Consider the following 56,473-nt stretch of genomic DNA (forward strand, 5'->3'; position numbering starts at 1 on the left):
ACCAACTGCTCATGCACCATTGCTACCCCACTGGATTCAAACAGGGAATCCCTCACGCCATTTGTGCAACAAAGCCGTGCAGAACACGTTTCTACACGTTTGAGGTGGTTTTCGATCCTATCAAGCGAATTGTGGAAGCGGTTTAATCGCCTACTTATTTTCATTTTTGACGTATTGCTTCGACCAGAATTGAGACGCGCGGTCTTCGGCTCGAGACGCGATGGGTTGTGCTTCGAGTTGCAGAAACAAATCGATGATACATGCCACCTTCGTCATCTTCTTCGTCAAAAGCTTGAGCAATCTGCGCAAGATTAGTCTTTGCCACTTGCCAGTCTATACCGGTTCCTCGGAACGCACTTACGTCTTCTGTAGCCGTAGTTTCAGGGGACTGTCCTTTGAGGAACGAACACGCTGCAAACAGCGCAATGAAGTTTGGAGCGTCGAAGAAAGTTGTGTCTGCGAAGTCTTCACCAAGTACGTCGACAATCTCCGAGACTATTTCATCGATAACCTGACAAATCGGCCCGAAGTGTTCTTCTTTCACTTTCTTTCGTTGTCGATAGTATTTTGTAATTGAAGGCTCGCCGCCGTCGCTGATTCCGTTTTCAACTATCATGAAGAGTTCGGCCACTACGGACGTGTTTTTTAACCTCACACTGTCTCGAACGCTTACGACCCTGTACTTGTCCCACAACGCAGACCAACGTCGCGTAGTATCGTAAATCGCCCACTTTACGGGCTCAGAGTATTCGGCATGGCGAAGTTCAGCTGGCGTAACTTTTACGCTGTACGAGTTTAGACGTGCAAAGACTTCCAAAACATCTGCATCTGAGGCGTTCAGGAGTTGGACCACGGGAACTTTGTAAGAAAGAAATTGTTCCTTCTGCTCTATTTCTAGTGTCTCGTAAGTCTTTCCCTTAAAGTTAGGCGCTTTCGAAGTCAGCCGTAACCTACCTGATGCAAATTCAAGAATTGCTCTCAAACGTTGTTGGCCATCTACGACTTCGCGAACCGTCGTCTGCTGCACCGGGTCTACCTTTGTGCGAAAGTAGATCTGAGGCAGTGGTAGGTCGTTGAGTATCGTATCAATCAGGAAAACCTTCGCAGCCGGAGACCATACAGAGCCGCGCTGAAAGTCAGGATCGAGCACAAGCTGCTTCTTTCCGTGCCATTCGATAAAGTCGGAAATTGTGTAGGTCTGTGGGACGCTTGCCATACGATTATCCTAAGTTTTTCGAGATCATAGGCCTGTTATGAGGTTACTGGAAGCCGTCAATCTCAACTTACCTGGAATTTTGGATTAGAATTTAAGCTCTTGTATCTGACCGTGCTGAGCAAAATCACTCTCTTTTTCTGCAGGTGCGAGGGCGTTATTGAAAATTTCTTTACTCAAAGGGCAATCAGCCTGATTCTGTGTAAGTTTTGTGTCAAAGTTTTTTGTCGCTTGAAAAGCTTCGTTTTGAATCAATGTAAAAATGGACCAATACGAGCCAAGTTGAGAAAGTCTATTCTGCGTTGCAGCGCAAAAAAATTTGCAATATAAAACAAAGCTTTATGGCGGAGACGAAGGGATTCGAACCCTCGAAACCATTCCTGGTTTACTCCCTTAGCAGGGGAGCGCCTTCGACCACTCGGCCACGTCTCCGCCGACGGGTATATCCGTGCAAGCAACGGAAATACAAGGTCAATTCCGCAAAGTTTGGTTTTTTTTACAGATCTGTCCGAACTCTTTGAAATAGAACGGAATCGCACCGGTTTGCATCCACCATTGGCAAGACTTGGTTCACTTTCTTCAGACCCAATGCAGTTCGTAATATCCTTAGAATCGCGGGCCTTGCCTGTGGCATCTGGCCTGATGTGCGAGAATTTGAACGTGGCAAGTCTACAGCGGAGTTCAAGTGCTCGGTTGGCTTTGCAACGTGGAACCGGGTCACGAGTTTTTGCGTGATTGCGTTCCGTGCGCCAGTGCGAATCCAGCAACTTATTGAAAAAGCATAGAAAACACATTCTCTTTTTGGAAGTCACGATCCGGTAACGCCGTGATGCGATTCGTTCCTTCGTCGATGAGGAGAACATCATGTCGCAACATACCGTTCCGTCTGAACCATGGCAGAACCCTGATGAAGCCAATCAAAAGGTAAGCCGGGGTCGGCGCCGTTTGAGTGTGTTGGCGCGTTCCACTCAGGAGGTTTTCAAGGATCACAACGGTGAATCGGACCTTTTTGAAGGGACATGGCCCACGAATTTCTCGAAGGGTTTGCGTCATGACGTGAACGGGATTGTCGACGCGCAGGTCTATACCGAGTTTCTGGAAGAAGTGGCTGATCCGACCTGCACCGACAATCATGGCAATCGGTTGGCGTTGTTCGACACGCCAGCCTACTCCGGGCCCTTCCGCACCGCGCCATCAGAGGGTGGTGAATTTAGGTGGCGTGCGTGGGAAGGGCCAATCCTGGGCCATCGGCTTGGTCTCAACGGATGTGACGCGGGGGGGGTGGGAATTGCACCCGCGCCCCGGCTTGGATCGGATGAGTTGGCGGCGGAGATGGCCGAGATTTACGCGATGGCCTATCTGCGGGATGTGCCGTTCGAATCCATCAGGGATGGTGCCAGTGATGCGGCCAACGTGGCGGGTGCCCTTTGTCAGATGGAATGGTTCCGGCGCGATGGCAGCCCTCGGGACGCTGATGGCGCAGAGATTGGAAAGGTTTCGGCGGCGCGGCGGGTTCGGGACGGTGGCGGCCTGACCCCTCAAACCCTGTTTCGCGGTTGCTCACAGGGCTGCGCACAGGGACCGTATCTGTCGCAGTTCCTGGTACAAGGCCACGATCCACTGACAGCAGATCAAGCGCGCCGACAAAAGCAAAAGCTGACGCAGGCAATGGCCGCCGGGGCTGTTCCCTTCGGCGCTTTGAGGATCGACCAGAAGATCCAGCCGCAGGCGGCGGGCGTGGACTATCTGCGGGATTGGGCTGAGTGGCTGGACGTTCAGAACGGGGCGGACACGACGGCTGAACAAGCCTTTGAGAGCGAGGGAACGAAATTCATTGAAACACCGCGCGACCTTGCCTCTTACGTGCATTTTGACAGAATCTATCAGGCTTTTTTCAATGCCTGCCTGCTGATGCTGGGACAGGGCACGCCGACAGATGAAGGTTTGCCCGAGGATGGATATGCCGGTGTGCGTGATCCAGGCTCTGCCTGGGGCGGCGCGCACGTACTGTCCCTGTTGACGGAAGCCGGGGCACGGGCCCTGAGGGCCGCGAAACGCCAGACGTTTCAGGTGCACAATCGTGCCCGGCCTGAAAAGCTGGGCAGTGTTACGAGTTTGATGGCGAACGGTCACGGCGCAACCCTTGGCGCGGCCGAGCCTTTTGCCGCGACCCATCTGAGAAAACTCGAAGCGGCGACAAGCGAAGGTTTCAGCCTTATGGATGCAATCGCCGCCTCGCCTTCGGTGAAGCGGTTTGCGCATAACGCCATTTCCCATAAGGGCTTGCCGCGAAATGACCGTAACTTGCTGCTTCCGGTTGCTTACCCCGAAGGCTCGCCAATGCACCCTTCTTATGGCGCGGCTCATGGTGCCGTTGCCGGGGCATGCGTCACAGTGCTCAAGGCTTTCTTCAGAACGCACGCTTTGGATGGATCACGGGTGTCTTTAGCTGCGGCTGGTCTGCCTCGGGTCCTTGTGTCAGCTGCGGGGGGTAAGACCCTGATCGACTCGACCCGACCAGAAGACAGTGCAGACTGCCTGACGCTGAATGGCGAGCTGAACAAGTTGGCTTCGAATATTGCACTTGGGCGCAATTTGGCGGGCGTTCATTTCTATAGCGATTATTTCGACAGTATCCGGATGGGTGAGCGTATCGCGGTCGGAATACTGGCAGAGCATATGGCAAAATCACCGACGTCATCGAAAGTGTCGCTGGAGACTTTTGACGGCGATCATCTCAGCATCTCGGGAAAACGGTCTTCTGGCAGTGAAATCCACGTAGCCAACAGTTCGCCTGAATTGTGGTGGACCCGCCACCTGCCAGAGCAGGCAGGTTGGGGCGGATGAGGTTTCAGATTTTTTCGGAGGGAGGTTTTTCATGATGCTTCCGTGCCCGTCAACGATGATGATCTCTCGAACCAGGCTGGAACTGCCGTGGCAAGTATTGATGGCAGATCAGCCCTGCATTTCAGATACAGATCGGTGTTCGGTGATGGCTGTTTTTCAATCTCCAGGTTGCGCCGATAGGGGGGTGAGTGAAGCCGCCCTGTCGGACTGGAACTCGAGAATTGAAGGGTTCTTCGATGGCAATGGAGTGAGCCCGTTCCTGGTCATGGACCCAGACGACATCGTCGATGGTCAGATATCGACGGGGTTCAAATGGTCTGCCAACCCGCGCGAGCCCCGGGATTGTCTGGGCGAGGATCTGGCCGCCAGTCTTTCGGATCGGGGTTGGGCAAGCAGGGCTGAGCTGCACAATGAATTTCTGGAATATGCGCTGATTTTACGGCCCGATGCCGACGGCAAAATGCGGCCGAAGCGCTTTGTCGCCACGACCGAACTGATGGAGTGGTGGAGAACCATGGCGGTGTTCGATCTGGATCACTTCCTTTCGGTCGTCATAACCGTAACCAGATGTTCATATTCCTGCGAAGAGTTGTTCGAGGTTTCGAAATCAGATTGGTGCGCATTGGATGTGCCTCAACGCATTGCTCGTTTTCACAAAAGACTGGTGGGAACAGATTTTGCCCACCCACCAGAGCATCCGTTGAATATCGAACATGCTTTGTTCATGATCAGAGAGACGAACAGCCTGAGCGACCTGATCGCTACAATGCATCTTTCCTCATTCCCATATGTTGTCGGCAATGGTGAAAACAGAAGGCCCGCGCGGCTTGATGAAGTGTTACATTTTGCCGACCGACAGGATTTGTATTGTCGCCATGCGGGATCTGGGTTGGCGGGTGAAGCCCTTGATCTGGCCTTCTCCAGGGGCACAGCAACACCGACAGGGCGCGCGATGGCGTTCGCGAATCCTCTGGGGCTTTATATTCGGGCGTTTCACATGTCCGAACTCTTCGTGGATGCAGTGAATGTGCCGACAGATTGGGTGTGTTATCCGCGCGGTGAAGCGGGAATGCCCATGCGCCTTGAGTTCGGGCCGGGCGACGATGATCCGCGGTTTCTGGACGATATCACCATGGGATCAGGGTCGACCGCACGGCCTGCGTCGGGTTATGCGCTTGCCAGCCTGATCGAGGTTGGCCCTTTGATAACAGTGGCGGCCAATCCACGCGCGATCACAAGGGTCGAATTTGTTGAAGTCCCGCCTGTTGATCCAAGCGATATCGTTTGTGGACTGCCGGAAACCCAACGATGCAAACAGATTTCTGAATTTGCGGACCGGACTGAAACTGAGGTCTTTGGCAAACTGGCGCTAACTCGCCAATTCAGTCACTGACAAAGGTTTCAAACTGGCACGGCTTTGACAACGGGCAAAGGTATTTCCGGCGCGGTCATATCGAATATTGCAATCGGGCGACCGGCAGCGTTGGCCGCCGCTGTCAATACAGTCATCAGCGTCGGGTCGGGGCTCTGCCAGGCATCCACATCGAAAGAGGATGCCGGAGTTGTCGGGCGATCGGTTCGCGCGCCGCGATACAGTCGGAACAAGCGCGCCTGTTCCTCATTCATCGCGTCATCTGTCACGCCGGTGTGGTCAAGGGTCACCATGTTGCGCCAGGACACAACCGCTTCGCATGCCGCGTGCCAGACACCTGTCGCCAGATCGGCGGAAAAAGCCGTTCCATAGGTTGGCCGCCCGCGATCCGCATCGGCGCAGACCGCACGCAGTAGCAGGCCGACCCCCGAAACCACGCGAACGTGAACGCTCAAATTGCGCAGGTGGGTGTTCAGCCAGCGGGCCAGATCGCGCGGCAACGCTGTTTCGGGCAACACCTGGTCGAACCCGTGTGGTCCAAGCCCGTGTTCCAGACATTCAAGCGCGGCCCACAGCGCAGCGGCCTCATGCGTTGGTCCGGCTGCGGCCCCCTTCGACGTGATCTGCCCATCGCTGCCCGGCGCACCCAGAGCAAGGGCATCACGTGGCAGAGCATGCGTGGCACCATCCGATGAAATCAGGCTTTCGCGGGTTTCGGGCGAATCCGCGCTGTATTGCAGCGCATAACGTTCGATCGCCTCGAATCCCGAAAGCCGCGCGGCTTCGTTCCGGTTACGCGCTGTGCCAAAGGACACGCGATGTTTCATTGCGCCAGCGGGTGGCACTGTTCCGTTTCTCAAATTGACCATGCGAAAGGCGGTGTGGATCGGAGCACTTTTGGGAAATTCAGCAAAAGAAGGTCCGGAAATAATCCCTGCGTTTTCGGCCAGTTCAATCAGCGCGTCGGTCATTTTTGTTTCCGGATAGGTATGTAACGGGTTATACAAATGGTTGTGGTTGTTAAGAAAGGACTTTTAGTATGGCTCGTTTGACTATTAATCCGAAATACACACTTAAGGATCTTGGGTGTGAAGTTCTGAACGCCGCCCGGAGCAACGCGCTGGGGTCACAAGAGGGTCGCGACGCGGCTGAGCGACAGATTCATGAAATCCTTGCTGATGTCGGTAATCCTGCGGTGGAGTTTGTTTATGATTCCAAGAACAAGGTTCATATCGTAATCCCTGATCTGAGCGATAAAGAGCCAGACCCAAATCCCGATCACGAGTCATGGTGCTGCAAGCTGGCCTATGAAGCGATGGGTGGCATTGTCGTTTATGGCTGTGGTTCCTGATCGCAGTATCTGAACTTGCCTGAGGAGTTTATTTGAGTAAGGCAAAAACCAAGATATTCCTGACCGGTCCGTTTCAGGTGATTTGCGACAACGGCCAGGATGCAACACCACGCGGCACCAAGGCGAAAGCGCTTCTCGCCTTGGTGTTGTTGTCTAAGAATGCTGTTCGCAGCAGGGCCTGGCTGCAAGACAAGCTTTGGAGCAAAAGCTCACCTGCACAGGGTGCGGCCTCGTTGCGCAAGGAACTTAGTGTCCTGACCAAGCATCTGGCCGGGTTCGGTCTGGGGTTTTTGGACATCGGGCGCGAGAACGTCTCCATCGATCTGAAAGCGCTTGAAATTGATTTGTTTGATGAACCGCTTCAACCGGATCGCGCCGAGCTTCTGGAAGGGTTGGATGTCGCAGACCCGGAATTTGAAGACTGGTTGGCCGTTGAACGGCAAGCGTATTGGGACGTTGGTTTTGATGAAAATGCGCCTGTCCCGGTTGGCGCGCGCTTTCCATCCCATTGGGGGCACCAGAGACCTGCAATTGTAGTCGAGCCGTTTGAAGTAATTGGTGACGATAACAATATCAACGTTGCAGCGGCGTCGATACGGGACGAATTGCTTTTCCTCTTGGGTACGTTGTCGGATGTCATCGAATTGCGTGATGCGCGCAGGCAAGAAGGGCCTGTCGACGGTTATATGCTAAGCGGCAGCGTGGTAGCGGCCGAAGGGTTGCGGGTGGCGGCACAATTAACATCAACCGTGGATCAGGTGTGCCTATGGACCGAACGTTTCCGGTTTCGGGAAAAGGATACGTTTGACGCCGTTGAAGAAATCGCAATGAAAGTTGTCGAAGCGCTTCAGCTACGGCTGCGGGATGGTCACTGGTCCGACATCTGGTCAGCACGCGCCACATCCACCGAAGTTTGGACGGCGTTTCAGAATGGTCGCATTCAGGAAAGCCTTACGACCAAGGACGGCCTGTTTCGTGCCATCCGCCAGTATGAGGTCTGTTTGCAGCGCGATCCGGACTATCTGCCTGCGCGGATCGCTGTCGGATTCTGCCGCCTGGATCTGATCCGGTTGGGCATGGAAGATTCGCCGGAAAAAACGCTGGCTCTGGTCGAGGCCGACTGCGCCGTCATGCGTGAAAAACACCCGGCGGATCCTTATTGCGCCGCACTCGAAGCGTTTACCCACAGTGTTGCTGGCCATACTGCCGAGGCTTGCCAGCTGATGCGCAAGGTACTTGAGCGGTTCCACAGCAGCCCCGAATTGCTGGGCTATTATGGTGTCTTGTTGATGTATGATGACCGGCTTGAGGACGGAATAGCCACGTATCGGCAGGCCCTTGCGTTAACGCCGCACCCGCCGATCTGGATCGAGGCGAACCTGTCCATGACCCTTGCCCTCTCCGGAGACAAGGCAGCATGGCAGCACGCGCATAATGTCTTGCGAGTGGACCCCGGCAGCGTGCGGGCGCGGGTTGTGTTATGCATGTTGTCCGCCGCCGCTGGCAACCAGTCACTGGCACGCCGGCACGCCCGTCGCATCCTGGAATTGCAGCCCGGTTTCACGGCAGAGCGCTGGGCCTGGCCTGGCTGTTTCAAAAATAGAAAATACTATGACGAAGGTGCACGGCTGTTGGCCGAAGCAGGTCTGTGATGGCGTCTAACTGTCGTCCAGCACTTTGCGGGCGACGCGGAAACACTCCAACGCCTGCGGAACGCCGCAATAAATCCCGACCACGTGGATGATGGCGCGTATTTCTTCTTTGGTCACTCCGTTGGTGATGGCGCCTCGGCAGTGGATTTCCCATTCATGCATCTTTCCCAGTGCTCCGATCATGGACAGGTTCATCATTGACCGCGTTTTTGCGTCGATCACGTCATCCCCCCAGCCGAAACCCCAGCACCAGGCGGTCATGGCTTCCTGAAACGGGCGGGTGAAATCATCTGCTGCTGCAAGGTTCTTTTCCACATAGTCCGCGCCCAGTGTATTCTTCCGTTGTTCCAACCCTTTCAGGAACAGGTCTTCGTCAAATAAGTCGGCCATTGCGGGTCTCCGGTTTGTCAGTGTGTCAGGCGGTGTTTGTATGCGGTATCGTGGTGCGAAGTTATCCAGTGGCGCATCTGTTTTACCGGTCTGGCTGATCCATTATGTCGTTACTCCTGCGTGGCTTTAGGCCAGGGCCGGTCGATTTCGCAAGGGTGCCATTTCCCGGGCTTCAGCATGGTTGATCTACCCGCTCAAGGGTAGGGCAAGCAGGTTATGTCTGCCAAGGGCGGGTTTCATTCCACTGCCTCGCGCATCCATTGTTGCAACTTGGCGATCGAGTGTTCAGACATCACACCGCAACCCGGATCCAGTACCAGCGGGCCGGGGCGGTAACCGCGTGATCTGAGGCCGCGATGAACGGATTCCACAAGTCGGATGTCTTCTTCGACCGTTGTTTCCCTGTCCTGAACGGCCAGTTGCCGGATCACCGCGCTTTCCGAACCACCTTCGGTGTACCAACCGCGCCAGACGGTACAGTGATCCGTGTCACGTGCGCGCCAGTGATAGGTGTTCAGCACATTGCCTGGGTAGCACTGGAACGAAAACATCGGCCACAGGAACCACGATTGGTAATCGCCCGCATGAGGCACCGACAGGTCGATTGGGTAAGTCATCTTGTCGAGGCTCTGACATTCGGTCGTGTGGCGCAGCACGAAACCGCCGCCTGCATCGGGTTGGATGTCGTAGGTTTCGGGCTTGACGACACCTTCAGCGAAAGTCGGGTGGTTGCTCGGGCAGTGATAGCATTCCGAATAATTCTCGACGCTGACCTTCCAGTTGCAGTGTTCCGGAATCTCGACCCATTCCAGCGGCTCGAGTTCATCGATATGCGGGACGAATGCACGGATTTCCTGCCGTACTCCGGGATACCAGTCATCCATCGGGGCTGCCTTGTCGTCGAGATTGACGAAGATGAACCCATTGAAGATTTCGGTCCGGACCGCCGTCAGGCAGATCGCACTGCGGTCAAATCCGGGGACGGATTTGATATTTGGACCCGCGCGCAACTGACCTGACAATTCATAGGTCCACGCGTGATAGGGACAGACGACGACGCGGGTGTTTCCTGCGCCCGAGACCATTTCATGCGCACGGTGCTGGCAGACGTTATAGAAAGTGCGAATTTCGCCATCGCGCCCGCGAATGCAAAACAGGCTTTGCCCGGCAATCTCGAAGGCAAAGTAATCTCCTGTTTCCCGAACCTGCGCGACATGGCCTGCGAACTGCCATGTTCGGGCCAAAAGCCCCTGCATCTCCTTCTCGAAAATGGCGGGGTCGGTATAATATCGCGCGTCCAGTGAGTGGGTCAGAGGTGCGTTCATTCGGGTTCCTCCGCATAAATGCCAAGCTGATGGCGACGACGATGGAAACGTTCGACCCGTTCGACGATCTCGTCGCTGGATACCGCGATCACGAAAGACAGCAGCGTTTCCAGCAGCGCGATGGTCGAAACGGATGACGGGAAAAACTGTGGGGTATCTGCTGCGACGACAAACCCGTGATGGGCGTTCCGGATCACAGGGCTGGCCGGACTGTCCGAGATACCTATGACAGTCAGGCCCTGCTGACGTGCCAGTTTGACCGCCTCGATCACTTCGGTGCGGTAGGGATGACAGGTGATCGCAATCAGCACGTCCTGCTCATCGGCCCAGGCCAGATCGTCCATTGGGGTTGAACCGGGGCGGGGGATTGCATGAAACTGCTTCATCCCGGTCGAAGCCAGATAGGTAAAGTTGCGTGCGTTGGAATTGTTGACGCCCACGCCGAGTGTGAAAATCTGGCGAGAATTCCAGATGACTTCGGCAGCAGATTTCAGGCGGTTCGCGTCGATCCCTGCAAATGTTTCCTCGATATTCCGGATCGCAGCACCGATCATATCGGCATACAGCCCGCCCAATTCACCGGATTTGCCGATGTCCTGAAGCCATCTGGCGCGATCTGGAAACGACACGCGTCCCTTTCGGATCGCGTCGCGAAAGGGTTCGCGAAAATCTTCATACCCTTCAAACCCCACTTGCCGTGCCATGCGCACGAATGTGTTGGGTTTGACCTTTGCCGCCTCGGCGATTTCGCGCACGGTTGAAACCCCTACATCCGCAGGGTTTTCCAGAACGTACCGCGCGGCTTTCTGCGCCTCAGGGGTCAGGGCGTCCCACTCTTCGGTCAGGCGGTCCAGAACAGTTGATGATACATTTGTGTCATTCATGATTGACGATGGTACAAATGTGGAATTAGCCTGTCGAGCAGAAAAGCGACTCGGGAAGAGGAAAAATCATGTCCGGGAATGAACTGCCGTCACACGCACGTGTGGTCATCGTCGGAGGCGGCGTCATGGGCGTTGGTCTGGCCTACCATCTGGCCCATGAAGGCTGGGGCGAAGAGACTGTTCTGCTGGAAAAGGCCGAGCTGACCAGCGGCAGTACATGGCATGCGGCAGGGCAGATTACGCATTCAACCTCAAGTTTTGGTCTGGGCAAATGCGTCGATTATAACATCGGTTTGTATTCCGGCCTGCTTGAGGCCGAGACAGGCCAGCCCGTCACATGGCATGGCTGCGGCTCGTTCCGTCTTGCTTATACCGAGGATGAGATGGACTGGCTGCGCCACACGCTGTCGGTGGGCCGGTCGCTGGGCTTCAATATCGAACTTGTCGGTCCCGAGAAGGTGGCCGAACTGCATCCGTTTTATAACCTCGAAGGTGTTCTTGGCGCTCTGCACACGCCGGATGACGGGCATGTGGACCCGACAAACGTGACCATGGCGATGGCAACCGGGGCACGCCAGAAAGGCGTGCGCATCTTCCGCAGTTGCCGGGCGACGAACATCACGCAGGGCGCAAACGGTGAATGGATTGTTGAGACCGAACAGGGCACCGTCACCTGCGAGCATGTGGTGAACGCGGGCGGCACCTACGCGCGCCAGATGGGCGAATGGTCCGGGCTGCAACTGCCCATGACGTCAATGACACACCATTATTTCGTGACCGAGCCGGTGCCGGAATTCCAGAACCTGGACAAAGAACTGCCGGTGATCCGCGATGACCGCAAAGTCTCGGGTTATATCCGGATGGAGCAGCAGCGTGGCCTGATCGGAATATACGAGAAAGAGAATCCGAACTCGGTCTGGCATGATCATTGCCCGTGGGAGTACGAGAACTGGTTGTTCGACGCGGATTATGACCGGGTAATGCCATGGCTAGAGGAAAGCCTGAACCGGATGCCGATCTTTGCGGAACTGGGTATTCAACGCGATGTGCATGGGGCGATATCACATCCGCCGGACGGCAACCCCCTGATCGGGCCCGCTCCGGGTGTGCGAAATTACTGGTGCTGTTGCGGGACACAGATTGGGATCGGTTGGGGCCCGGGTCTGACCCGAGAACTGGCGCGCTGGATGGCGCATGGGGCTGCCGATATCTCGATGCGGGATTTCGATCCGCGCCGCTTTGGCAGCTATGCCACCAAAGACTGGCAAGTGATCAAGGCGGAAGAAGATTACTGCTTGCGGCACGAAATCCCGTTTCCACACTTCAATCGACTTGCGGGGCGTCCGATCAAGCCGTCGCCACTGTACGAGTTGCTGAAATCCAAGGGCGCGGTACATGAAGAGGTCTATGGCTTCGAACGCCCCCGCTGGTTCGCCCGCGATGGTGTGGAACAACGCGATCACTATTCCTTCCGCCGCACTCCTGCCGACGACATGGTCGCGGCCGAGGTCAAGGCAGTGCGCGAACGTGTCGGCATCATGGATGTCACCGCCTTCACCAAAGTCGAAGTATCGGGGCCCGATGCCTATACCCTGTTGGATCGGTTGACTGCTAACAGGATGCCGCAAAAGGTTGGCTCGATCACGCTGACCCATATGTTGAACCGTCGTGGCCGGATCGAGTTAGAGACAACGATTGTCCGCATGGCCGAAGACCGCTTCTATCTGGTCTGTGCAGCGTTCTTCGAACAGCGCTTGCTTGATCATCTGGCGCATCATCGCAAGGGTGAAGATGTGCAGATCAACGCGCTGTCGTCCGAATGGTCGGCCTTGTCGCTGAACGGCCCCAGATCACGCGAAGTCCTGGCGCGCTGTACGGCTACTGATCTGAGCAATGCCGGGTTCCGCTGGCTGTCGGCGCAAGAGGTCACCATTGCCGATCATAAACTCTGGGCGTTTCGCATGTCTTATGCGGGCGAACTGGGTTGGGAGCTGCATATGCCCAACGCTTCCTGCCTTGATGTCTACAATGCGCTATGGGCTGCGGGCGAGGCGTATGGCATCGCGGACTACGGCAGTTTCACCATGAACGTGATGCGGATGGAGAAGGGCTTCAAAGGGGCAGGCGAGCTGACAAACGAAGTCACGCTGGCAGAAGCTGATGTGCTGCGCTTTGCCCGTACGGACAAGGATTACCTGGGCAAGGACAAGACGTTGAACACCGATTTGCCATGGGTATGTGCCTATCTGCAAGTCGAGCCGGATGGCGAAATTGATGGCCATGGAGGCGAGGCGGTGACGCTGGACGGGCGTGTCATAGGCTCGACGGCTTCGGTCGCATTCGGCCACACGGTCGGTAAGATATTGGCCTTTGCATACATCAAGCCCGAAGCAGCAAAAGCGGGAACCGAGTTGGAGGTCGTGATTCACGGCAAGCCGCGTCCGGCCCGAGTACTGGATAAGCCCGCTTACGATCCAGACAGCCTGCAGCCCCGCACAGACGCAGTAATGGAGACCACCTGATGAGCCTGCCCGCCACAATGAAAGCCATGGTCACGATGGGCCATGGAGATTTAGAGCAGATAGTTTGGCACGATAACTGGCCGCGTCCTGAACCTGCGGAGGGTGAAGTGCTGATCAAGGTTGCGGCATGTGGCCTGAACAATACGGACGTCAACACGCGGTCGGGTTGGTACTCCAAGACGGTCACAGCCGCAACGACCGGTGGCGCGTTTGAACAAGTTGGCGAAGAAGATCCCACCTGGGGCGGTAATCCGATCACCTTCCCGCGAATTCAAGGGGCCGATATCTGCGGGCATATCGTTTCCGTCGGCGACGGTGTTGACCAGGCGCGTATTGGCGAGCGTGTCATCACGGATGGCTGGCTGCGCGATCCGGTGGAACCCGACAATATGGACAAGACTGGTTATTTCGGCTCGGAACGGGATGGTGGTTTTGCCGAATACGCGACAACTCTGGCGGTGAATGCTGTGGCAATCACCTCGAACCTGACGGATGCTGAACTGGCAACTTTTTCCTGCTCTTACTCCACCGCCGAAGGCATGTTGACCCGTGCCAATGTGACCGGCGAGGATACGGTTTTGGTTCCAGGTGCTTCTGGCGGTGTGGGCGGTGCGCTTGTGCAACTGGCCAAACGGCGCGGCGCGCGTGTGATCGCGATGGCATCCGAATCCAAACACGCGGACGTGGCCAGGCTTGGCCCTGACGTCATTCTGCCACGCGCTCCTGCGAACCTGCGCGAGGCGCTGGGCGTAGAAAAGATCAGTGTGGTCGCAGATGTCGTGGGCGGACCATACTGGCCGAACCTGATCGACATATTGGAACGGGGTGGCCGCTATACCTGTTCGGGCGCAATTGCAGGCCCGATCGTCGAACTTGATCTGCGCACATTCTACCTGCGCGACCTGACCTTCACCGGTTCGACCGTCATTGACCCTCAGGTCATGAAGAACCTCGTAACATACATCGAGGCTGGTGAGATCAAGCCAGCGCTTGCCGCGACATACGCGCTGGAGGATCTCCGAGAAGCACAAGCCGCGTTCATCGCGAAAGAGCACACCGGCAATATCGTGGTGATGCCATGACGCTTGACGATGTTCTCGAAGCTGCCCGGCAAATGCACCATGCGCATCCGGACCTTGGTGCGTTCGCGCCTTGGCCGGGTGATCTGACCCCGACGGGGTTGGATGCCGCACCCATTCCCGCAACGAGGCTGGTGGCAGCCTTCGATCTTGTTGAAGACACGCCAACCCGTGACTTGATCGCGGCGGTCAAAGCGACGGCGCATCTGGCACATTGGAAACATACCTACACCGAAGACGAAGTTGGTGCGGATTTCCTGAACCGATACGGCTATTATGAGCTGTTCGGTCCTACCGGACATTTTCACTCGACCCTGCTGCGTGGCTACATCGCGTATTGGGGGGCTGGCCTGAGTTACGATTGGCACAGCCATCAGGCCGAAGAACTCTACCTCATTCTTGGCGGAGGTGCGTTGTTCAAGGTCAATGGGAACGAAACATATCTTGGCGCCAATCAAACACGTTTGCACGCAAGCTGGCAAAGTCATGCCATGGTCACCACAGATCAGCAGATCCTGACTTATGTTCTGTGGCGCGGTGAAGGCATGGGTGATCTGCCCCGGATGGATATCGCATGAAGATCAAATCTATCACAGTATTTCACGTCGACCTCCCACTGGAGCATCCATATTGGTTGTCGGGCGGGCGGCTGAAATTCGAAACGCTTGACGCGACAGTCGTGAAAATCGATACCGATGCGGGGTTTGTTGGCTGGGGTGAAGGGACCCCATGGGGCCATACCTATGTGCCCGCGCATGGTCCGGGTATCCGCGCCGGAATTGAAACGATGGCGCCGTTCATTCTGGGCCTGGATCCGCGGCGGGTTCTGGATGTGGAACGGGCGATGGATCTTGCCTTGCCCGGGCACCTTTATGCCAAAAGCCCAATTGATATGGCCTGCTGGGATATCGCGGGTCAGGCGGCGGGTGTGCCGATTGCCGATCTGATGGGGGGTGGATCGCGGACACCGCGCCCGATTGCGTCCTCGGTCGGGGCGAAATCCGTCGACGAAACGCGCGCGGTCATAGAGCGGTACCGCCAGCGGGGCTACATCGCCCATTCCGTGAAGATCGGTGGTGACGTTGAACGGGACATCGCGCGTGTTCGCGATGTCGAGAGTATTCGGCGACCCGGCGAGATCGTTCTTTACGATGTCAATCGTGGCTGGACGCGTCAGCAAGCGTTGCGTGTGATGAGCACCTGCGCGGACCTGAATGTCATGTTCGAACAACCTTGTGAGACGCTGGATGACATTGCTGCAATCTCGGGGCTTCACCCGTCACCCGTTTCAGTGGACGAAAGCCTTGTGACTTTGCAGGATGCAACCCGTATCGCCCGCGATGGTCTGGCTCAGATTTTCGGGATCAAATTGAACCGCGTCGGCGGGCTGACCAAGGCTGCACGCATGCGGGATATCGCGTTGGCCCATGGGATAGACATATTCGTAATGGCCACTGGTGGTACGGTTCTGGCCGATACCGAAGCATTACATCTGGCCGCGACCATCCCGGATGACAACTGCCTTGCAGTATGGGCCTGTCAGGACATGATCACGATCGATATTGCCGGGGGGCGTGGGCCTCGGAATGTTGATGGCCATTTGCACCTGCCAGAAGAACCCGGGCTCGGCGTTCATCCGGATGAAAGCACATTAGGTGATCCAGTGGGAGTATACGCTTGAAAATCAACAAGATAACGCTCTGGTCTGTTGATCTGACAAGTCACGAAACGTACCATATGGCCGAAGGCAAGATCTGTGCCACTGTGAAATCCCATGTCCTGAGCCTTGAAACGGACACCGGTCACAGGGGATGGGGCGAGGTCTGCCCGATCCCGCATTACCTGCCGGCCTATGCGGACGGGGTGCCAGGTGCCATTGCTGAGATGGGCCCCGAAATTCTCGGGATCACCCCTTTAGGTGCAGACGCCCCCATGCGCAAGCTGGACGGGTTTCTGCAAGGGCATCAATACGCGAAATCGATCGTCGATATCGCGCTTTGGGACCTGTTCGGTCAGGCGGCAGGGTTGCCGGTTTATGCGGTGTTGGGTGGGCGAACGCAGGCGGATATGCCGCTCTATCATTCGATCACCTGCATCGCACCGGACGAGATGGCGCGTATTGCCAAATCCGCTTTTCAAACCGGAATCCGGCAGTTTCAGGTCAAGCTGGGCGTCGAGGGAGATTGGCAGGCGGATGCCGAACGGTTGATCAAAGTGCGCGAAGCCGTGGGAATCGGGCCGTTGGTATATGGTGACTGGAATTGTGGAGCATCGCGATTGCAGGCGACCCGTACCGGGCGTGCGGTGGCACATCTGGACGTGATGGTGGAACAGCCCTGCAAAACGCTGGAAGACTGTGCCGCTGTCCGTCAGGCTACTGGTCTTCCGATGAAAATCGACGAGAGTGCCTTTGATCTTGGCTCGCTTTTGCGTGCGTATGAACTGGGTTGCATGGATGCGGTGGCGCTTAAACTTTCGAAATTCGGCGGATTGTCAGCAATGCGTCGTGCACGGGATCTGACCGTGCATCTTGGTGCCGAGATTTGCGCGGAATGCACATGGGGGTCTGACATTATTACTGCGGCTTCACTTCACTTTGCGGCGTCGACGCCGAAAGGTTCTCTGATGAACACGTGTGACTTGTCGTCTTACGTGGCCCCGCGTCTGTGTCCTGATGCACCAATTCGTGAAAACGGCCGGATTGCTCCGCCCGAAGGTCCGGGTTTAGGTGTTGTGCCGGACCTCGATATCCTTGGCACCCCAATTCTGGAGATCGACTGAGATGCTGAAAATCCAATCACAATCCGAATGGATTGCTCGCGCGAACGAAGTTCTACCCGCCGGGGGGTTTGGCAACTTTGATCCGGGCATCATCATCGCCCGTGGTGAAGGCAGCCGTGTCTGGGACGAGGATGGCAACGAATATGTCGATTACCTGATCGGGTCGGGTCCGATGCTGCTGGGTCATGGTCACCCTGAAGTGATGGAAGCCGTTTTGGAACAGCTGCCCAAAGGGATGACGTTTTTTGCCAATAACAGAAAAGGAATCGAACTGGCCGAGGCCATCATCGACGCCGTTCCCTGCTGCGAGCAGGTGCGCTTTGTCGCGTCGGGAGGCGAAGCCGACATGTATGCGATTCGCCTGGCGCGGGCTTATACCGGGCGCAGCAAGATCCTGAAGTTTGAAGGCGGTTACCACGGTATGAGCGCCGAGGCGCAGATGAGCCTTGCCCCAAGCCGCAGAGTTAATTTCCCGCAGGCTGTTCCCGACAGCGCCGGTATCCCCGACAGCGTGGCCGAGCAAATGCTGATCGCGCCCTTTAACGATCTGGAAGCCGTCGCTGCTTTGCTGGATGAAAATGACGACGTTGCCGCGATTATGGTCGAGCCTTTGCAACGAATCATTCCGCCAATGCCGGGATATTTGCAAGGCCTTCGAACCCTGTGTGATCAACATGGTGTGTTGCTGATCTTTGATGAGATCGTCACCGGATTCCGGCTGGCTTATGGCGGGGCGCAGGAACGATACAGGGTCACACCGGATATCTGCACTTTGGGCAAGATCACGGGTGGCGGCTTCCCTCTGGCTGCGCTTGGTGCCAGCGTCGAGATCATGAAGCATTTCGATAAGTCGAAGGTCGGGGAAGAAGGTTGGCTGATGCAGTTGGGTACCCTCTCGGGGAATCCGGTCGCCTCGGCCGCTGGGCTGAAGACGATGGAGATTTTGCGGCGTGAAGGCGCGTATGAGCGTTTGCGCGCAATTGGAAAACACTTGCAGCAGATTCAGTCGGACGCCTTGAATGAAGCGGGCATCGCGCATCGGATTTGCGGTGACGAGACTTTGTTTGACATCTATTTCACCAACGCCGAGTGCCGTGATTATCGCAGCGCAAACCACGATGATCCACAGCGCAACGCCACTTATAATGCGGTGCTGCGCGCCCATGGAATCTTCAAGTCTCCGGGCAAGCTTTATCCGTCGCTGGCGATCACCGATGCGGATCTGGAACAGACACGCATCGCCGTCCGTCACGCGGTTGATGCCATTTCCTGAAGGTTGGATGTATACAACGTAAACGGGTCGCTGTTGAGTTCAACAGCGACCCGCTACCTTTGGAAGTCGGGGGTCAGCCTCGCCCCCTCGAATACTGATTAAATCACCGGCAATCTGAAAACTTTTCGATACTTTCGAGACTGACCCGACTTCCTCATCGGTATGTCACTTTAATGCCCGAGAATCTCGGCGGTCACAGTGATCAAGTTCACACTGCCTTAAATTAATTTGAATTTTTCCAATCAAAAAAACCCGGACCTGCCTGCTCCAACAGGTCTGCTGCCATCGTGCGGGCCATTTCCGGCCCGTCTTTGACGGAACCGGTCACATCTCTGTTCACGGTTTCCGATCCATCTGGGCGCAGGACTTCGCCGCGCAGCCTTAAGTTGTCTCCGTCCAGTTCTGCCAGACCAGCGATCGGAGTTTCGCAAGATCCGTCCAGCGCGGCCAGCAAGGCGCGTTCAGCGGCCAGCCGCCATCCTGTTTCCGTGTGATGAATCGCTTCAAGCATTTCAGCCGCGCGCATATCGTTGCTGCGCCGTTCGATGCCAATGGTACCCTGTGCAATCGCGGGCAGCATGTCATCCGGAGAAATGGCGCTGGCTGGAATCTCGTCCATGCCCAGACGGCGAATGCCAGCCATGGCCAGAAAAGTGCAATCCGCAACCCCGGCTTCCAGCTTTTTCAGCCGCGTCTGCACGTTCCCGCGAAACTCAACCACTTTCAGGTCCGGCCGCCGGTTCAGCAGCTGTGCCCGGCGCCGCAAAGACGAGGTGCCCACAACAGCCCCTTCGGGCAGATCGTGGATCGAGTTAAGGCGCGGCGAGATGAAAGCGTCACGCACATCCTCGCGCGGAAGGAATGTGTCCAGAACCAGCCCTTCGGGCTGCTCAACAGGCATGTCTTTCGTTGAATGCACGGCGATATCGATTTCGGCGCGCAACATCGCCTCTTCGATTTCCTTGGTGAACAGGCCCTTGTTGCCGATTTCCTTCAGGGGACGATCCGCATCGATCATAGCGCGATTATCGCCAGTTGTCTTGATCACGACGATTTCAAAGGCCGCTTCGGGTAGATCAAACGCATCGCTCAGGCGCTGGCGGGTTTCATAGGCCTGAGCCAATGCCAGCGGTGAACCACGGGTGCCAATTCTGAGGGGCGATGCGGGGGTGGGCAGGGTCAAAGTCATGTGCACAGCTTTAGTCGCGTCACATTGCCCTGACAATGGGGGCTGAGCTTGACAAATTGCCGCCGAAGGACGACCCGTTGCGAAAACCGGAAGACTGGGGGCGAAAATGGCCGAGACAAAGAAACTGCTGCGGGCGCTGGCGGGTGAAGTACAGGATGTGCCGCCAATCTGGATGATGCGCCAGGCGGGCCGGTATCTGCCGGAATACCGGGCTACCCGTGCCCTGGCCGGAGATTTTCTGTCTTTATGCTATAACCCGGAACTGGCCGCCGAAGTCACATTGCAGCCGATCCGGCGCTATGGGTTTGATGCTGCGATCCTGTTTGCCGATATCCTGCTGGTGCCGCAGGCGCTGGGTGCGGATCTGTGGTTTGTGACCGGCGAAGGCCCACGTTTGTCGACGATCACGCGGCAATCCGAGTTTGATGCGTTGAAGCCGGTGGACGCGATTCACGAGACATTGTCGCCCGTTTATGAAACGGTTCGGATCCTGTCGCGAGAATTGCCGTCTGAGACCGCGCTGATCGGGTTTGCCGGCGCGCCCTGGACAGTCGCGACCTACATGATCGCTGGGCGTGGAACACCCGATCAGGGACCGGCACACGCTCTGCGAGAGAGCAATACTGCCTTATTCGAGGCGCTGCTGGATCGCATCACGGCGGCAACAATCGAGTATCTGTCGGCTCAGATCGACGCCGGGGCCGAGGTGGTCAAGATTTTCGACAGCTGGGCGGGTTCCCTGAAAGGTGAGGCGTTTCGCAAATACGCGGTGGAACCGTGCCGTGTGATTACGCAGGCCATCAAGGAACGTCACCCCGGCATCCCGGTGATCGGTTTCCCGCGCGAGGCGGGGGAGGGGTATGTCGGGTTTGCCAAGACGACGGGCGTGGATTGCGTCGCGCTGGACAACTCGGTGTCGCCCGATTGGGCCGCCAGACATGTACAGGTTGATGGTTGTGTGCAGGGAAACCTGGCCTCGTCGCATATGGTGACCGGTGGGCAGGCTCTGGTGGATGAGACGCGGCGGATTGTCGAGGCTTTCTCGAAAGGGCCGCACATCTTCAACCTGGGACATGGGATCACGCCGGATGCCGATCCTGAGAATGTTCAGTTGATGATTGATACGGTGCGCGGGCAGTAAGCAGGTTAAAGGGGGCCAGCCCCCTTCTTGGCCTGCGGCCAATTCATCCCCCGGGATATTTTGGGCCAGATGAAGTGCGGATCAGCGCAGGCTGTCGAGCTCTGCGAGGATCTCTTTAGTATGCTCGCCGCGCATGGGGCTGGGTTTCGGGGTCCAGTCATGGCCTGAAAACCGTGGGGCGGCGGCTGCCTGAAATGCGCCGTCAAAATCCTGCCAGCAGTTGCGATGGAGGTTCATCGGGTGTGAGCGGGCTTCGTCCGGGCTGAGAACTGGGGCAACGCAGGCATCTGTTCCTCGAAACAGGGCCTCCCAATGGTCGCGTGGTTGACTGGCGAAAATATCGGTCAGACGGCGTGAAAGCGAAGGCCACAGATCACGGTCGTATTGCCGTTGAAACTCGGTATCGTTTGTGAGGCCCAGTAAGCTCAGAAATTGCATGTAGAATTTTGGTTCGAGGCATTGCACGGAAATATAGCCACCGCAGGCGCAGGCGTAGGTTCTGCTCCAGTGGGGACCGTCCAACAGGCTTTGACCCCGGGTTTCAGACAGGTTGCCGGTTTGGCGCATTGTCATCAATAGGTTCATCATATGGGCCGAGCCGTCATAGATTGCCGCGTCAACGACAGTACCTGCGCCAGTGCGTTGCGCATTGATGAGCCCTGCCAGAACGCCTGCCACAAGATACATGGCCCCACCGCCGATATCACCCACCAACGTTGGCGGGGTCTGCGGTGCTTGGCCGGGACGTGATGCATACCAGAGCGCTCCGGACAGGGCGATGTAATTCAGGTCATGCCCCGCCGTGTCGGCCAGCGGGCTATTCTGCCCCCAGCCCGTCATGCGCCCATAGACCAGTTTTGGATTGCGGGTCAGGCAGGTATCCGGGCCGAGCCCCAGTTTTTCCATCACACCGGGGCGGAATCCTTCGATCAGGGCATCGGCTGTGTCAATAAGGCGAAGTGCGGTATCCAGATCATTGGCGTTCTTCAGATCAAGTGCGATGGATCTTTTGCCCCGGTCCAGCAGGGAACGTTCCGGCATACCCGGTGTTGCGGCGCCCCCTTTGCGGTGGACTGTTATCACGTCAGCGCCCAGATCTGCCAGTAACATGGCACTAAACGGGCCGGGGCCCAGACCTTCGAGTTCGACAACACGTATTCCGTTCAGCATCAAGGCCCTCCGTTTCCGGCAGAGTTTGCTGGCTGGTGTCGGGATTGCAAGCCGGATGATTGCTGGCGCGGGCGGTCTTCCTTTTGGCAGTTGTTCATCACATGGTGCGGAATGGGCCTGTTATCCCTGTGTTCGGGGCGATAGGGTCTGGGCCAGAACGGGGAGCGGATATGACGACCATTTTATCCATCAGAGATCTGCGCAAATCCTACGCCGATGGGTTCGAGGCGCTGAAAGGTGTGTCTCTGGACATTGAAGAAGGCGAAATTCTTGCGCTTCTGGGGCCGAATGGGGCGGGAAAAACTACTCTGATCTCGACGATCTGCGGAATAACCACGCCAACATCCGGTACGGTTTCAGTCGGCGGGCACGACATTCAGTCGGACTATCGCGCAGCGCGCAGAATGATCGGGCTTGTCCCGCAAGAGATTGCGCTGGAACCGTTTGAAAAGGTCTGGAACACGGTTCGGCTGTCACGCGGATTGTTTGGGCTGGGCAAAGACAACGCCCGGATCGAGGACATTCTGCGCAAGCTTTCGCTGTGGGAAAAGCGCAAGAACGCAATCAAGGAGTTGTCGGGCGGCATGAAACGCCGCGTGCTGATCGCCAAGGCCTTGGCGCATGAACCACGTGTTTTGTTTCTGGATGAACCGACGGCGGGTGTGGATGTCGAGCTGCGCAAGGATATGTGGGAAATCGTGGCCGAGCTGAAACGGGACGGTGTCACCATCATTCTGACCACCCACTATATCGAAGAGGCCGAAGCCATCGCGGATCGCGTCGGCGTCATTGACAAGGGTGAGCTGCTTTTGGTGCAGGATAAAGACACGCTTATGGCGCAGATGGGCAAAAAGCAGATTGTCGTCATGCTGACCGAGCCAATCGCCAGGATTCCCGATGATTTGGCCAGCCACAATCTGACCCTCAACGGCGCGGGGGATAGCCTGATCTATACCTACGATACCCATGCGGATCGCACGGGGATAACGACCCTGTTGAATGACGTGTCGCAGGCCGGGCTGGTGTTGCGCGATGTGCAGACACGGCAATCGAGCCTGGAAGAGATATTTGTAAATCTGGTATCCGGAGAGGCGGCATGAACTGGACCGCAATCGCTGCAATCTACCGGTTCGAAATGGCTCGCTTCTTTCGCACCCTGGCGCAAAGCTTCCTGTCACCGGTTCTTTCCACCTCGCTGTATTTCGTGGTGTTTGGCACCGCCATCGGCAGTCGAATTCAGGAGGTCGAGGGCGTATCCTACGGCGCGTTCATTGTGCCGGGCTTGATTATGTTGTCGGTGGTGATGCTGTCGATCTCGAACGCGTCTTTCGGAATTTATTTCCCAAAGTTTCTGGGCACCATTTACGAGTTGCTGTCGGCGCCGGTGAATTTTATCGAAATCGTGATTGGGTATGTCGGTGCAGCGGCCACCAAAGCGCTGTTCGTGGGACTGGTCATTCTGGCCACGTCGACCTTCTTCGTCGACATACGGATCGAACACCCCTTTGCCATGGCGGCGTTTTTGATCCTGTCATGTCTCAGCTTCTCGTTGCTGGGCTTTATCATCGGGATATGGGCCAGTAATTTTGAACAGATGTCTCTGGTACCGCAGCTTGTGGTCACGCCACTTATCTTCCTTGGCGGTACGTTTTATTCAATCTCGATGCTGCCGCCTCTGTGGCAGACGATCACGTTGTTCAATCCGGTCGTCTATCTGATTTCGGGGTTTCGCTGGTCGTTTTTCGGGCTTGCGGATGTGCCCATCGCCCTGAGTTTGCTGGCCATCATAGCCTTTACTGGGGTGTGTCTGGCGGTCATTGGCTGGATCTTCAAAACTGGCTGGCGCATTCGCAGCTAACCCGCACCGGGGCGTTGCATTTTTGCCCATTGAGTGTGTGAATTTGGTTCACGTCGCGTTCAAGGTTCGAAGAGTCTCTTGTTTACGGGTTGGTGGCACTCTACATCGGCACCCATGAAGCTCAGCCTGCCGTTCGTCAAAAAACACCCCTGTGTGGCCGTTGTCCGCCTGTCCGGCGCCATTGGAATGGCCGGGCGCGGGTCCTTGAACGACGCCACGCTTGCGCCGGTTCTCGAGAAAGCCTTTCGCAAGGGAAAACCTGCGGCCGTGGCGCTTGAGATCAATTCACCGGGCGGATCCCCTGTCCAAAGTTCAATGATCGGTGCGCGCATTCGGCGTTTGTCCGAAGAACTGGACGTGCCGGTCATCGCTTTTGTCGAAGACGTCGCTGCATCCGGTGGGTATTGGCTGGCCGCCGCAGCGGATGAGATCTGGGCCGATGACAGTTCTGTACTGGGATCGATCGGTGTGATCTCGGCTGGATTTGGCGCGCATGTCTTTCTGGCGCGGCAGGGATTTGAGCGGCGGGTCCATACCGCCGGGAAATCGAAGTCCATGCTCGACCCGTTTTCACCGGAAAAGAAAGAGGATGTAGCCCGCCTGCAAGGGTTATTGGGCGATATCCACGAGAATTTCATTGCGCATGTCAAAGATCGGCGCGGGGACAAGCTGAATCAGGAAGCTGATCTGTTCACGGGCGAGGTCTGGCTGGCGCGTCGCGCGCAGGAACTGGGGCTTATCGACGGCATCGCCCATCTGAAGCCAAAGTTGCAGGACCGTTTCGGTGACAAGGTCAAATTTCGCCGCTATGGCGTGAAAAAACCGATCTGGACCCGGCTTGGTGCCAGCCTAGCGCAGGATGCTATCGCAGGGTTAGAGGAGCGGGCAGCCTACGCGCGTTTCGGTTTGTGACGTGATCGTAAAGGCTGTCACTCTTTTTCTGATCGCAATGGGCGTATTGGCAATGTTCGGCAAGCTGCGGTTTCCCGGGCAGAAAAGGCTAAGCTCGGCGAAATGTCCGCGATGCGGTCGCTATCGCATCGGAAAAGGCCCTTGTGCCTGTGAAAAAGGAGGCCGGGCTTGATCACCACGTGGCTGCTGTCTGGTCTTGGCTTGTTGATCCTGTTGCTGGCAGGCGATGCCTTGGTGCGTGGCGCAGTGAACCTGAGCCTGCGCTTGGGGGTCCCGGCCCTGATCGTCAGCCTTACGATTGTGGCCTTCGGCACGTCCGCGCCCGAGCTGCTGATTGCTATCAGCGCCGTCAAGGAACACGCACCGGGTATCGCGCTGGGCAATGTTGTCGGATCAAACACGGCCAACATCCTGTTGGTTCTTGGTCTTCCTGCGATGCTGGCAACGATCCATACCAGCGAATGCGACAGCCGTAGGAACTATGCCTTCATGCTGATGGCGACGGCCCTGTTCATAGGGTTGGCGTTTTGTGGAACATTCACCGTCGTCAGCGGCCTGATCCTGCTGGCGGCTTTGGGCCTGGTTCTGATGAATGCGTTTCGTGAAGCAAAGGCGCACCGCAAGGCCTGTGGCGAAGCCTGTGCCGATGACGACGACCTTGAAGGTCTGGAAGAAGCCGATCCTGACATGCCTTACTGGAAGGTATCGGTTTACCTGATCCTCGGCCTTGTGGGCCTTCCTATGGGGGCGCACCTGCTGGTGGAAAATGCGACGGTCATCGCCCGGACATATGGTGTCAGTGAAACAGTTATCGGTCTGACTCTGATTGCGGTTGGAACGTCTTTACCTGAACTGGCGACAACCGTGATGGCCGCTTTGCGCCGACAGGCCGATGTGGCCCTTGGCAACGTGATTGGCTCGAACATGTTCAACCTTCTGGCCATTATCGGGATCGCAACCTGGTTCGGGCGTATCCCGGTCGATCCCGGTTTCCTGCATTTTGACCTTTGGGTCATGCTGGGCGCATCGCTGCTTCTGGTTCCCTTTGTTGTTTTCAAGCAGGATATCTCTCGCGGTTGGGGGCTGGTGCTGACCTTCCTTTATGCGCTTTATGTCACTGTATTGCTGGTGTGATCTGACAAAACGAGGTGAAGCATGACCCGAGCTTTAGTGACCGGTGCCGGTATTCGTCTGGGTCGGGCCATGGCGCTTTATCTGGCGGGTCGTGGATATGATGTCGCCGTTCATTATGCGTCCTCAGAACGCCCCGCGCACGAGACTGTGGCGGAGGTCCAGGCTATGGGCCGACGGTCAGTGGCATTGCAGGCTGATCTTCTGGATGAGGCAGAGGTGCAGGATCTGCTGCCCAAAGCAGCCGAGGCTCTGGGCGGGCCGATCACCTGTCTGGTGAACAACGCCTCGATCTTTGAGTATGACAGCGTTCACACCGCGACCCGCCAAAGCTGGGACCGCCATCTCGACAGTAATCTGCGGGCACCGTTCGTTTTGACCCAAGCCATGGCCGGGCAGGGGCTGGCCCCGGACACGGACGAAAATGGCGAACCTGTTGCGACCGGTCTGATCATCAACATGGTGGACATGCGTGTACGCAAGCTGACACCCGAGTTCATGTCTTACACCATCGCCAAAATGGGGCTATGGACGCTGACCCGTACCTCGGCACAGGCGCTGTCCCCTGCAATCCGGGTCAATGCCATCGGACCCGGACCAACGGTACAGGGGCATCGTCAAAGCGCTGAGCATTTCCAGGCGCAACGAACGAATACTGTTCTGGAACGCGGGTCAAATCCGTCGGATATCACCGCCGCTTTGGGATATTTTCTGGATGCACACGCAGTAACGGGGCAACTGATATGCGTGGATGGCGGCCAACACCTGGGGTGGAAAACACCGGATGTTCTGGGAGTTGAATAAGCAATATCGCTGCAAGTTTTGCACCGCGCACGTTTGTGTTACCTGCGTGTTACAAAAATGTCTTTTTTTTCATACACTTGCTAAATGTGTGAAAAAATATCGTTAAAAATCAGCATCTTGATAATGTGCCTATTTTTTGTGCATGTTAATGAAGTGGTAATGAAACAAGGGAAAATCTAAGGCTGTGAAAACTTATCTTCACACTTATCCACAGGAATCGTGGATTTGTTTTCTCTTGATCTGAAGCCCGCAAGATTGCAGCCAGTAAAAGAGAATCATATCGGAATCCCATGACTACCCACAGTGAATCGTCCCTGACCGGTTATGCCTGCATTCAGCGTTATGCGAAGACGCTGGACAGCTCACCCGGGGTGTACCGGATGCTGGATGCCGACAGTCGGGTTTTATACGTGGGCAAGGCGCGAAACCTGAAGGCGCGGGTGTCGAACTATACAAGGCCGGGTCACTCGGGCCGGATCGAGAAGATGATTTCCTCGACCGCTTCGATGATGTTTCTGACCACAAGAACGGAAACCGAGGCGCTGCTGCTGGAGCAGAACCTGATCAAGCAGCTTAAACCGAAATACAATGTGCTGCTTCGGGACGACAAAAGCTTTCCGAACATCCTGGTCGCCAAGGATCATGACTTTCCGCAGATCAAAAAACACCGTGGGGCGAAGAAGGAAAAAGGCGCCTATTTCGGACCATTTGCCAGCGCGGGTGCTGTAAACCGCACATTGAACCAGCTGCAAAAGGCATTCCTGCTGCGCAACTGTTCGGATTCCATGTTCGACAGCCGCACGCGGCCCTGTCTGCTTTATCAGATCAAACGGTGTTCCGGGCCGTGTGTCGGTTTGATTTCGGAGCAGGATTACAGTGAAAGCGTCAAGGATGCAGAACGTTTCCTGTCGGGGCGCTCGACCAAGGTGCAGGAGGAACTGGCTGAACAGATGATGGCGGCGTCCGAGGCTATGGAGTTCGAACGCGCCGCCGGTCTGCGCGACCGCATCCGGGCGCTGACGCAGGTACAGACCGCGCAAGGCATCAACCCTCGTGGCGTGACCGAGGCGGATGTGATCGGCCTTTATATGGACAGCGGGCAAGCCTGTGTTCAGGTATTCTTCATCCGTGCCAACCAGAACTGGGGCAACAAGGACTTTTATCCGCGTGTTGGCCCGGATGTATCACATGCCGAAGTGATGGAGGCTTTCCTTGGCCAGTTCTACGACAACAAGGAACCACCACGGCAGTTGATCTTGTCGGACGGGATCGAAAACGCCGATCTGATGCAGGAGGCTTTGTCCGAGAAAGCCGGGCGCAAAGTCGAAATCCTTGTCCCGCTGCGGGGTGAGAAACAGGAACTGGTTGCAGGTGCCTTGCGCAATGCGCGAGAGTCTCTGGCCAGGCGCATGTCGGAAAGCGCCACGCAGGCCAAGTTGCTGCGCGGGGTGGCAGAGGCGTTTGATCTGGATAGTCCACCGGGACGGATTGAGGTCTACGATAACTCTCATATCCAAGGCACTAACGCGGTGGGTGGTATGATCGTGGCAGGGCCCGACGGGTTCATGAAAAACGCCTATCGCAAGTTCAACATTCGCGGCGACGACCTGACGCCGGGTGATGATTTTGGCATGATGAAAGAGGTTCTGAACCGTCGCTTCACCCGCCTTCAAAAAGAAGACCCGGATCGGGATAAAGGGCTTTGGCCCGACCTGCTGTTGATCGATGGCGGTGCCGGACAGGTCAGCGCTGTGCACGAGATCATGCAGGCCCACGGGGTCGAAGACATTCCGATGGTCGGTGTTGCCAAAGGGGTCGACCGTGACCACGGCAAGGAAGAGTTTCACCGGATCGGCCAGCGCCCCTTTGCCCTAAAACGCAACGATCCGGTCTTGTACTTTATTCAACGGCTAAGGGACGAGGCGCACCGTTTTGCCATTGGCACCCACCGTGCGAAACGCGCCAAGGCCGTTGGTGCCACGCCGCTGGATGAAATTCCGGGCGTCGGGGCTGCACGCAAGCGCGCCTTGCTGACTCACTTCGGCAGCGCCAAAGCGGTAAGCCGGGCCAATCTGGCAGACCTGAAAGCGGTCGAGGGAATCTCGGCCGGGTTGGCTCAGAAAGTCTATGATTTCTTCCACGACAAGGGTTAGACCTGTCGCCCCCGCCACAGGATATAGAGGCCCGAGGCCACAATAAGCGCGCTGCCGACCCACATAGTACGGTCCAGGCTTTCGCCGAACAGTGCGATACCCAACCCGATACCGAACAGCAGTCGCGTATAGCGGAACGGGGTCACGGCTGACACTTCACCCGTGCGCATTGCGTTCATGAGCGCGGCATAGGCCATGACGCCCATCAGAACCGCGCCCGTCAGATGCAGGCTGGTGTGCGTGCTAACCGGTGTCATGGGTGCGCCTTCCCACACCCGATAGGCAAGGCCCGCGACGATAATGCTGAGGAAACCATAAAACCCCAGTACTTCGGTTCCAAGGGTCGCAGGGGCCGCGCGGCTGGCCAGATCACGCCCTGCGAACCCTAACATACCCAGCACGGCCAGCATCGACAGTAGTGAAAAACTGTCCCCGGTCGGTTGCAGAATAATGACGACTCCGATCATACCGACAAAAATCGCGCTCCATCGCCGCCAACCAACCGCTTCACCAAAGAATAACGCCGCGCCTGCGACCACAACCAAAGGCGTTGCTTGCAAGATCACGGTGGCCGAGGACAAGGGCGTCAACGCGATGGCGAGCACATAGAACAGCCGACCAAAGACTTCGAACAGCACCCGAACTTTCATCGGGCGGGATAGAACGTCTGGGTGTATCAGACGTTTTCCACGAGCCGACGCCAGCGCGGCAAAGATTACGGACCCGCCCGTCCCGAACAGAACCAGAACCTGCCAGATCGGAAGCGCGGTCGATGCTACTTTCAGCAACGCATCCTCCAACGCAAAGCCCGCCATTGCGGCCACCATCCACAGGCTGCCGACCATGTTCGACCGGGCGTCGGTTTGAATATGCGCTGTCATCCTGTACGTTCCTCTTTGCAGTCGACGGGCAATCTGACTGCAAAGACGTGAAACGCCAAGTGCACGAGGCGCAAAGCGTCGGACCTGCGGCGCTTTGACCAAGCTGTTGTGAGTGATGTAGTTTTTTACCGGTTTGTCTTTTCTGTCTTGAACCGGCGATATAGGGTCCAAGCCATGAAGTGGAATTTGCCCAATATCCTGACGGTTCTACGCCTGCTGGCTGCGCCCGGTCTGGCCGTAATGTTTTTGTACTTCACCCGGCCCTATGCGGACTGGTTCGCTTTGATCCTATTCCTTTCGGCGGCGATCACCGATTGGTTTGATGGCTATCTGGCCCGTGCGTGGAAACAGGAAACCAAGATGGGCGCGATGCTGGATCCGATTGCCGACAAGGCAATGGTGGTGATCGCGCTGATGATTCTGGTTGGCTATTCGACCGAACACTGGACGCCATGGCTGGTGCTACCCGCCACCGTGATCCTGTTCCGCGAGGTTTTTGTCTCGGGCCTGCGCGAATATCTGGGCGATGTGGCGGGGACGCTGAAGGTTACAAAGCTGGCCAAGTGGAAAACTACAGCGCAGATGATCGCCATCGCCGTTCTGTTCTCGCAGGGCATCTTTGAACACTATGCCGTGATGGCGAGTTTCGGCATGGACGCCGCGCTGGTAGAACAGATTATCGCAGGCCAGGTTGAAGATGTGAATCACCTGCGCTGGAACATCCATGGTATGTTCTGGGCAGGCCAGATCGGGCTGTGGTTGCTGTGGATTGCGGCGGCGCTGACATTGATCACCGGCTATGATTACCTACGTAAAGCCATGCCACATCTGAAGGAGATCTGAGGGATGGATGTGCTGTATTTTGCATGGGTACGCGAACGTATCGGTTTGCCAAAGGAAAAGGTCGAGACGCAGGCAGTCACAGTTAATGACCTGGTGGCCGAGTTGAGCGCGCGGGAAGAACGCTATGCCGCAGCATTTGCCGATTTGTCCGCCCTGCGCGTTGCACTGGATCAGGAGTTGTCGGATTTTGACGCCTCGCTTTCGGGCGTTCGGGAAGTGGCGTTTTTTCCACCAATGACGGGCGGTTGAGCGATGCGGATCGCTGTTCAGCAGGAAGCATTCGATCTGGGCGCCGAGGCCAATGCTTTTGCCGCGGGGGATGATGCCAACGGAGCCATTGTCACCTTCACCGGCGTTGTGCGCGACTTGGCAAGCGGTGATCTGGATGTGATGGAGATTGAACACTATCCTGGTATGACGGAACGGGCGCTGACCAAGATCGCCCAGGAAGCCAAGGAGCGGTGGTCATTGGGTGACGTCCTGGTGATCCACCGTCATGGCCGACTGGCCCCGGGAGACAGGATCATGATGGTGGCGACCGCTGCGCCGCATCGTAAAGATGCGTTTGAGGCAGCGGAATATCTGATGGATTATCTGAAGTCTCGCGCACCCTTCTGGAAGAAGGAAATCACCCACTCTGGTGCGGAATGGGTCGCAGCCAAAGACGAAGACGAAGACGCGCTGACCCGGTGGTAGTGATTTAGCGACCGTTTATTCTTGCAAACTTGGGCGGTGGCGCAAGGTCGTATGCTTAATCCGCGTTGTTGATCCGTCCGCGCAGTTCTTCGGCCTCCTGACGCGCGGCCCGCAGGCCATCCATAGCAGCTGCCAGCTCGGCCTCTGTCTGGGTTAGCTGGTTTGTCAATTCGGCCTCACGTTGCTGCAAATAGGTGATGGCCTGATCGCGGGTTTCCTCCGCCTCGTGCAACTCCTGACTCATCCGATCCAGATCGGCAACGTCGCTTTGACTTACTCGGGACAGGCGGTGCGCCAACCAGTTGGCAAACCAGCCCATGCAGAAGGCGGCGAACAGGATAATGGCAGTTACAATGACGAATTCTGTTCTGTTCAACTTACTGGTCCCCTGCATCCGCATCTGGTGCGGTCGTGTCGGTTTGGTCCTCTGCGGAAGTCGCAGCCTCGGCCTCAAGCGCTTCAAGGCCTGTTTCACTACTCTCAACAGGCTCAGGGCGGATTAGACGGAACTCGATCCGGCGGTTTTCTTCCCGGCCCTCTTCGGTGTCGTTGTCAGCGATGGGTTGCGTTTCCCCATACCCCACAGCGGTGTAGCTGCTGGTAGGAATGCGCCGCCCGCGCAGCTCGTTCAGAATGGATTGCGCCCGCGCCTGGCTGAGTTGTTGGTTCATCTCTTCACGGCCCTGACTGTCTGTGTGGCCCTGAATCTCCATACGGATCGGACCGCAGTCGCGCAGGATATCCGCAATCTGGTTCACCACATCGCGCGAGTCTGATGCAATCGTGGCCGATCCGGGCTCAAAGGCGATTTTGCTGGTGGCCTGAATTTCAGCAATTTGGGCCTCGCAGACTTCCGGGTCGGGCAGGGCGTCCTCGGGTTCCGGTGGGGGCTGATAGGTGATGGTCAGGGTGTATTCCTGCCCCTCGCCCAACTTGTCGGACAATTGACCTGCGATGCGGGCCTTGGCGTCTTCTTCGTGGCTGAGGCCGATCAGTTCGACCGTATCGGGTGTTACGGTCAATACGCCGTTGTGGAGCTGACCCAAAGCCTCCAGACCGGCCAGAACACGTACAGGCCAGTCCGCCGGGAGATCCGAAACGATGCGGGTGGCAGTATATACCTGATCGGATCCAAAGGCCGCGCGCGCGTAGCTGTCGACCATGTCGCGCAGAGTTTCATCACCCAGCCGTCCGCGCAATTGCACCAGCCCTTCAGGGCTGCGGGTGGCCGAGAACTCGACCGGGCCATTTGGGTTCGTTGTCTCAGGCTCGGGCAATACGGCGTGCAAGGCGAAGACCGCAGGCAGCTCGGTTTCAAGCTCGCCCACAACCCGGTCGAACACCGCAGGATCGGTTCCCTCCGCTGCGATCAGGGTAATGTCCGCGTCTGACATGGTGACCGAACCCTGGCCTATCCGGAACAGCGCCTGAATGCTTTTCTCGGCTGCTTCTGGCCAGCGTGGTGATGGTTCGCCCAAGGCGACGGTGCAGGAATAAGGCCCCGTCAACCCGGCGTTTTTCGCGGCGGCCACGATTCGGTCACGTGCCTTCTCATCCTGCGCCGAGCAGGCGTCAAAATGCCCGCCTTCTTCGTCGATCAGGTAACGCAAAGTAAAAGGTGTGACGACCGGGCGAGGTGCCGAAATCGCCAGCCCAACCCGCAGACTGGGCGGTGCCCTGCGGGTCAGGTCGCGTTCCAGTTTTTGTTTTTCTTGCTGACTGTTGGCAATTGCCGTGATCCTGACCAGATCCGGGTTGGCGGAAATTTTGGCGCGGGGCAGGTGGGTCAGGGCCTCCAACGCGTAAGATATTGCGGCATCCCACCCTTTGGGCTTCGGGTAATCTGCTGTTTCCATCAGGTCCGAAATGGCAACAGATCTGTCCAGATTGCCAAGCCGTTGGATCAGCTTATCCCTGTTCTCACTGGCCGGGATCAGACCTATCACCGAAATTCCACTGTCATTTCGCAGGATTTCTACCGAAAAGCGCGGTGCTGCGAGGGCGGAAGTTGCGATAACCTCCATTTCGTCGATTACGCGGGATGTATCAACTTCGGTTCCCGCGGCGGTCAGAGCGTTAAAGCGGGTCGCTTCATCTGGCGCTGTACCGGTCAGGACCACCCGCAAACCATCGGCTTCGACCTCGGCCCAATCGTGTCCTTTCAGGTCCAGCGAGCGCCGTACAGCGAGTTCCGATGATTCTTCGATCTCGGTAACAGCATAGCTGGCCGCCAGAAGTGACAGGCCAGCTGATACAAGAAAGATCAGGGAAACAGCGATAAAATACGGCAGACGCATGTTTGGGTTTGGCACTCCTCAGGCGTTTGCGCCGATCTTTACAGGCCCCGTTCAGCGGGTGCAATCAGAGCAACAAGGCGACGCAAAGGAAGATCAGCGGAATAAAGCCGGTATCGCGGTTGGCCCGAAACAGCAGCAGCAGCTTGGCGTTGTCTTCGGTATCAAGCCCGCGCAATTGCCACATCATGTGCCAGCCCATGGCCCAGGGGCCGCAAAGCGCGACCCCCAACGCCAGAATTGACGCGTCAGGCACCCCGGCATCAATAATGGCCAGCCCCATCAGCGATACTGTTGCGACCAGAAAATACTTCAGCCATTTCGCCGTGTCGGTGCCGAACAGGCGCGCGGTGGATTTGATGCCGACCAGTTCATCATCCTCGGTATCCTGATGTGCATAGATCGTGTCATAGAACAGGGTCCAGGCGATGCCGGACAGGTACAGCGTGACAGCAGGCCAGCCGAGCGACCCGCTATGCGCCGTCCAGGCCAGTAATGCGCCCCAGTTGAAGGCCAGCCCCAGAAAAACCTGAGGCCACCAGGTAAACTGCTTGGCAAACGGATAAACGGTCACCGGCAGCAAAGATAACACACCCATGGCAATTGCCGCCTGATTGAAGCTGAGAAGAATGCCAAGCGCCAGAAGGCTTTGCAGTATCATCCAAGCCGCAGCTTGCCGGACACTGACTTGCCCCGACGGTATCGGGCGCGAGCGTGTGCGTTCAACCTGTGCGTCGAATTCCCGGTCTGTAATATCATTCCACGTGCAACCGGCACCCCGCATCAAAAAAGCTCCGAATGCGCAGCCTAGGGCAATCCACAGATCTTCCCAACGCGGTTGACCGTCATGCAGGATGGCCAGCGCCAGCCCCCACCAACATGGAAGCAGCAACAGCCATGTGCCGATGGGCCGGTCCGCGCGGCTGAGGCGCAGATACGGTCGGGCAAAGGCTGGGGCATATGTGTCGACCCAGTTGCCGGTGACGGCATCGGCGACTTGACCATCTGGTGTTGGGGCATTGCCTTGCATATGTAGGTCTCATGAGTGCGAAAATCAGACTGTATGTAGAGCAGCCCTTGGGTCAGGGGCAATCGGTTCCTTTGACGCGCGATCAGGCGCACTATCTGTTTGGCGTCATGCGACTGCCGGTTGGCGGAGCAGTGGCGCTGTTTAACGGCAAAGATGGAGAGTGGCTGGCCGAGGTGGCCGAGTCCGGAAAACGCGGTGGCGCTCTGACCTGTGTCAGGCAGACCAAACCTTTGCAGCTGCCCCCCGATCTGTGGTTCCTGTTTGCGCCGATCAAAAAGGCGCGCACCGACTTCATTGTAGAAAAAGCCGCTGAAATGGGCGCGGCTCGCATCCTGCCAGTTCAGACTGAATTCACCAACGCAGACCGTATCCGGCAAGACCGGCTTCAGGCTCATGCAGTCGAAGCAGCTGAACAATGCGGTGGAACCTACGTGCCCGAGGTGGCAGACCTTCAGCGGCTGGACCGTGTGCTGAATACCTGGCCTGAAGGTCGGCAGTTGATGTTCTGCAACGAGGCCGAGGTCGGCTCGGCCCTGCGGCTGGCAACGAATGAAAAAGGGCGCCCCTGGGCGATTCTCATCGGCCCGGAAGGCGGGTTCTCCAACGCTGAGCGTGCGCGGCTGTCGGCTTTACCTTATGCGCATGTGGTCAGTCTTGGCCCGCGTATTCTGCGGGCGGATACAGCGGCGGTGGCCGCGTTGACCATGTGGCAGCAGGCATTGGGGGATTGGTCGTGATTCGCGAGGCGGTTCAATCGGATGCCCCGGCGCTAGAGATGTTTCTGTCCTGCTACCCTGACAGTTCAATGTTTTTGCGCAGCAATTTGGCGGCCCACGGGGTGGGGTTGAATGCGAATGAATATTCCAGCCGCTACTTCATCTGGGGTGAGGATCAGGTTCAGGGTGTCTTTGGGCTCAGCAAGAAGGGCTATCTGATGGTTCAATTGCCCAACGCCGAAACCGAAGCTGTCGAGTGTTTCGCGCGGATGATCGAAGGCGAAACCGTTTTGGGTATGACGGGGGATGCACCTCAGGTCGAGCTGACGTTGGGCGCTTTGGGATTGGGGCAGGCGAAGTACCGGTTGAATCACGATGAACCGCTTTATCGACGTGACTTGCGAGGTCTGACTGAGGCACCTGTTCCATATCGCGATTTGCGCGCCGAGGATCGGTCAAGACTGCACACTTGGTTCGCGGATTACATCGAGGATACCGGACAGGCCGCAGGCGAAGAGGCGCGTGAGCTGGCGGCAGAGCGCGTCGAGGCGGAATTGACCGCAGGCAGGGCGATTGTCCTGATGGAAGGCGACGCGCCGGTTGCCATGGCGTCTGTAAATGCCAGGGTTCACGACCAAGTTCAGGTCGGTGGTGTTTTTGTTCCACGTAAAAACAGAAATCGTGGCCTGGGTCGACGGGTCACGACCGCATTGATGCAGAAAGCAAAATCCGAGGGCGCGGCGGCCGCGATCCTGTTTGCGAACAACACACCTGCCGCCCGTGCCTATGAGGCGATTGGGTTCCAACAGGTGGGATGGTACAAGGTCGCTTTGCTGCAGGAACCGCAAAGGGTGCTTTCATGAGTTTCATCCGACCCGAGGCAAAACTGGCGCTTTGGCGTTGGCGCGAGGTTCTGGTTGCGGCTTTTGTCCTGATCCTTGGTCTGAGCTGGATCAGCGGGCCGGGTGGGCTGTTGGCCTGGATAGGCTGGTTTCTGATTGTCGTGTCAGCGGCTTTGGCCGTGATTGGCATACAGCGCGCGCGCTTCAGAACAGGTGTGGGCGGGCAAGGTGTCGTGACGATTGATGAAGGTCAGATCACTTATCTGGGCCCCTTGGACGGTGGCATCGTCGCGTCCCGCGAAATTGAGCGTCTGGCCCTTGACCCGACCTCCGACCCCGCACATTGGGTTCTGGATCAGCCGGGCCAGCCAGCGCTTCACATTCCTGTGAATGCAGAAGGAGCCGAGGCATTGTTCGACGTATTCTCAAACCTGCCGGGCCTCAAAACCGAGCAAATGCTGTCGGAACTCAACGGCAAATCGCAGCATCCGGTCGTTATCTGGGAACGTACACCGTCGCGCCCGGCGCATCTGCCGTTGCATTGACACTGGCGCCATTTACGACCACCACTTGACCTTCAAAACAGACACAGCAGGATCGGAGCACGGTTCATGTCCATCCCTCAGTCCGGCGGCGGTCCGATCGAACGCCATGAACAACTGGCCGAATATCTGGAATCGGGTTGCAAACCCAAGCAAGATTGGCGCATCGGCACCGAGCATGAGAAATTCGGCTATTGCAAGGACACGCTGAAACCTCTGCCTTTTGAAGGAAAGCGATCCATTGTCGCCGTGTTGGAGGGGTTGCGGGATCGCCACGGCTGGGGAGAGGTCCGTGAATCCGGTCATCTGATCGGTCTTGAAAAGGACGGCGCAAATGTCAGCCTTGAACCGGGTGGCGCGCTGGAGCTGTCAGGTGCCCCTCTGGAGACGATCCATGAAACCTGCGATGAGGTGAACACTCACCTGCGCGAGGTGAAGGATATCGCCGATGAGATCGGTGTGGGATTCATCGGTCTGGGCGCGGCGCCGATCTGGACGCATGACCAGATGCCGCTGATGCCCAAGGGGCGGTATCGGCTGATGAACGATTATATGGAAAAAGTCGGCACCATGGGCCGCGCCATGATGCGGCGGACGTGTACCGTTCAGGTCAATATCGACTTCGGGTCCGAGGCCGACATGGTACAGAAACTGCGCGTGGCGCTGGCATTGCAGCCGGTAGCGACGGCGCTGTTTGCCAATTCTCCGTTCTTCGAAGGTAAAGTGAACGGCCAGAAAAGCTGGCGCAGCCATATCTGGCGACATCTGGACGATGCGCGCACGGGCATGTTGCCCTTCGTGTTCGAGGATGGCTTTGGATTCGAACGCTATGTCCAATACGCGCTCGATGTGCCGATGTATTTCGTCTACCGCGACGGGCAGTACATCAATGCGCTGGGCATGTCGTTCCGAGATTTCCTCAAGGGTGAGTTGCCTGCATTGCCGGGTGAAACGCCGACCCTGTCGGATTGGGCCGATCACCTGACAACGGCCTTCCCCGAAGCGCGGATCAAGAAGTTCATGGAGATGCGCGGCGCGGATGGTGGCCCTTGGCGACGGCTTTGCGCCTTGCCCGCCTTCTGGGTCGGGCTGACCTATGACCAAACCGCGCTGGATGCGGCGTGGGATCTGGTCAAGGGCTGGGATGCTGAAACGCGCGAGGGGCTGCGTGTTGCGGCAGCCAAAGACGGGCTTCAGGCGCAGGTTGGTAACGTCAACATGCATGATTTGGCGCGTGAAGTTGTGGCAATCTCCGAGGCGGGCCTGAAAGCCCGCGCGCGCCCCGGTGCCGGTGGGCTGGTCCCGGATGAGACGCATTTCCTGAACGCGCTGAAGGAAAGCATCGACACCGGCAAGGTTCCGGCAGATGAGTTGCTGGAACACTACAATGGCGACTGGAATGGCGACCTGACCCGGATTTATCCCGAATACAGCTATTGATGCGCACCGTCCCGCTTGCAATCGCGGGGCGGGGCCGATAGCAGGTTCTCGACCAAATTCAGAGGGCCGTCATGGACGATCTTAAGGCAAAGTATCTGGGCCAAATCGCCGAGGCAGGCGACGAAAACGCGCTTGAGGCGATCCGCGTCGCGGCTGTTGGCAAAAAAGGCGAGGTCGCGCTGAAGATGCGCGAGCTGGGCAAGATGACACCCGAGGAACGTCAGGTCGCAGGCCCGGCGCTGAATGCCCTGAAGGATGAGATCAACTCGGCGCTGTCCGCCAAGAAAGCCGCGCTGGCCGATGCTGCACTGGATGAGCGCCTGCGCACCGAATGGCTGGACGTCACCCTGCCGACCCGCCCGCGCCGTCAGGGATCAATCCACCCGATCAGCCAGGCGACCGAGGAACTGACCGCGATCTTTGCTGAACTGGGCTTCTCGGTGGCCGAAGGGCCGCGTGTTGAAGACGACTGGTACAATTTCGACGCGCTGAACATCCCCGGTCACCACCCCGCGCGGGCCGAGATGGACACGTTCTATATGCACCGCGCCGAAGGCGACAATCGCCCGCCGCACGTGCTGCGCACACATACGTCTCCGGTACAGATCCGGTCGATGGAGAAACAGGGCGCGCCGATCCGCGTGATCTGTCCGGGCGGCGTGTACCGCGCTGACTACGACCAGACCCATACACCGATGTTCCATCAGGTCGAGGGGCTGGCCATCGACAAGGACATCTCGATGGCGAACCTGAAATGGGTTCTGGAAGAGTTCGTGAAAGCCTTCTTTGAGGTCGACGATGTCGAGCTACGGTTCCGCGCCTCGCACTTCCCCTTCACCGAGCCATCGGCCGAGGTCGATATCCGCTGTTCATGGGATAACGGCCAGCTGAAGATCGGCGAGGGTGACGACTGGATGGAGATTCTGGGCTCGGGCATGGTCCACCCCAAGGTGATCGCTGCCGGTGGAATTGATCCCGAGGTTTATCAGGGCTTTGCGTTTGGCATCGGGATCGACCGTCTGGCGATGCTGAAATACGGCATTCCGGATTTGCGGGCGTTCTTTGATAGCGACCTGCGCTGGCTGCGCCACTACGGGTTTGCAGCGCTGGATATGCCGAACCTGCATGGTGGTTTGAGTAGGTAAATGTATCCGCTGGGTGTATATCTGGCGCGCTACTTCGATTGGTGGAGTGATCAAGTAAATAGCGCACCCTTGTGGTGGGTGCTTGGTTTGCTCGTTGGACCGATTGTAATGACCAACATTGCAATGGCACTTTTTGGCCCATTGTCCGTCGTTTTTGGCTTCGTGATCATGTTGGCAGCTATTCCAGGTCTGTTTGTCGGCTACATACGGCTGGGAATTCAGTTCTTAGACAAGCGCGAAAAGTAAACCGCATCTCAAATGTTCAGGACGCGGCGAAAAAACTGGGCAAAAAGGCGCGGAGCAAAGGCCGATAGGCCGCCGCACTATCGGTCGTTCTTTGCGGCGCCATTGGTTCAAGCCCAATGGACGACACCGCCCGCACGGGCTGGCGATTTGTCTCTGACAGTGCAACGCTCAAACAGCACTCGGATTTGGCCCGCATAAACTGCCCACTACAACCCAAGGATCGCCATCCCGCGGTCTGGCGATAGCGCGGCTTGATGTCTTGACCTTATGTAGGGCGGGCTTCAGCCCGCCATGTGCGATGGGTGGGTGCCGGGCTGAAGCCCGGCCTACGTTCGGACCACACCGATATGTTAAGTGACAGGGCGGAATGCCTCGTTAGGGTCGGGCGCATGATCTGTCGATTGCTCTGCCTTCTCCTGCTGATGGCCTCGCCTGCCTTTGCCATGGGTCCCTGGAAAACCGAATGCCACGGCGATACCGCGTGCGAGCTCGGTGATCGCTCGTACCATGTGCTGGAACCTGAGGGTTGGGATGGTGAAACACCTCTGCCTGTGCTGCTGCATTTCCACGGTTGGGCGCGGCAGGGGACCATGGTGGTGAACCACGAACGGATTGCCGGGGCCACGAAACGTCGGGGTGTGCTGCTGGTGGCCCCGAACGGTTTGGGCAAAAGCTGGGATTTCTGGTCCGCAAGCTCGGATGATGTGCCTTTTGCCGACCGGGTGCTAGAGGATGTCTCCCGGCGCTATCCGATCGACGCGACCCGCATCTATGTATCAGGCTACTCCTATGGCAGCGCGATGGCGTGGCGCTTTGTCTGTGAAACCGGCGATGATATTGCAGCACTGCTGGGTGTGGCCGGAACACTCCGCCAGACCGAAAACTGCCCGCAAGCCCCGCGAGAAGTGCGGCATGTCCATGGGACAGATGACACTGTGATGGATTTCCCGTTTGGTCCGGGTGGCGATACAACGTATCCGGTGGCGCTGTGGCGCGAGAAATACGGCTGCGATGCAGCCACCCCGCGGGGTGATTGGAGTGTGGAACCGTTCCTGACCCTTAGCCGAGTGGAATGGACCGATTGCACGCAGGGGCAGGTGGTGCTGGACACGCATCCCGGCGGGCATTTCATCCCCCATGGCTGGATCGGATGGCAGCTGGATGAGCTTTTGGGCCGCACCCCCACGTATCCGTGACGCGCAGAGCTTGCACCCCGGCGCATTCTTTGCCATTGCCTGTGCCGACTGGATGTTTGCCAAAAAAGGCCCCGTGCAATGAAATTCACTCTGTCCTGGCTGAAAGACCACCTCGACACTGATGCTTCGGTTGATGAAATCGCCGAGGCGCTGACCGATCTCGGGCTTGAGGTCGAAGAGATCGTGAACCCGGCCGAACGGCTGGCAGGCTTTACGCTGGGCTATGTGAAACACGCCGAAAAACACCCCGACGCAGACAAGCTGCGCGTTTGCAAGGTCGATACGGACGAGGGCGAGCTACAGATTATTTGCGGTGCGCCCAATGCGCGTGAAGGGATCACCGTCGTGGTCTGCAAACCGGGCATGTACATCCCTGGCCTGGACCTGACCATCAGCGTCGGCAAGATCCGCGGTATCGAGAGCTTTGGCATGATGGCGTCCGAGCGTGAGCTGGAGCTGTCGGATGAACATGACGGCATCATCGAACTGCCCTCGGGCGAAGTGGGTGATACATTCGTGGACTGGCTTGCGGAAAACGACCCATCCAAAGTCGACCCGATGATCGAAATCGCGATCACTCCGAACCGCCCGGATGCGCTGGGGGTTGAAGGGATTGCGCGCGATCTGGCCGCGCGTGGAATTGGCACGTTGAAGCAGCGTGATTATACGTCTGTTCCGGGTGATTTCGAGTGTCCGATCAAGGTGTCAATCGAAGAAGACACGCTGGACGGAGCGCCGCATTTCACCGGCCGTTTGATCCGTGGCGTGAAGAATGGCCCCAGCCCGCAATGGCTGCAGGATCAGTTGAAGGCCATAGGTCTGCGTCCGATCTCGGCGCTGGTGGATATCACCAATTACATGACCTACGATCACAACCGCCCGTTGCACGTGTTCGACGCCGACAAGGTGCAGGGCAACCTGCGGGTGCACCGGGCCAAAGGCGGCGAGACGCTGGTTGCGCTGGATGAAAAAGAATACACGCTGCAACCCGGAATGATGGTGATTTCGGATGACAAAGGCCCGGAATCGATTGCAGGCATCATGGGCGGTGAGGAAACCGGATGTACCGAGGAAACGGTAAACGTTTTCCTCGAAAGCGCGTTCTGGGATCATGTGCAAATCGCGCTCACAGGCCGTGCGCTCAAGATCAATTCCGACGCGCGCTATCGGTTCGAGCGCGGTGTTGACCCGGAATACACCCGCGAGGGGCTGGAACACGCGACCCAGATGATCCTGGATATCTGCGGCGGAGAAGCCTCCAACGTGGTTGAGGCTGGCAAAGCGCCGAACCATGCGCGCGCCTACAAGCTGAATGCGGAAAGGGTGCAGTCTCTGGTCGGGATGGATATTCCCGAAAGCGAACAGCGACAGACCCTGACCCGTCTGGGCTTTCGTCTGGAAGGCGAGATGGCCCATGTCCCCAGCTGGCGCCCGGATATCCTGGGCGAGGCTGATCTGGTGGAAGAAGTCGCGCGGATTGCTTCCTTGACAAAGCTGCAAGGCAGGCCGCTGCCGCGCGTGACCGAGGGGATACCGAAACCGGTAATGACCCCGGCGCAGCGCCGTCAGTCCATGGCGCGCCGTACATGCGCAGCGCTGGGTTATAACGAATGCGTCAGTTATACGTTCATTGATCAGGCTTCGGCGGCTTTGTTCGGTGGTGGCGATACTACGACCATGCTGGAAAACCCGATCTCATCCGAGATGAGCCATATGCGCCCCGATCTGTTGCCCGGCCTGTTGCAGGCTGCGGCCCGCAATCAGGCGCGCGGATTCGCGGATGTCGCCCTGTTCGAGGTCGGTCCGGTCTTTCACAATGGCGAGCCGGGTGATCAGAAAACCCAGATCACCGGTCTGCTGGTAGGACGTTCTGGCCTCAAGGATGTGCATGGTGCTGCGCGCCCAGTGGACGTGTTCGACGCCAAGGCAGATGTCGAGGCTGTTCTGGCCGCCATTGGCGCGCCCGAAAAGGTTCAGATTCTGCGCGACGGCGATCCATGGTGGCATCCGGGTCGTCATGGCAAAATCTGTCTGGGTCCGAAAAAAGTACTGGCTGTCTTCGGAGAGTTGCACCCGCGCGTTTTGCAGGCGATGGACATAAAAGGTCCGGTAATGGCATTCACCATCTGGCCGGACGAAGTGCCTTTGCCCCGAAAATCCGGTGCCACCCGCGCTGCGCTGGAGCTACGCGACTTGCAGGCGGTCGAGCGTGATTTTGCCTTTGTTGTCGATGCCGATGTCGAAGCGCTGACGTTGGTAAACGCAGCCGCAGGTGCCGACAAGGCACTGATTGAGGGCGTGCGTGTCTTTGACGAATTCATTGGTGGCAGCCTTGGCGAAGGCAAGAAGTCTCTTGCCATTACCGTGCGTCTGCAACCGACTGAGGCGACGCTGAAGGAAAAGGACATCGAAGCCGTAGCCGAGAAGATCATTGCCAAGGTTGCCAAGGCGACGGGTGGGGTCCTTCGCGGTTAGAGCTCTGAGGCTCCAATGAAAAGCGCGCCTTCGGGCGCGTTTTTTATTTGGACAGGAACTTGGTCAGTAAGTCATAGACCAGCCGGATGCGGCGGCTGGTGTGCAACTCGCGATGCGTGGTCAGCCAGATCGGAAATGTGATAGCTTCCATCCCGGGGCACACACGCTCCATACCTGGTGCCGCATCACCGACGGTCTGCGACATGGGCGCTATGCCAAAGCCTTGTTTGGCGTATTCCCAAGCCACTATTCCGTTCTGAGACCCAAGCCGGAAATTCTCGTTGGTCAGGTGAATGCCAAGCGGTTTCAGATAGGCGATCATCTGATTGTTGTCGCCGAAGCTGATGAACTCATGCCGTGAAAGGTCCTGCTTTGATTTCGGGCGTCCCGCACGGTTGAGATACTCTGTGGTTGCATAGAAATGCCCGGACGCCTCCTGTACCAGCTTCGCGATTAGGTCGGGTTGATCAGGGCGGACATGGCGGATCGCGATATCTGCCTCGCGCCGCATAAGATCCTGAATATCGTTTGAGGCAATCACGTTAATCCGCAGGCGCGGGGCTTGCGCCCGGATTTCGCGCAGCAGGTCGGGCAAGACATAGGCTGACATCACGTCACTGGCGGTGATGCGAACCCGGCCTTCAATGGATTGAGCCTGTCCGGACGCCGTCAGCGCAATGCGATTGGCCGCGTCCCCCATTTTGCGTGTATGATCCAGCAGCTCCAATCCGGCCTGAGTGATCTCAAGAGTTCTGCCAGCCCGTTCAAACAGCATCACACCCAAGTCCTGTTCAAGCGCTGCTATCTGACGACTCAGCGTAGGCTGGGTTTGCCGTAGCTGCCGTGCCGCTGCGGAAAATGACCCGGTTTCAGCCGTCGCCAGAAAGGCCCGGATGTGGTTCCAATCAAAATCGCCAAACTTATTCATACAAAAATGTATAGTAAACCTGCAAATTTCGGCAATTTATATTCGGTCTGCGCATGAATAAATTCTCGCCGAAAGGAGACTCCTCAATGACCACCACTGCGAAATTCTGGGATGGAGTGGCCGAGAAATATGCCCGCTCGCCCATCAAAGATATGGCTTCGTACGAGCATACGCTGGAACGGACAGCGTCTTACCTGAAGAAATCCGATGATGTTCTGGAACTTGGGTGCGGCACAGGCATGACTGCTCTGAAGCTGTCCGGATATGTAGGATCTATCACTGCAACCGACGTGTCCCCCGGTATGTTGGCCGTTGGACGTCGAAACGCCGCTTCGCAAAGCATCGAAAACGTCACCTTTGCCGAGGCTGATGCAAATCGACCGCCTGAGGGTTCATTTGATGCGGCGCTGGCATTCAATCTTTTGCATCTGGTCGAGGATCTGGATCTGACATTGAGCCAAATACATTCGGTCCTTAAACCGGGCGGACTGTTTATTTCGAAAACTTTTTGCCGGCCGTCCAGCGCGGCGAGCCTGAAGTATTACGCTATTCGTCTCGCGCTTCCGATCATGCAGTTCTTTGGTAAGGCTCCGTTTGTGCAATTCCTGTCTGAGGCGGATCTTGATGCGGCCCTTGAACGCGCCGGGTTCAGCATCATCGAGAGCGACAGTTTCCCAATACGTGACGCCCGCCGATTCCTAGTGGCTCGTAAAATGTAAGGTTTTTCCGAAATCCGCGTTGGGCTTTGGGTGTGGGACCCTTAAATTGGGCGGGAACAACATCGGAGTTTGCCATGGGCCTAAACGTTTATCTTTCCGGAGAAATCCACACCGACTGGCGTGAACAGATCATCGATGGAGCGCAAGGGTTGGACGTGACCTTCAACAGCCCCGTTACCGATCACGCGGCCAGTGATGATTGTGGTGTGGCCATTCTGGGGGCTGAGCCGAACAAGTATTGGCACGACCACAAGGGAGCGATGGTCAATGCGATCCGAACACGCAAGGGGATTGCGGATGCGGATGTTGTCGTCGTCAGGTTTGGTGACAAGTACAAACAGTGGAACGCCGCCTTTGACGCGGGTTATGCTGCAGCACTGGGCAAGTCCATCATCGTTCTGCACGGTCCGGATCATCAGCACGCGCTGAAAGAAGTTGATGCCGCCGCACTGGCCGTGGCGGAAGAACCCGCTCAGGTGGTCGAAATTCTGCGTTACGTGCTGACAGGCGCCCTGCCCGGCTGATCGATAAAAGGGGCGCCGGTTTGGCGCCCCCTTTCTTTCAACTGTTATCAGTCTCGTGCCGGTATGGCTTTGCCGCGCTGAACCGCTGGGCGTTGGAAGAAACGATCAACGTAAGCGACGACATTGGAATAGCCGTCCCAATCAACCACATCCTTCGCGCCATAGAAATCCAGTGCATTCAGCCACGGGGCAAGCGCGATATCCGCGATGGAATATTCGCCAGCGATCCAGTCTTGTCCTTCCAGTTGCGTATTCACCACGTTCAGCAGGCGCTTGGCTTCGTTGATGTAACGCTCGCGCGGGCGCGGATCTTCTATCGCGCTGCCAGCGAATTTGTAGAAAAATCCGAGCTGGCCAAACATTGGCCCGATGCCGCCCATCTGAAACATCAGCCATTGGGTGATCCGGTGCTTGTCTGCTGCGGTTTGGCCGAGGAACTTGCCCGTTTTCTCGGCCAGATACAGCAGGATCGCACCGCTTTCGAACAGGGACAGCGGTGCACCGTCGGGTCCGTTGGGGTCGATTATCGCCGGGATCTTGTTGTTCGGGTTCAGCGACAGGAACTCGGGACTTTTGACATCCGAGTCCGCCAGGGTCACCAGATGTGCCTCATAGGGCAGGCCGGTTTCCTCAAGCATGATCGAGGCTTTGACGCCGTTTGGCGTTGGATAGGAGTAGAGTTGAAGGACCTTGGGATCTTTTGCAGGCCATCTGTCGGTTACGAAAAAAGGCGCAAGTTGAGACATGGTAACTCCTGAGAAATGCCATTTGGGGAAAAATAGGGTGGCTTTCCCCTAAAAAACATACCCTTATTCATGCGTTTAACGCACAATTCCTATGCGCTCATGCGTGAACAGAAGCGTGGTCTTAGAAAACAAGAGGGATGCTATGCTGGAAGAATTCAAGACATTCATTGCCAAGGGCAATGTCATGGACATGGCGGTCGGTATCATTATCGGTGCTGCGTTTACCGCAATTGTTACCTCGTTGGTGGGCGATCTGATCAATCCGCTTATTGGATTGTTCACAGGGGGTATCGACTTTACGAACAATTACGCCGTTCTTGCAGGCGACGTGGCCGAAGGTGCCAGCCTTGACGCGGCACGTGAAGCAGGCGCATCCGTCTTTGCCTATGGTGCTTTCATAATGGCAATCATCAATTTCCTGATCATCGCCTGGGTCGTCTTCATGCTGGTAAAAATGGTGAATAAGGTCAAAGACGCTGCTGAAGCAGAGGAAGAAGCGGCTGAAGAGGCGCCCACAGGTCCTAGCGAACTGGACATCCTGATGGAAATCCGGGACGCTTTGAAGAAGTAGACCAGTAATTCTGTTATTACATCGGGCTCCGTACCTATCGCGGAGCCTGTTTTATTAGAATTGATGAACAGAAAACACGAGGAAATTCGAGATGGAACAAACCGCCGACTTGGCTGAGCAGGCGATTGGTATGGCCAATCAATACTTGCCCATTGCCTTGAATGCAGCGAAGGCTCTGATCGTTCTTGTTCTGGGTTGGATCGCCGCCCGAATGATCGCGGGTGTTGTACGCCGCCGGATCAACAGAACGCCGCAGATCGACCCGACACTCGGAAATTTTGCCGCCAGTGTGATCAAGTGGGCAATTCTGGCCATAGTTCTGGTCGCAGTTCTGGGGATCTTCGGGATAGAAGCCACCAGTATCGTCGCCATTCTGGGCGCTGCGTCACTGGCTGTTGGGTTGGCACTTCAGGGTACACTGAGTGATCTTGCGGCCGGTGTGATGTTGGTGGTTTTCCGACCCTACAAGCTTGGACAGTATGTGGATATCGGTGGCACGGCAGGAACCGTTATGGATCTGAGCCTGTTCACGACCGAGCTTGTGACTCCCGACAACGTGCAGATCATTGTTCCAAACGGTCAGGCATGGGGGTCGATCATAACCAATTATTCAGCCCACGACACACGTCGTGTCGATCTGGTGTTTGGAATTGATTACGGGGACAGCGCAGATACCGCCATGCAGATCATTCTGGATGTCGCCAAGGCCGACCAGCGCATTCACAGCGATCCTGAACCCTGGGTGCGGGTCACGAATCTGGGCGACAGCTCAGTCGATCTGACTGCGCGGCTATGGTGTGCGGCAGCCGATTACTGGGACGTCAAGTTCGAGCTTACGAAGGTGGTGAAAGAGGCGTTTGACGCCAAAGGTGTTTCGATTCCGTATCCGCATTCGGTCGAAATTCAGAAACAGGGGTGACAGCTGGCGCCCATTGTTTGGGCGAGCATTCATCCTTTCCGCGTATTGAAAAGGGCACCGCGCTGAAACCCGGTGCCCTTTTTTGTGAAAGTCGTCGGTTCGGTACCGACCGCGCCACCCTGTGAATTGCCGTCAACAGGCAACTTCAGGAGTGGAGGCGCTTACGATTTGACCACCACGTTTGGCGAAACGACGTCGATGCCAAGGGCCTTGCCAACGGCATAGTAGGTCAGTTTACCAGCATGAACGTTCAGACCTTCCAGCAGGTGCGGATCGTCCTGACATGCCTGTTTCCATCCCTTGTCGGCCAGCGACAGCATGAACGGCATCGTGGCATTGCCCAGTGCGATGGTCGAGGTGCGCGCAACAGCGCCCGGCATGTTGGCAACGCAGTAATGCATAATGCCATCGACATCGTAGATCGGATCGGCATGGGTGGTGGCTTTTGACGTTTCAAAGCACCCGCCTTGGTCGATGGCGACATCCACCAGTACTGCGCCGGGTTTCATCGTCGACAGTTGAGCGCGCGACACCAGTTTCGGTGCGGCTGCGCCGGGGATCAGAACAGCACCGATGACCATATCGGCGTCCTGGATCAGTTCAGCGGTCGCGCCTGCTGTCGAATACTGGTTCTTGAAAGTTCCACCAAAGACATCGTCCAAGTAGCGCAGACGCGGCAGCGACCGATCCAGAACGGTAACATCAGCCCCCATTCCGGCGGCAATCTTGGCCGCGTGTGTCCCGACGACACCGCCGCCAATCACAACCACTTTGGCCGGGCCGACGCCGGGAACGCCACCCATCAGAACCCCACGGCCGCCATTGGCCTTCTGCAGGGTCCAGGATCCGACCTGAGGGGCCAGACGACCGGCGACCTCGGACATAGGTGCCAGCAGCGGCAGGCCGCCGTTGGCATCCGTTACGGTTTCGTAGGCAATTGCGGTACAACCTGATTCCAGCAGGTCATGTGTTTGATCCGGGTCCGGAGCCAGGTGCAGATAGGTGAACAGCAGCTGGTCTTCACGCAGCATCTTGCGTTCCACGGCCTGCGGTTCCTTGACCTTGACGATCATGTCGGCGGTGGCAAACACCTCTTCCGCGGTGTCGATAATTTGCGCGCCTGCGGCGACATAGGCGTCATTGTCGAAACCTGCGCCGATGCCCGCGCCGGACTCGATCAGGACTTGGTGTCCGCGAGCGACCGCTTCCTGAGCAGCATTGGGCGTCATCCCGACGCGGAATTCCTGAGGTTTGATTTCCTTGGGGCAACCGATTTTCATTGGGCTCTCCGTTCATAAGCTGCTTAAATTATGTGCATTTCGTGGCGCAATTTCTGTGAAAGAAAACGTGTCAGTAGACTTTTCTTTGGAAGAATTTCCCGTACTATTCAAAAAACTCGCAAAGGAATTGCAGGAATGAGCCTGGACACGACTGATCGAAAGATTCTGGCCGCACTTCAGAAGAATGGCCGGATGTCGAATTCGGAACTGTCTGAACAGGTCAACCTGTCTCCATCTGCGTGCCACCGCCGCGTTCAACGGTTGGAGGTTGACGGCTATATCCGCAACTATGTGGCTCTGCTGGATGCGCGGAAAATGAACGTGCCTACCACCGTCTTTGTCGAGATCACGCTACAAGGCCAGGCCGAAGAGGTTCTGGATGTGTTCGAAAAGGCGGTGGCCCGAATACCAGATGTGCTGGAGTGCCATCTGATGGCCGGAACCGCAGACTACATTCTGAAGGTCGTGGCGGAAAACACAGAAGATTTCGCGCGTATCCACCGGCAATACCTGTCGCGCTTGCCTGGGGTGGCGCAGATGCAAAGTTCATTTGCGCTGCGTACCGTGTTCAAGACCACGGCCTTGCCGGTCTGATCGTCATAACGGGCCGGGATAGGTGAACAGCAGCAGGTGGGTCAGATTGAACCCGAAATGCATCGCAACAGGCACCCAAAGCCGACCGGTTGCAAAATATCCCAACCCGCACCCCAGCCCGAGAAGGGATGCGAATACCACAAGCGCGGGTCCTCCGCCGATATGCGCCAATCCAAAGAGCAGGCTGGCAGCGACCAGACCGCCTGTTGCCCCAAGGCGCAAGGTAATGGCCGACTGCAAGTAGCCGCGAAAGAACGCCTCTTCTGTAAGACAAGTCAGAAACAGGTTGGACAGGCAAAATACCAGCCACCAATAAGGGGCTGAGAGGTCCACGCGCACGGCGCCCAGCGATAGACCCAGCAGAAACAGGCCGGGCAGAATCAGAAAACCCGCTAGCAAAGGTCTTATTCTGGTCTGGATTGGGCTGTTCAGCATTCCGGGCCAAGCCAAAAGAACGGCAAAGAAGACCATGGGTTTGTCCAGATTCAGGTGCAGTGTGAAACTTGTGCTCGAGGCACTTGCCTGCACCTGATCCAGCAGTTTCAAATTGTTGAATCCTGGCAACAGATGTGCCCCCAATGCCAGGCACCACAGGATCAACAGCGTATGCCCCGCAATAGCCAGCAGACCTGTCCGGCGTGGGAGGAAGAAGGCCACGATCAGACCAAGCGCCACCGTCACCATTGCTGTCGGTGACATCAGCCCGGTAACCGAGGCGACACTGACGAACAGAATCAGCAGGGCAAACGCAAGTCCGGTTCGTCGCCCCATCGCCGCGACTTGCGCCGTGATCAAGATCAGCCAGGGCCAGGTGACCGGCAATGTCGAAAAGAAATACGTCACGGCGTTCTCGTCTGAATTGTGGACCCAGTCATGCCGCACAAAAACAAGGCAATGCAAGCAACCTGAAAGCGCGTGATTGGCGCCTTGTGTCAATTCTTGTGCTTGTATCCTTTGGGCCAGACGTACACATTCGGGTTAAAGACCATATACCCGTCCAGACCCTGATTTCCGATATAGACTGCTGCAAAGGATCGGCTTCGATTTATCTGATGACATCAGGCGGTTACACAGGCCCGATATGGTTTGAACCCGATGACTGAGAAGGAGCTGATCTTGGCTTACGAGAACGATGGGGGCACCAAGGACTGGCTTGAGGCCGAATTGGAAGACACGCTGGATGAAGATTTCGAGATCGAATTCAGCGAGCCTATGCTGTCGATGGAAGTCCGCAAAATCTATCGGGACCAGCACCCCGAAATGCTGGATCGCAAAGTCTATTTCCGAAACCTGCTGCGGTTGCAGGCCGAGTTGATCAAGGTGCAGGATTGGGTTCAGCACACTGGCGCCAAGGTTTGTATCCTGTTTGAAGGCCGTGATAGTGCGGGCAAGGGGGGCGTGATCAAACGGATCACGCAGCGCCTGAACCCCCGTGTCGCCCGTGTGGTCGCTCTGCCAGCCCCCAGTCGCCGCGAGCAGAGCCAATGGTATTTTCAACGCTACGTGCCGCATCTGCCTGCTGCGGGTGAAATCGTCTTGTTCGACCGCTCGTGGTACAACAGGGCGGGGGTTGAGCGAGTGATGGGCTTTGCGTCCGAGGATCAGGTTGAACAGTTCTTTCAGGACGTTCCCGAATTTGAACGGATGCTGGTGCGGTCAGGGATCATTCTGCTGAAATACTGGTTCTCGATCACGGATGAAGAGCAACAACTGCGGTTCCTCATGCGTATTCACGATCCGATGAAACAGTGGAAACTGTCACCGATGGATCTTGAATCCCGCATTCGCTGGGAGGCGTACACGAAGGCCAAGGAAGACATGTTGTTTCGAACCAACATACCAGAAGCACCGTGGTATATCGTTGAGGGCAATGACAAGAAACGCGAACGTCTGAATTGTATCGAGCATCTGTTGACAAGAATCCCCTACGAAGACGTGCCACAGGAAAAGGTCAATTTGCCTGACCGGCGGTACAATCCTGAATACGAGCGGCGGGTATTGCCAGACGAGCTTTACGTCCCAAAGATTTACTGAGCAACGCATGCGAGGCCGGCAGGGCCGACCTCGCACAATTTCAAGTGATCAGGCTGCATCCATCATGCAGTCATGGGTGAAGATATTGATCATGAAGACATCGCAGCCGTCGTCTTCGGCCGTTTCGGTGTTGACAGGCTCAATCTCGGTCTCTGGAGTGGTATCTATGGTCGGCATGATGTCGACATCGTCGACATCTGCCACATCAGTGCCGTCATTCATGTCGTCGCGCCAATCAAACTCGTCAAACTGCGCTTGCAGGTTTTCAAGGAAGCTGGCGATTTCATCCAGAAATGCCTGAATGTCAAAGCAGAAGGCTTCCGGCTCACCACCATCGACGACTTCAGTATCGGGCGTTTCAGGTTGCGGGTCTTCGGTTTCGGTGACGTCAGTATCCGGCGCTTCAGGTTCCGGTTCTTCAGTTTCGGTTACGTCAGTGTCCGGTGTTTCGGGTGTTGGTTCCTCGGTACCTGGGGTTTCAGGTTCCGGTTCTTCGGTCTCAGTGACGTCGGTATCAGGTGTCTCGGGGTCCGGCTCTTCCGTCTCTGTGACATCGGTGTCCGGAGTCTCGGGTGTCGGTTCCTCGGTTCCGGGGGTCTCAGTCCCAGGCTCTTCTGTCTCGGTGACGTCAGTATCCGGGGTTTCGGTTTCTGGTTCCTCGGGCTCGGCAACCACGTCCGGTGTTGTCGGAGGAACGGGCGGGGCGTTTGTATTGCCGTTGTCCAGCATGACAGCCGCGTCGGTTGCGGCAAAGTTTTGCGTGACCATCACGGCATCGAAGCCCTGCATGTCACCGGTTTCGATCCCGATCCCGATATACTTGAAATCCGGGTTCAGGATATTGGCGCGGTGACCCGGGCTGTTCATCAGGTTTTGATGCAACTGGGCGACATCGTCGCTGATACCCGGCGCGCCGCGTTCGGACTGCCATGCGATGTTTTCCCCGGTGCGCCAGCTTCCTTCAAGATCGAACCCCGCGTTTTGCATCCGCTGGGTTGCGCTGGAACCGCCTGAACCGGTGTGGCTGAAGGTGTCTGTATTCAGCATCCAGGTGCTGTGATCTTCGGACGAGTCGTTCAGCTGCGTTTCAAGTTGCAGCGGGTTGAGCCCGCGGGATGTGCGCTCCTGGTTTATCAGCGCCAACATCTCACGTTCGTATGTACTTGCAGTCGACATATTTGCCTCCGTTTGTGTTTGTGTCCTTGCGGACGGGCTCACTTAGAGGCGGGGATGTCGGGGGCGATAGAGGGCGGCGCAATTCAGGCGAGTTTTGGCGGCGCGATGCTACCGAGACGAGATTCGCTGCGCTGCAAAGCGCCGGGCAAAACACTGCCTGTACGGAATTGGCAGCTTGCCGCACAACCTGAACAACGAGTCGGCGGATTGTATCCGAGCCCTGAAACGACAAACCCCCGGGCCATGCCTCGGGGGTCGTCAAATAGTGTCATCCAAAGCTGGACGAAATCAAAGATCTTAAAGCAGACCTTCGCGCTGGGCTTTCTTGCGCGCCAGTTTACGGGCACGGCGAATCGCTTCAGCTTTCTCGCGCGCTTTTTTCTCGGACGGTTTTTCGAAATGTTGCTTGAGCTTCATTTCACGGAACACGCCTTCGCGCTGCAGCTTTTTCTTCAGGGCACGAAGCGCCTGATCGACGTTATTGTCGCGAACACTAACCTGCATGTGGTTGTCACCACCTTTCTAGATAGAGTTGCAAGGAAATTGCAGGAGTTGGCCGTATAGCAAAGCCGCCCTAACTTGTCTAGTACTGGGCCTGACAACCGGAGAACCGTCATGACCACCACATATGAAGATGCAAAACGGCAGCTTTTGGACGCGATGCTGAACCATGTTCCTTTCGACGGCTGGTCAGAAACCAGCTTTCGCGCCTCGGTATCCGATTGTGGTCTGGATGACGGTTTGGCACGTGCAATCTGCCCGCGCGGGGCGGTTGATCTGGCACTGGCCTTTCATGCGCGCGGCGATCAGGTGATGCTGGACCGCCTCAGGTCCGAGGACATGAGCGGGCTAAAATTCCGCGACAGGATTGCCGCTGCGGTCAGGTTCCGGTTGCAGGCTGTTGAAGACAAAGAGCTGGTGCGCCGGGGCATGACGCTGTTTTCCCTGCCAGCATATGCGGCCGATGGGGCCAAGGCGTTATGGCAGACCTGCGATCTGATCTGGGACACGCTGGGCGATACGTCAGAAGATGTGAACTGGTACACCAAACGGGCAACCTTGTCGGGGGTCTATTCCTCGACCTTGCTGTTCTGGCTGGGCGATGACAGCCCGAACCATCAGCGCACGTGGGAGTTTCTGGATCGCCGGATTGCAAATGTCATGGAGTTCGAAAAGCTCAAGGCTCAGGTGCGTGACAACCCGGTGTTGAAACCCTTTCTTGCAGTTCCGAACTGGCTGGCGGGTCAGGTGAGGGCACCGTCCAAGATGCGGGGTGATCTGCCGGGCATGTTGAACCCCAGAAAGTAACGCGTCTTGGTGCTGGGCCTTGCCTCTGATGCCTGCTAGGCATTGGGCAAAGGAGGTGCCTATGACCCAGATGATGCGTGCTGTTGAGATCACTCAACCGGGTGGTCCCGATGTTTTGCAGCTGACCGAACGGCCTATCCCTAGGCCGGGGGCCGGACAGGTTGTATTGAAAGTGGCCTATGCCGGGGTGAACCGCCCCGACGCTTTGCAACGCGCGGGCGCTTACGATCCGCCGCCGGGTGCCAGCGACCTGCCGGGGCTTGAGGCTTCGGGCGAAGTGGTTTCAGTCGGTGCGGGGGTTGAAGGACTGTCTGTCGGCGATCGGGTCTGCGCACTGCTGCCGGGCGGAGGATATGCGGAATACGTTTCGACCCCAGCGGCCCATTGTTTGCCAGTGCCTGCAGGTATGGGAATGAAAGAGGCAGCGTGTCTGCCCGAGACCTTCTTTACAGTTTGGTCCAACGTGTTCATGCGTGGCGGGTTGAAGGCAGGTGAACGCTTTTTGGTTCACGGTGGGTCCAGCGGGATTGGTACGACGGCAATCCAACTGGCCAATGCCTTTGGCGCGCGCGTTTTCGCCACGGCTGGGTCGGATGAGAAATGTGAGGCTTGCGTCAAGCTGGGCGCGGAAAAGGCGATCAACTATCGAAACGAGGATTTCGTAGCAGCCATGCGCGCCGAAGGTGGGGCAAACCTGATCCTTGATATGGTCGGCGGTGATTACATTCCGCGCAACGTCAAAGCTCTGGCCGAGGATGGGCGGCTGGTGCAAATCGCGTTTCTGCAAGGGCCTGTGGTCGAGCTGAACTTTGCCCTGATGATGGTCAAGCGCCTGACCCTGACCGGCAGCACCTTGCGCCCTCAAAGCGATCTGGCCAAGGCGCAAATCGCGCAGGACCTGCGCGAAGCTGTCTGGCCTCTTTTGGAAGCCGGAAAAGTTGCGCCCGTGATGGACAGCGAGTTTGATCTGACCGAGGCAGCCGCCGCCCATGCGCGCATGGAAACCTCGGGCCATATTGGCAAGATTGTTCTGAAGATCGCGGGTTGAGTTTTGAATGCGCGGGCGTGTCCCGCGCGTTCACGCAACGGCTCGGCGATACAGGTGCCACGTGGCATGACCCAGAACGGGCATAACCACGATAAGACCCAACAGCAGTGGCAAAGCCCCCAGGAACAAAAGCACCGCTACAATGAACCCCCAGGTCAGAATGACTCCGGGGTTGTGACGCAGCACTCTGAATGATGTCACAACAGCAACCGGCAAGCCCACTTTGCGGTCCAGCAGTAAGGGAAAACTGACCACGCTGATCGCCAGAGCGCAAAGGGCAAAAACAAACCCAACCGCAGTTCCGACAATGACCATCGTCCAGCCCGCAGAGGTCGTGAACACCTGTGTGGCAAATGCGCTGAGCGACGCTGGAACCTCGGGGCCCATCGTGTAGGTGTGAATGCTTTGCGCCACCATTAGCCAAAGCAGCAGCAGCATTACTAGGTAAAACCCCAAAACCAGAATTGCTCCGAACGACGGCGATCGAAGCACACCAAATGCGTCCAGCCAGTGAACCTCGCTGCCCTGTTCACGTTTGCGGCTGATCTCATAGAGGCCCACGGCCGCAACAGGTCCGATCAGCGCAAAGCCTGCGACCAGAGGGGCCAGAAGCGGAACCAGATTGGCGTTCAGGGCAAAGCCGAACATCAAAAGCCCCGCAACCGGGTAAACCAGGACAATGAATACGACATCCGCTCGGGTTTCGAGAAAATCCTGATACCCCGCCCTCAGGCAGGCCCGCAGGTCTTGCAGGGTCAAAGTCTGTACCATTGGCAGTTGCGTCGGATCTGTACTGCCAAGTTGCGAGACACTTTCCGTGACATGGTCACTTGTGGCGCCCAGAGCCTGGGCCGCCCAGCTGATCGGATTTCCGATTGTCTTAGCCATTTCTTCACCCTTCCCTGGCGAGACTTGCGCCGCGGAACGGATCCGGCATTCAGTTGCCCGTGGCCGGATCAACCGGCAACGCCATGCCTCAGTATAGCATAAATTTGCGAAATCTGGATCAATACTCCGGCATCGGACGGATTGCCCTGTGTCACAGTCATGTTAGCTTGATGGCAGGCAAGAGGAGGTCAGGATGCAGAAAACAGCGAAAACGGTTGTGATTCATGAATTTGGTGGGCCTGAGGTTTTGCGGATCGAAGACAGGCCAGTGGGCGACCCCGGTCCGGGTGAGATACGTATTCGGCATCAGGCCTGCGGGTTGAACTTCATCGACGTATATCAACG

General features: G+C 57.0%; 55 protein-coding genes and 1 tRNA gene (1 of these 56 cut by a window edge). 37 read left to right on the top strand and 19 right to left on the bottom strand.

Translation table 11 applies throughout. The features are described from left to right. Positions 1-160: 160 nt before the first annotated feature. Complete coding sequence (locus AC2FPW_RS07630; protein WP_496813096.1) at positions 161-1,216, bottom strand: DUF262 domain-containing protein; 1,056 nt, start codon at positions 1,214-1,216, stop codon at positions 161-163. 339 nt (positions 1,217-1,555) lie between these two features. Continuing rightward, a tRNA-Ser gene (locus AC2FPW_RS07635) sits at positions 1,556-1,645 on the bottom strand. 432 nt (positions 1,646-2,077) lie between these two features. On the opposite strand from AC2FPW_RS07635, the gene AC2FPW_RS07640 reads away from it, so the two are divergent. Then, positions 2,078-4,060: a phosphatase PAP2 family protein gene (locus AC2FPW_RS07640; RefSeq protein WP_496813098.1), complete on the top strand. Its 1,983-nt coding sequence runs from the start codon at positions 2,078-2,080 to the stop codon at positions 4,058-4,060. 184 nt (positions 4,061-4,244) lie between these two features. After that, a complete protein-coding gene (locus tag AC2FPW_RS07645) occupies positions 4,245-5,453 on the top strand; it encodes a DUF8225 domain-containing protein (RefSeq protein ID WP_496813100.1) in 1,209 nt (402 codons plus the stop codon). Between the two features lie 8 nt (positions 5,454-5,461). On the opposite strand, the gene AC2FPW_RS07650 is transcribed toward AC2FPW_RS07645, so the two are convergent. Beyond that, a complete protein-coding gene (locus AC2FPW_RS07650; protein WP_496813102.1) occupies positions 5,462-6,403 on the bottom strand; it encodes a YcaO-like family protein in 942 nt (313 codons plus the stop codon). A gap of 68 nt (positions 6,404-6,471) precedes the next feature. On the opposite strand from AC2FPW_RS07650, the gene AC2FPW_RS07655 reads away from it, so the two are divergent. Continuing rightward, positions 6,472-6,783 (top strand): hypothetical protein, encoded by a 312-nt coding sequence (locus AC2FPW_RS07655; RefSeq protein ID WP_480482958.1) that lies wholly within the window; start codon positions 6,472-6,474, stop codon positions 6,781-6,783. 32 nt (positions 6,784-6,815) lie between these two features. Beyond that, positions 6,816-8,435: a hypothetical protein gene (locus AC2FPW_RS07660; protein WP_496813104.1), complete on the top strand. Its 1,620-nt coding sequence runs from the start codon at positions 6,816-6,818 to the stop codon at positions 8,433-8,435. Between the two features lie 6 nt (positions 8,436-8,441). Here the strand turns inward: AC2FPW_RS07660 and AC2FPW_RS07665 are convergent, their stop codons facing one another. The 3 genes from AC2FPW_RS07665 to AC2FPW_RS07675 form a co-directional block, all read right to left on the bottom strand. Continuing rightward, positions 8,442-8,825: a carboxymuconolactone decarboxylase family protein gene (locus tag AC2FPW_RS07665; RefSeq protein ID WP_267364681.1), complete on the bottom strand. Its 384-nt coding sequence runs from the start codon at positions 8,823-8,825 to the stop codon at positions 8,442-8,444. Between the two features lie 236 nt (positions 8,826-9,061). Continuing rightward, complete coding sequence (locus AC2FPW_RS07670) at positions 9,062-10,150, bottom strand: aromatic ring-hydroxylating oxygenase subunit alpha (RefSeq protein ID WP_496813106.1); 1,089 nt, start codon at positions 10,148-10,150, stop codon at positions 9,062-9,064. Next, the gene (locus AC2FPW_RS07675) at positions 10,147-11,034 is read right to left on the bottom strand and encodes a MurR/RpiR family transcriptional regulator (protein ID WP_496813107.1); all 888 of its coding nucleotides are present in this window, start codon (positions 11,032-11,034) and stop codon (positions 10,147-10,149) included. Before AC2FPW_RS07675 ends, AC2FPW_RS07670 begins: the two co-directional genes overlap by 4 nt. Positions 11,035-11,102: 68 nt before the next feature. Here AC2FPW_RS07675 and AC2FPW_RS07680 point away from each other — a divergent pair, with 68 nt between their 5' ends. The 6 genes from AC2FPW_RS07680 to AC2FPW_RS07705 are packed head-to-tail and all read left to right on the top strand — an operon-like array spanning position 11,103 to position 18,689. Next, positions 11,103-13,556 carry an FAD-dependent oxidoreductase gene (locus AC2FPW_RS07680; RefSeq protein WP_496813109.1) on the top strand — a complete coding sequence of 818 codons (2,454 nt, stop codon included), beginning with the start codon at positions 11,103-11,105 and terminating at the stop codon, positions 13,554-13,556. Then, positions 13,556-14,638: an alcohol dehydrogenase family protein gene (locus AC2FPW_RS07685; protein ID WP_496813111.1), complete on the top strand. Its 1,083-nt coding sequence runs from the start codon at positions 13,556-13,558 to the stop codon at positions 14,636-14,638. Before AC2FPW_RS07680 ends, AC2FPW_RS07685 begins: the two co-directional genes overlap by 1 nt. Next, positions 14,635-15,213: a dimethylsulfonioproprionate lyase family protein gene (locus tag AC2FPW_RS07690; RefSeq protein ID WP_480585356.1), complete on the top strand. Its 579-nt coding sequence runs from the start codon at positions 14,635-14,637 to the stop codon at positions 15,211-15,213. The genes AC2FPW_RS07685 and AC2FPW_RS07690 overlap by 4 nt, the downstream gene beginning before the upstream one ends. Then, the gene (locus AC2FPW_RS07695) at positions 15,210-16,316 is read left to right on the top strand and encodes a mandelate racemase/muconate lactonizing enzyme family protein (RefSeq protein ID WP_496813112.1); all 1,107 of its coding nucleotides are present in this window, start codon (positions 15,210-15,212) and stop codon (positions 16,314-16,316) included. Before AC2FPW_RS07690 ends, AC2FPW_RS07695 begins: the two co-directional genes overlap by 4 nt. Then, complete coding sequence (locus AC2FPW_RS07700; RefSeq protein WP_496813114.1) at positions 16,313-17,416, top strand: mandelate racemase/muconate lactonizing enzyme family protein; 1,104 nt, start codon at positions 16,313-16,315, stop codon at positions 17,414-17,416. The genes AC2FPW_RS07695 and AC2FPW_RS07700 overlap by 4 nt, the downstream gene beginning before the upstream one ends. A gap of 1 nt (position 17,417) precedes the next feature. Further along, a complete protein-coding gene (locus AC2FPW_RS07705; protein ID WP_496813116.1) occupies positions 17,418-18,689 on the top strand; it encodes an aspartate aminotransferase family protein in 1,272 nt (423 codons plus the stop codon). A gap of 223 nt (positions 18,690-18,912) precedes the next feature. Here the strand turns inward: AC2FPW_RS07705 and hemC are convergent, their stop codons facing one another. Then, entirely contained in the window at positions 18,913-19,878 is a 966-nt protein-coding gene (gene hemC, locus AC2FPW_RS07710) for a hydroxymethylbilane synthase (protein ID WP_496813118.1), read from the bottom strand. Between the two features lie 106 nt (positions 19,879-19,984). Between hemC and hemE the strand changes: the two genes are divergently transcribed. After that, the gene (hemE, locus tag AC2FPW_RS07715) at positions 19,985-21,019 is read left to right on the top strand and encodes a uroporphyrinogen decarboxylase (RefSeq protein ID WP_496813120.1); all 1,035 of its coding nucleotides are present in this window, start codon (positions 19,985-19,987) and stop codon (positions 21,017-21,019) included. An 81-nt stretch (positions 21,020-21,100) separates the two neighbouring features. On the opposite strand, the gene AC2FPW_RS07720 is transcribed toward hemE, so the two are convergent. Then, a complete protein-coding gene (locus tag AC2FPW_RS07720) occupies positions 21,101-22,189 on the bottom strand; it encodes a CaiB/BaiF CoA transferase family protein (protein WP_480773382.1) in 1,089 nt (362 codons plus the stop codon). 170 nt (positions 22,190-22,359) lie between these two features. Here AC2FPW_RS07720 and AC2FPW_RS07725 point away from each other — a divergent pair, with 170 nt between their 5' ends. The 6 genes from AC2FPW_RS07725 (at position 22,360) to uvrC (ending at position 29,047) form a co-directional block, all read left to right on the top strand. After that, a complete protein-coding gene (locus tag AC2FPW_RS07725) occupies positions 22,360-23,289 on the top strand; it encodes an ABC transporter ATP-binding protein (protein WP_480494404.1) in 930 nt (309 codons plus the stop codon). After that, positions 23,286-24,047 (top strand): ABC transporter permease, encoded by a 762-nt coding sequence (locus tag AC2FPW_RS07730; RefSeq protein ID WP_209598717.1) that lies wholly within the window; start codon positions 23,286-23,288, stop codon positions 24,045-24,047. The genes AC2FPW_RS07725 and AC2FPW_RS07730 overlap by 4 nt, the downstream gene beginning before the upstream one ends. Before the next feature lie 114 nt (positions 24,048-24,161). Further along, complete coding sequence (locus AC2FPW_RS07735) at positions 24,162-24,959, top strand: S49 family peptidase (RefSeq protein WP_496813122.1); 798 nt, start codon at positions 24,162-24,164, stop codon at positions 24,957-24,959. A 171-nt stretch (positions 24,960-25,130) separates the two neighbouring features. After that, positions 25,131-26,093: a calcium/sodium antiporter gene (locus tag AC2FPW_RS07740; RefSeq protein ID WP_267365434.1), complete on the top strand. Its 963-nt coding sequence runs from the start codon at positions 25,131-25,133 to the stop codon at positions 26,091-26,093. Between the two features lie 21 nt (positions 26,094-26,114). Next, complete coding sequence (locus AC2FPW_RS07745) at positions 26,115-26,894, top strand: SDR family oxidoreductase (protein WP_267365424.1); 780 nt, start codon at positions 26,115-26,117, stop codon at positions 26,892-26,894. A 290-nt stretch (positions 26,895-27,184) separates the two neighbouring features. Then, entirely contained in the window at positions 27,185-29,047 is a 1,863-nt protein-coding gene (uvrC, locus tag AC2FPW_RS07750; protein WP_480494396.1) for an excinuclease ABC subunit UvrC, read from the top strand. Here uvrC and AC2FPW_RS07755 read toward each other — a convergent pair. Further along, the gene (locus AC2FPW_RS07755) at positions 29,044-29,928 is read right to left on the bottom strand and encodes a DMT family transporter (RefSeq protein WP_496813124.1); all 885 of its coding nucleotides are present in this window, start codon (positions 29,926-29,928) and stop codon (positions 29,044-29,046) included. The two genes, uvrC and AC2FPW_RS07755, sit on opposite strands and share 4 nt — an antisense overlap. A 174-nt stretch (positions 29,929-30,102) precedes the next feature. Between AC2FPW_RS07755 and pgsA the strand changes: the two genes are divergently transcribed. Genes pgsA through AC2FPW_RS07770 form a run of 3 tightly spaced genes read left to right on the top strand, consistent with a single transcriptional unit; the run spans position 30,103 to position 31,467 of the window. Continuing rightward, positions 30,103-30,771, top strand: a complete 669-nt coding sequence (gene pgsA / locus AC2FPW_RS07760) for a CDP-diacylglycerol--glycerol-3-phosphate 3-phosphatidyltransferase (protein WP_480494392.1) — start codon at positions 30,103-30,105, stop codon at positions 30,769-30,771. A 3-nt stretch (positions 30,772-30,774) separates the two neighbouring features. Beyond that, positions 30,775-31,020 carry a molybdopterin converting factor subunit 1 gene (moaD, locus tag AC2FPW_RS07765; RefSeq protein ID WP_209506660.1) on the top strand — a complete coding sequence of 82 codons (246 nt, stop codon included), beginning with the start codon at positions 30,775-30,777 and terminating at the stop codon, positions 31,018-31,020. A gap of 3 nt (positions 31,021-31,023) precedes the next feature. Beyond that, on the top strand, positions 31,024-31,467 hold the full coding sequence (locus AC2FPW_RS07770) for a molybdenum cofactor biosynthesis protein MoaE (RefSeq protein ID WP_480494390.1): 444 nt from the start codon (positions 31,024-31,026) through the stop codon (positions 31,465-31,467). 55 nt (positions 31,468-31,522) lie between these two features. Here AC2FPW_RS07770 and AC2FPW_RS07775 read toward each other — a convergent pair whose 3' ends face one another. The 3 genes from AC2FPW_RS07775 to ubiA form a co-directional block, all read right to left on the bottom strand. Continuing rightward, positions 31,523-31,843: a hypothetical protein gene (locus AC2FPW_RS07775; protein WP_267365430.1), complete on the bottom strand. Its 321-nt coding sequence runs from the start codon at positions 31,841-31,843 to the stop codon at positions 31,523-31,525. 1 nt (position 31,844) lies between these two features. Next, the gene (locus tag AC2FPW_RS07780; protein WP_496813125.1) at positions 31,845-33,764 is read right to left on the bottom strand and encodes an OmpA family protein; all 1,920 of its coding nucleotides are present in this window, start codon (positions 33,762-33,764) and stop codon (positions 31,845-31,847) included. A 64-nt stretch (positions 33,765-33,828) separates the two neighbouring features. After that, positions 33,829-34,791, bottom strand: a complete 963-nt coding sequence (gene ubiA, locus AC2FPW_RS07785; protein ID WP_496813127.1) for a 4-hydroxybenzoate octaprenyltransferase — start codon at positions 34,789-34,791, stop codon at positions 33,829-33,831. A gap of 11 nt (positions 34,792-34,802) precedes the next feature. Between ubiA and AC2FPW_RS07790 the strand changes: the two genes are divergently transcribed. From AC2FPW_RS07790 to pheT, 8 genes are all read left to right on the top strand, one after another. Next, positions 34,803-35,528 (top strand): 16S rRNA (uracil(1498)-N(3))-methyltransferase, encoded by a 726-nt coding sequence (locus AC2FPW_RS07790; protein ID WP_480832394.1) that lies wholly within the window; start codon positions 34,803-34,805, stop codon positions 35,526-35,528. Then, a complete protein-coding gene (locus tag AC2FPW_RS07795) occupies positions 35,525-36,370 on the top strand; it encodes a GNAT family N-acetyltransferase (RefSeq protein ID WP_496813128.1) in 846 nt (281 codons plus the stop codon). Before AC2FPW_RS07790 ends, AC2FPW_RS07795 begins: the two co-directional genes overlap by 4 nt. Next, complete coding sequence (locus AC2FPW_RS07800; protein ID WP_267365438.1) at positions 36,367-36,894, top strand: hypothetical protein; 528 nt, start codon at positions 36,367-36,369, stop codon at positions 36,892-36,894. Before AC2FPW_RS07795 ends, AC2FPW_RS07800 begins: the two co-directional genes overlap by 4 nt. Before the next feature lie 66 nt (positions 36,895-36,960). Then, on the top strand, positions 36,961-38,331 hold the full coding sequence (locus tag AC2FPW_RS07805) for a glutamate--cysteine ligase (protein WP_267365439.1): 1,371 nt from the start codon (positions 36,961-36,963) through the stop codon (positions 38,329-38,331). Between the two features lie 71 nt (positions 38,332-38,402). Beyond that, positions 38,403-39,476 (top strand): phenylalanine--tRNA ligase subunit alpha, encoded by a 1,074-nt coding sequence (gene pheS, locus AC2FPW_RS07810; protein WP_480919786.1) that lies wholly within the window; start codon positions 38,403-38,405, stop codon positions 39,474-39,476. Then, entirely contained in the window at positions 39,477-39,722 is a 246-nt protein-coding gene (locus AC2FPW_RS07815; protein ID WP_496813129.1) for a hypothetical protein, read from the top strand. A gap of 389 nt (positions 39,723-40,111) precedes the next feature. Beyond that, positions 40,112-40,918, top strand: coding sequence for a CE1 family esterase (locus AC2FPW_RS07820; protein WP_496813130.1), 807 nt, complete (start codon positions 40,112-40,114; stop codon positions 40,916-40,918). A 78-nt stretch (positions 40,919-40,996) separates the two neighbouring features. Beyond that, positions 40,997-43,393: a phenylalanine--tRNA ligase subunit beta gene (gene pheT / locus AC2FPW_RS07825; protein ID WP_496813131.1), complete on the top strand. Its 2,397-nt coding sequence runs from the start codon at positions 40,997-40,999 to the stop codon at positions 43,391-43,393. 43 nt (positions 43,394-43,436) lie between these two features. Here the strand turns inward: pheT and AC2FPW_RS07830 are convergent, their stop codons facing one another. Further along, entirely contained in the window at positions 43,437-44,321 is an 885-nt protein-coding gene (locus AC2FPW_RS07830) for a LysR family transcriptional regulator (RefSeq protein WP_496813132.1), read from the bottom strand. An 86-nt stretch (positions 44,322-44,407) separates the two neighbouring features. On the opposite strand from AC2FPW_RS07830, the gene AC2FPW_RS07835 reads away from it, so the two are divergent. Together AC2FPW_RS07835 and AC2FPW_RS07840 are read left to right on the top strand one after the other, a co-directional pair. Continuing rightward, the gene (locus tag AC2FPW_RS07835; RefSeq protein WP_480483021.1) at positions 44,408-45,040 is read left to right on the top strand and encodes a methyltransferase domain-containing protein; all 633 of its coding nucleotides are present in this window, start codon (positions 44,408-44,410) and stop codon (positions 45,038-45,040) included. A 74-nt stretch (positions 45,041-45,114) separates the two neighbouring features. Next, positions 45,115-45,564: a YtoQ family protein gene (locus tag AC2FPW_RS07840; RefSeq protein ID WP_480545861.1), complete on the top strand. Its 450-nt coding sequence runs from the start codon at positions 45,115-45,117 to the stop codon at positions 45,562-45,564. Between the two features lie 47 nt (positions 45,565-45,611). On the opposite strand, the gene AC2FPW_RS07845 is transcribed toward AC2FPW_RS07840, so the two are convergent. Next, on the bottom strand, positions 45,612-46,310 hold the full coding sequence (locus AC2FPW_RS07845; protein WP_496813133.1) for a glutathione S-transferase family protein: 699 nt from the start codon (positions 46,308-46,310) through the stop codon (positions 45,612-45,614). Between the two features lie 142 nt (positions 46,311-46,452). Between AC2FPW_RS07845 and mscL the strand changes: the two genes are divergently transcribed. Both mscL and AC2FPW_RS07855 read left to right on the top strand, forming a co-directional pair. After that, a complete protein-coding gene (mscL, locus tag AC2FPW_RS07850; RefSeq protein WP_496813134.1) occupies positions 46,453-46,881 on the top strand; it encodes a large conductance mechanosensitive channel protein MscL in 429 nt (142 codons plus the stop codon). A gap of 130 nt (positions 46,882-47,011) precedes the next feature. Beyond that, the gene (locus AC2FPW_RS07855) at positions 47,012-47,800 is read left to right on the top strand and encodes a mechanosensitive ion channel family protein (protein WP_496813296.1); all 789 of its coding nucleotides are present in this window, start codon (positions 47,012-47,014) and stop codon (positions 47,798-47,800) included. Positions 47,801-47,961: 161 nt separating this feature from the next. Here the strand turns inward: AC2FPW_RS07855 and ald are convergent, their stop codons facing one another. Next, entirely contained in the window at positions 47,962-49,080 is a 1,119-nt protein-coding gene (ald, locus tag AC2FPW_RS07860; RefSeq protein ID WP_267366958.1) for an alanine dehydrogenase, read from the bottom strand. Positions 49,081-49,215: 135 nt separating this feature from the next. Here ald and AC2FPW_RS07865 point away from each other — a divergent pair, with 135 nt between their 5' ends. Continuing rightward, positions 49,216-49,674: an Lrp/AsnC family transcriptional regulator gene (locus AC2FPW_RS07865; RefSeq protein ID WP_209506641.1), complete on the top strand. Its 459-nt coding sequence runs from the start codon at positions 49,216-49,218 to the stop codon at positions 49,672-49,674. Between the two features lie 3 nt (positions 49,675-49,677). Here AC2FPW_RS07865 and AC2FPW_RS07870 read toward each other — a convergent pair whose 3' ends face one another. After that, on the bottom strand, positions 49,678-50,517 hold the full coding sequence (locus AC2FPW_RS07870) for a CPBP family intramembrane glutamic endopeptidase (protein WP_496813136.1): 840 nt from the start codon (positions 50,515-50,517) through the stop codon (positions 49,678-49,680). A 252-nt stretch (positions 50,518-50,769) separates the two neighbouring features. On the opposite strand from AC2FPW_RS07870, the gene ppk2 reads away from it, so the two are divergent. Continuing rightward, on the top strand, positions 50,770-51,708 hold the full coding sequence (gene ppk2, locus AC2FPW_RS07875) for a polyphosphate kinase 2 (RefSeq protein ID WP_496813138.1): 939 nt from the start codon (positions 50,770-50,772) through the stop codon (positions 51,706-51,708). Positions 51,709-51,756: 48 nt separating this feature from the next. Here ppk2 and AC2FPW_RS07880 read toward each other — a convergent pair whose 3' ends face one another. Together AC2FPW_RS07880 and rpsU are read right to left on the bottom strand one after the other, a co-directional pair. Then, entirely contained in the window at positions 51,757-52,884 is a 1,128-nt protein-coding gene (locus tag AC2FPW_RS07880) for a CAP domain-containing protein (RefSeq protein ID WP_496813139.1), read from the bottom strand. A gap of 297 nt (positions 52,885-53,181) precedes the next feature. Further along, entirely contained in the window at positions 53,182-53,388 is a 207-nt protein-coding gene (gene rpsU, locus AC2FPW_RS07885; protein ID WP_005614280.1) for a 30S ribosomal protein S21, read from the bottom strand. 111 nt (positions 53,389-53,499) lie between these two features. On the opposite strand from rpsU, the gene AC2FPW_RS07890 reads away from it, so the two are divergent. Next, complete coding sequence (locus AC2FPW_RS07890; RefSeq protein ID WP_267365542.1) at positions 53,500-54,192, top strand: COQ9 family protein; 693 nt, start codon at positions 53,500-53,502, stop codon at positions 54,190-54,192. Between the two features lie 61 nt (positions 54,193-54,253). After that, on the top strand, positions 54,254-55,240 hold the full coding sequence (locus AC2FPW_RS07895; protein WP_496813140.1) for an NAD(P)H-quinone oxidoreductase: 987 nt from the start codon (positions 54,254-54,256) through the stop codon (positions 55,238-55,240). Positions 55,241-55,270: 30 nt separating this feature from the next. Here the strand turns inward: AC2FPW_RS07895 and AC2FPW_RS07900 are convergent, their stop codons facing one another. Next, positions 55,271-56,128, bottom strand: a complete 858-nt coding sequence (locus AC2FPW_RS07900) for a DUF2189 domain-containing protein (RefSeq protein ID WP_480585426.1) — start codon at positions 56,126-56,128, stop codon at positions 55,271-55,273. Positions 56,129-56,321: 193 nt separating this feature from the next. On the opposite strand from AC2FPW_RS07900, the gene AC2FPW_RS07905 reads away from it, so the two are divergent. Continuing rightward, on the top strand, positions 56,322-56,473 hold the start of the coding sequence (locus AC2FPW_RS07905; RefSeq protein ID WP_496813142.1) for a quinone oxidoreductase family protein. 832 nt of this gene lie beyond the right edge of the window; only the first 152 of its 984 coding nucleotides appear in the window; it begins with the start codon at positions 56,322-56,324; its stop codon lies off the right edge, out of view.

This window comes from Ruegeria sp. SATB027 (genome assembly GCF_059613825.1).

Coding starts and splice junctions, on each gene's coding strand:
- pheS (WP_480919786.1), top strand. CDS start 38,403: ATGGACGATCTTAAGGCAAAGTATCTGGGCCAAATCGCCGAGGCAGGC.
- rpsU (WP_005614280.1), bottom strand. CDS start 53,388: ATGCAGGTTAGTGTTCGCGACAATAACGTCGATCAGGCGCTTCGTGCC.
- AC2FPW_RS07830 (WP_496813132.1), bottom strand. CDS start 44,321: ATGAATAAGTTTGGCGATTTTGATTGGAACCACATCCGGGCCTTTCTG.
- AC2FPW_RS07900 (WP_480585426.1), bottom strand. CDS start 56,128: ATGGCTAAGACAATCGGAAATCCGATCAGCTGGGCGGCCCAGGCTCTG.
- mscL (WP_496813134.1), top strand. CDS start 46,453: ATGCTGGAAGAATTCAAGACATTCATTGCCAAGGGCAATGTCATGGAC.
- hemE (WP_496813120.1), top strand. CDS start 19,985: ATGGCCGAGACAAAGAAACTGCTGCGGGCGCTGGCGGGTGAAGTACAG.
- AC2FPW_RS07855 (WP_496813296.1), top strand. CDS start 47,012: ATGGCCAATCAATACTTGCCCATTGCCTTGAATGCAGCGAAGGCTCTG.
- AC2FPW_RS07680 (WP_496813109.1), top strand. CDS start 11,103: ATGTCCGGGAATGAACTGCCGTCACACGCACGTGTGGTCATCGTCGGA.
- AC2FPW_RS07835 (WP_480483021.1), top strand. CDS start 44,408: ATGACCACCACTGCGAAATTCTGGGATGGAGTGGCCGAGAAATATGCC.
- hemC (WP_496813118.1), bottom strand. CDS start 19,878: ATGACTTTGACCCTGCCCACCCCCGCATCGCCCCTCAGAATTGGCACC.
- AC2FPW_RS07630 (WP_496813096.1), bottom strand. CDS start 1,216: ATGGCAAGCGTCCCACAGACCTACACAATTTCCGACTTTATCGAATGG.
- AC2FPW_RS07725 (WP_480494404.1), top strand. CDS start 22,360: ATGACGACCATTTTATCCATCAGAGATCTGCGCAAATCCTACGCCGAT.
- ald (WP_267366958.1), bottom strand. CDS start 49,080: ATGAAAATCGGTTGCCCCAAGGAAATCAAACCTCAGGAATTCCGCGTC.
- AC2FPW_RS07800 (WP_267365438.1), top strand. CDS start 36,367: ATGAGTTTCATCCGACCCGAGGCAAAACTGGCGCTTTGGCGTTGGCGC.
- AC2FPW_RS07840 (WP_480545861.1), top strand. CDS start 45,115: ATGGGCCTAAACGTTTATCTTTCCGGAGAAATCCACACCGACTGGCGT.
- AC2FPW_RS07865 (WP_209506641.1), top strand. CDS start 49,216: ATGAGCCTGGACACGACTGATCGAAAGATTCTGGCCGCACTTCAGAAG.
- AC2FPW_RS07690 (WP_480585356.1), top strand. CDS start 14,635: ATGACGCTTGACGATGTTCTCGAAGCTGCCCGGCAAATGCACCATGCG.
- AC2FPW_RS07730 (WP_209598717.1), top strand. CDS start 23,286: ATGAACTGGACCGCAATCGCTGCAATCTACCGGTTCGAAATGGCTCGC.
- AC2FPW_RS07685 (WP_496813111.1), top strand. CDS start 13,556: ATGAGCCTGCCCGCCACAATGAAAGCCATGGTCACGATGGGCCATGGA.
- AC2FPW_RS07705 (WP_496813116.1), top strand. CDS start 17,418: ATGCTGAAAATCCAATCACAATCCGAATGGATTGCTCGCGCGAACGAA.
- AC2FPW_RS07805 (WP_267365439.1), top strand. CDS start 36,961: ATGTCCATCCCTCAGTCCGGCGGCGGTCCGATCGAACGCCATGAACAA.
- AC2FPW_RS07675 (WP_496813107.1), bottom strand. CDS start 11,034: ATGAATGACACAAATGTATCATCAACTGTTCTGGACCGCCTGACCGAA.
- ubiA (WP_496813127.1), bottom strand. CDS start 34,791: ATGCAAGGCAATGCCCCAACACCAGATGGTCAAGTCGCCGATGCCGTC.
- AC2FPW_RS07880 (WP_496813139.1), bottom strand. CDS start 52,884: ATGTCGACTGCAAGTACATACGAACGTGAGATGTTGGCGCTGATAAAC.
- pheT (WP_496813131.1), top strand. CDS start 40,997: ATGAAATTCACTCTGTCCTGGCTGAAAGACCACCTCGACACTGATGCT.
- AC2FPW_RS07790 (WP_480832394.1), top strand. CDS start 34,803: ATGAGTGCGAAAATCAGACTGTATGTAGAGCAGCCCTTGGGTCAGGGG.
- AC2FPW_RS07755 (WP_496813124.1), bottom strand. CDS start 29,928: ATGACAGCGCATATTCAAACCGACGCCCGGTCGAACATGGTCGGCAGC.
- uvrC (WP_480494396.1), top strand. CDS start 27,185: ATGACTACCCACAGTGAATCGTCCCTGACCGGTTATGCCTGCATTCAG.
- AC2FPW_RS07815 (WP_496813129.1), top strand. CDS start 39,477: ATGTATCCGCTGGGTGTATATCTGGCGCGCTACTTCGATTGGTGGAGT.
- AC2FPW_RS07670 (WP_496813106.1), bottom strand. CDS start 10,150: ATGAACGCACCTCTGACCCACTCACTGGACGCGCGATATTATACCGAC.
- ppk2 (WP_496813138.1), top strand. CDS start 50,770: ATGACTGAGAAGGAGCTGATCTTGGCTTACGAGAACGATGGGGGCACC.
- AC2FPW_RS07640 (WP_496813098.1), top strand. CDS start 2,078: ATGTCGCAACATACCGTTCCGTCTGAACCATGGCAGAACCCTGATGAA.
- AC2FPW_RS07735 (WP_496813122.1), top strand. CDS start 24,162: ATGAAGCTCAGCCTGCCGTTCGTCAAAAAACACCCCTGTGTGGCCGTT.
- AC2FPW_RS07650 (WP_496813102.1), bottom strand. CDS start 6,403: ATGACCGACGCGCTGATTGAACTGGCCGAAAACGCAGGGATTATTTCC.
- AC2FPW_RS07890 (WP_267365542.1), top strand. CDS start 53,500: ATGACCACCACATATGAAGATGCAAAACGGCAGCTTTTGGACGCGATG.
- AC2FPW_RS07695 (WP_496813112.1), top strand. CDS start 15,210: ATGAAGATCAAATCTATCACAGTATTTCACGTCGACCTCCCACTGGAG.
- moaD (WP_209506660.1), top strand. CDS start 30,775: ATGGATGTGCTGTATTTTGCATGGGTACGCGAACGTATCGGTTTGCCA.
- AC2FPW_RS07895 (WP_496813140.1), top strand. CDS start 54,254: ATGACCCAGATGATGCGTGCTGTTGAGATCACTCAACCGGGTGGTCCC.
- AC2FPW_RS07770 (WP_480494390.1), top strand. CDS start 31,024: ATGCGGATCGCTGTTCAGCAGGAAGCATTCGATCTGGGCGCCGAGGCC.
- AC2FPW_RS07780 (WP_496813125.1), bottom strand. CDS start 33,764: ATGCGTCTGCCGTATTTTATCGCTGTTTCCCTGATCTTTCTTGTATCA.
- AC2FPW_RS07820 (WP_496813130.1), top strand. CDS start 40,112: ATGATCTGTCGATTGCTCTGCCTTCTCCTGCTGATGGCCTCGCCTGCC.
- pgsA (WP_480494392.1), top strand. CDS start 30,103: ATGAAGTGGAATTTGCCCAATATCCTGACGGTTCTACGCCTGCTGGCT.
- AC2FPW_RS07720 (WP_480773382.1), bottom strand. CDS start 22,189: ATGCTGAACGGAATACGTGTTGTCGAACTCGAAGGTCTGGGCCCCGGC.
- AC2FPW_RS07745 (WP_267365424.1), top strand. CDS start 26,115: ATGACCCGAGCTTTAGTGACCGGTGCCGGTATTCGTCTGGGTCGGGCC.
- AC2FPW_RS07665 (WP_267364681.1), bottom strand. CDS start 8,825: ATGGCCGACTTATTTGACGAAGACCTGTTCCTGAAAGGGTTGGAACAA.
- AC2FPW_RS07655 (WP_480482958.1), top strand. CDS start 6,472: ATGGCTCGTTTGACTATTAATCCGAAATACACACTTAAGGATCTTGGG.
- AC2FPW_RS07845 (WP_496813133.1), bottom strand. CDS start 46,310: ATGTCTCAACTTGCGCCTTTTTTCGTAACCGACAGATGGCCTGCAAAA.